The 54,213-nt window shown below is 69.2% G+C and carries 63 protein-coding genes (2 of these 63 cut by a window edge); 28 read left to right on the top strand and 35 right to left on the bottom strand.

What is annotated here, in order from left to right; all coding sequences use genetic code 11:
• The 4 genes from DI276_RS26720 to DI276_RS26705 all read right to left on the bottom strand — a co-directional run.
• Window positions 1–1,437 carry the 5' end (the start) of a S8 family serine peptidase gene (locus tag DI276_RS26720; protein WP_232836933.1) on the bottom strand. 1,623 nt of this gene lie to the left of the window's left edge, so 1,437 of the gene's 3,060 nt are visible here — the first part of the coding sequence; it begins with the start codon at window positions 1,435–1,437; the stop codon falls past the left edge of the window.
• A gap of 215 nt (window positions 1,438–1,652) precedes the next feature.
• Window positions 1,653–2,159 (bottom strand): hypothetical protein, encoded by a 507-nt coding sequence (locus DI276_RS26715; RefSeq protein ID WP_112268147.1) that lies wholly within the window; start codon window positions 2,157–2,159, stop codon window positions 1,653–1,655.
• 18 nt (window positions 2,160–2,177) lie between these two features.
• A complete protein-coding gene (locus tag DI276_RS26710) occupies window positions 2,178–2,864 on the bottom strand; it encodes an aspartate/glutamate racemase family protein (RefSeq protein WP_112268145.1) in 687 nt (228 codons plus the stop codon).
• 9 nt (window positions 2,865–2,873) lie between these two features.
• On the bottom strand, window positions 2,874–3,425 hold the full coding sequence (locus DI276_RS26705) for a TIGR03086 family metal-binding protein (RefSeq protein ID WP_112268143.1): 552 nt from the start codon (window positions 3,423–3,425) through the stop codon (window positions 2,874–2,876).
• A 67-nt stretch (window positions 3,426–3,492) separates the two neighbouring features.
• Here DI276_RS26705 and DI276_RS26700 point away from each other — a divergent pair, with 67 nt between their 5' ends.
• Complete coding sequence (locus DI276_RS26700) at window positions 3,493–4,266, top strand: helix-turn-helix domain-containing protein (RefSeq protein WP_112268141.1); 774 nt, start codon at window positions 3,493–3,495, stop codon at window positions 4,264–4,266.
• Here the strand turns inward: DI276_RS26700 and DI276_RS26695 are convergent.
• Window positions 4,259–4,696: a VOC family protein gene (locus tag DI276_RS26695; RefSeq protein ID WP_112268138.1), complete on the bottom strand. Its 438-nt coding sequence runs from the start codon at window positions 4,694–4,696 to the stop codon at window positions 4,259–4,261. The genes DI276_RS26700 and DI276_RS26695 overlap by 8 nt on opposite strands.
• Before the next feature lie 108 nt (window positions 4,697–4,804).
• On the opposite strand from DI276_RS26695, the gene DI276_RS26690 reads away from it, so the two are divergent.
• Entirely contained in the window at window positions 4,805–5,395 is a 591-nt protein-coding gene (locus DI276_RS26690) for a LysE family translocator (RefSeq protein WP_112268136.1), read from the top strand.
• A 10-nt stretch (window positions 5,396–5,405) separates the two neighbouring features.
• Here the strand turns inward: DI276_RS26690 and DI276_RS26685 are convergent, their stop codons facing one another.
• On the bottom strand, window positions 5,406–6,353 hold the full coding sequence (locus tag DI276_RS26685) for an SDR family NAD(P)-dependent oxidoreductase (RefSeq protein ID WP_112268134.1): 948 nt from the start codon (window positions 6,351–6,353) through the stop codon (window positions 5,406–5,408).
• 106 nt (window positions 6,354–6,459) lie between these two features.
• Between DI276_RS26685 and DI276_RS26680 the strand changes: the two genes are divergently transcribed.
• The 3 genes from DI276_RS26680 (at window position 6,460) to infA (ending at window position 8,335) form a co-directional block, all read left to right on the top strand.
• Window positions 6,460–7,122, top strand: a complete 663-nt coding sequence (locus DI276_RS26680; RefSeq protein ID WP_112268132.1) for a TetR/AcrR family transcriptional regulator — start codon at window positions 6,460–6,462, stop codon at window positions 7,120–7,122.
• A gap of 246 nt (window positions 7,123–7,368) precedes the next feature.
• Complete coding sequence (locus DI276_RS26675) at window positions 7,369–8,124, top strand: GNAT family N-acetyltransferase (protein WP_112268296.1); 756 nt, start codon at window positions 7,369–7,371, stop codon at window positions 8,122–8,124.
• On the top strand, window positions 8,114–8,335 hold the full coding sequence (infA, locus tag DI276_RS26670) for a translation initiation factor IF-1 (RefSeq protein WP_112268130.1): 222 nt from the start codon (window positions 8,114–8,116) through the stop codon (window positions 8,333–8,335). Before DI276_RS26675 ends, infA begins: the two co-directional genes overlap by 11 nt.
• Here infA and DI276_RS26665 read toward each other — a convergent pair.
• The 13 genes from DI276_RS26665 to DI276_RS26605 form a co-directional block, all read right to left on the bottom strand.
• The gene (locus DI276_RS26665; protein WP_112268128.1) at window positions 8,332–9,585 is read right to left on the bottom strand and encodes an RNA polymerase sigma factor; all 1,254 of its coding nucleotides are present in this window, start codon (window positions 9,583–9,585) and stop codon (window positions 8,332–8,334) included. The genes infA and DI276_RS26665 overlap by 4 nt on opposite strands.
• Before the next feature lie 7 nt (window positions 9,586–9,592).
• Entirely contained in the window at window positions 9,593–9,823 is a 231-nt protein-coding gene (locus DI276_RS26660; protein ID WP_112268126.1) for a YciI family protein, read from the bottom strand.
• A 71-nt stretch (window positions 9,824–9,894) separates the two neighbouring features.
• Window positions 9,895–10,680, bottom strand: coding sequence for an HAD-IIB family hydrolase (locus DI276_RS26655; protein ID WP_198680923.1), 786 nt, complete (start codon window positions 10,678–10,680; stop codon window positions 9,895–9,897).
• Window positions 10,681–10,684: 4 nt separating this feature from the next.
• Entirely contained in the window at window positions 10,685–11,524 is an 840-nt protein-coding gene (locus DI276_RS26650) for an NAD(P)H-binding protein (RefSeq protein WP_112268124.1), read from the bottom strand.
• The gene (locus DI276_RS26645; RefSeq protein ID WP_112268122.1) at window positions 11,521–12,276 is read right to left on the bottom strand and encodes a TetR/AcrR family transcriptional regulator; all 756 of its coding nucleotides are present in this window, start codon (window positions 12,274–12,276) and stop codon (window positions 11,521–11,523) included. Before DI276_RS26645 ends, DI276_RS26650 begins: the two co-directional genes overlap by 4 nt.
• Window positions 12,277–12,369: 93 nt before the next feature.
• Window positions 12,370–12,909, bottom strand: coding sequence for an ester cyclase (locus DI276_RS26640; protein WP_112268113.1), 540 nt, complete (start codon window positions 12,907–12,909; stop codon window positions 12,370–12,372).
• Entirely contained in the window at window positions 12,837–13,535 is a 699-nt protein-coding gene (locus DI276_RS26635) for a hypothetical protein (RefSeq protein ID WP_112268111.1), read from the bottom strand. Before DI276_RS26635 ends, DI276_RS26640 begins: the two co-directional genes overlap by 73 nt.
• A 64-nt stretch (window positions 13,536–13,599) precedes the next feature.
• Window positions 13,600–14,109 carry a general stress protein gene (locus DI276_RS26630; protein WP_112268109.1) on the bottom strand — a complete coding sequence of 170 codons (510 nt, stop codon included), beginning with the start codon at window positions 14,107–14,109 and terminating at the stop codon, window positions 13,600–13,602.
• A 40-nt stretch (window positions 14,110–14,149) separates the two neighbouring features.
• Window positions 14,150–14,935, bottom strand: coding sequence for an arylamine N-acetyltransferase family protein (locus DI276_RS26625; protein ID WP_232836932.1), 786 nt, complete (start codon window positions 14,933–14,935; stop codon window positions 14,150–14,152).
• The gene (locus DI276_RS26620; RefSeq protein WP_332874710.1) at window positions 14,932–15,414 is read right to left on the bottom strand and encodes a GNAT family N-acetyltransferase; all 483 of its coding nucleotides are present in this window, start codon (window positions 15,412–15,414) and stop codon (window positions 14,932–14,934) included. Before DI276_RS26620 ends, DI276_RS26625 begins: the two co-directional genes overlap by 4 nt.
• A 5-nt stretch (window positions 15,415–15,419) precedes the next feature.
• Window positions 15,420–15,929, bottom strand: a complete 510-nt coding sequence (locus DI276_RS26615) for a GNAT family N-acetyltransferase (RefSeq protein ID WP_112268103.1) — start codon at window positions 15,927–15,929, stop codon at window positions 15,420–15,422.
• 11 nt (window positions 15,930–15,940) lie between these two features.
• On the bottom strand, window positions 15,941–17,173 hold the full coding sequence (locus DI276_RS26610) for a hypothetical protein (RefSeq protein WP_112268101.1): 1,233 nt from the start codon (window positions 17,171–17,173) through the stop codon (window positions 15,941–15,943).
• The gene (locus tag DI276_RS26605; RefSeq protein ID WP_112268099.1) at window positions 17,170–17,751 is read right to left on the bottom strand and encodes an RNA polymerase sigma factor; all 582 of its coding nucleotides are present in this window, start codon (window positions 17,749–17,751) and stop codon (window positions 17,170–17,172) included. Before DI276_RS26605 ends, DI276_RS26610 begins: the two co-directional genes overlap by 4 nt.
• 113 nt (window positions 17,752–17,864) lie before the next feature.
• Here DI276_RS26605 and DI276_RS26600 point away from each other — a divergent pair, with 113 nt between their 5' ends.
• Window positions 17,865–18,089 carry a hypothetical protein gene (locus DI276_RS26600; RefSeq protein WP_112268097.1) on the top strand — a complete coding sequence of 75 codons (225 nt, stop codon included), beginning with the start codon at window positions 17,865–17,867 and terminating at the stop codon, window positions 18,087–18,089.
• Window positions 18,090–18,292: 203 nt separating this feature from the next.
• Here DI276_RS26600 and DI276_RS50240 read toward each other — a convergent pair whose 3' ends face one another.
• Entirely contained in the window at window positions 18,293–18,532 is a 240-nt protein-coding gene (locus tag DI276_RS50240; RefSeq protein ID WP_157984961.1) for a hypothetical protein, read from the bottom strand.
• 61 nt (window positions 18,533–18,593) lie between these two features.
• On the opposite strand from DI276_RS50240, the gene DI276_RS26595 reads away from it, so the two are divergent.
• Complete coding sequence (locus DI276_RS26595; RefSeq protein ID WP_112268095.1) at window positions 18,594–19,319, top strand: SDR family oxidoreductase; 726 nt, start codon at window positions 18,594–18,596, stop codon at window positions 19,317–19,319.
• Here DI276_RS26595 and DI276_RS26590 read toward each other — a convergent pair.
• Complete coding sequence (locus DI276_RS26590) at window positions 19,301–19,804, bottom strand: DUF2087 domain-containing protein (protein WP_157984960.1); 504 nt, start codon at window positions 19,802–19,804, stop codon at window positions 19,301–19,303. The two genes, DI276_RS26595 and DI276_RS26590, sit on opposite strands and share 19 nt — an antisense overlap.
• Window positions 19,805–19,866: 62 nt before the next feature.
• On the bottom strand, window positions 19,867–20,343 hold the full coding sequence (locus tag DI276_RS26585) for a hypothetical protein (protein ID WP_112268091.1): 477 nt from the start codon (window positions 20,341–20,343) through the stop codon (window positions 19,867–19,869).
• Between the two features lie 48 nt (window positions 20,344–20,391).
• Here DI276_RS26585 and DI276_RS26580 point away from each other — a divergent pair, with 48 nt between their 5' ends.
• Window positions 20,392–21,363 carry a helix-turn-helix transcriptional regulator gene (locus tag DI276_RS26580; RefSeq protein WP_112268089.1) on the top strand — a complete coding sequence of 324 codons (972 nt, stop codon included), beginning with the start codon at window positions 20,392–20,394 and terminating at the stop codon, window positions 21,361–21,363.
• On the opposite strand, the gene DI276_RS26575 is transcribed toward DI276_RS26580, so the two are convergent.
• Genes DI276_RS26575 through DI276_RS26555 form a run of 5 tightly spaced genes read right to left on the bottom strand, consistent with a single transcriptional unit; the run spans window position 21,356 to window position 26,309 of the window.
• Entirely contained in the window at window positions 21,356–22,120 is a 765-nt protein-coding gene (locus DI276_RS26575; RefSeq protein WP_112268087.1) for a DUF3626 domain-containing protein, read from the bottom strand. The two genes, DI276_RS26580 and DI276_RS26575, sit on opposite strands and share 8 nt — an antisense overlap.
• Complete coding sequence (locus DI276_RS26570; RefSeq protein WP_232836931.1) at window positions 22,110–22,727, bottom strand: DUF2238 domain-containing protein; 618 nt, start codon at window positions 22,725–22,727, stop codon at window positions 22,110–22,112. The genes DI276_RS26575 and DI276_RS26570 overlap by 11 nt, the downstream gene beginning before the upstream one ends.
• Window positions 22,717–23,235 carry a sugar O-acetyltransferase gene (locus tag DI276_RS26565; RefSeq protein WP_198680927.1) on the bottom strand — a complete coding sequence of 173 codons (519 nt, stop codon included), beginning with the start codon at window positions 23,233–23,235 and terminating at the stop codon, window positions 22,717–22,719. The genes DI276_RS26570 and DI276_RS26565 overlap by 11 nt, the downstream gene beginning before the upstream one ends.
• A 17-nt stretch (window positions 23,236–23,252) precedes the next feature.
• On the bottom strand, window positions 23,253–24,014 hold the full coding sequence (locus tag DI276_RS26560; RefSeq protein ID WP_112268083.1) for an SWIM zinc finger family protein: 762 nt from the start codon (window positions 24,012–24,014) through the stop codon (window positions 23,253–23,255).
• Window positions 24,015–26,309 carry a DEAD/DEAH box helicase gene (locus DI276_RS26555; protein ID WP_112268081.1) on the bottom strand — a complete coding sequence of 765 codons (2,295 nt, stop codon included), beginning with the start codon at window positions 26,307–26,309 and terminating at the stop codon, window positions 24,015–24,017.
• Between the two features lie 41 nt (window positions 26,310–26,350).
• Here DI276_RS26555 and DI276_RS26550 point away from each other — a divergent pair, with 41 nt between their 5' ends.
• The 3 genes from DI276_RS26550 to DI276_RS26540 all read left to right on the top strand — a co-directional run bounded on the left by DI276_RS26550 (window position 26,351) and on the right by DI276_RS26540 (window position 28,856).
• On the top strand, window positions 26,351–27,103 hold the full coding sequence (locus DI276_RS26550; protein WP_198680922.1) for a TetR/AcrR family transcriptional regulator: 753 nt from the start codon (window positions 26,351–26,353) through the stop codon (window positions 27,101–27,103).
• Between the two features lie 10 nt (window positions 27,104–27,113).
• Window positions 27,114–27,494: a VOC family protein gene (locus DI276_RS26545; protein WP_198680921.1), complete on the top strand. Its 381-nt coding sequence runs from the start codon at window positions 27,114–27,116 to the stop codon at window positions 27,492–27,494.
• 120 nt (window positions 27,495–27,614) lie between these two features.
• Window positions 27,615–28,856 (top strand): hypothetical protein, encoded by a 1,242-nt coding sequence (locus DI276_RS26540; RefSeq protein WP_232836930.1) that lies wholly within the window; start codon window positions 27,615–27,617, stop codon window positions 28,854–28,856.
• 14 nt (window positions 28,857–28,870) lie between these two features.
• Here the strand turns inward: DI276_RS26540 and DI276_RS26535 are convergent, their stop codons facing one another.
• Window positions 28,871–29,848 (bottom strand): RNA-guided endonuclease InsQ/TnpB family protein, encoded by a 978-nt coding sequence (locus DI276_RS26535; protein ID WP_112268079.1) that lies wholly within the window; start codon window positions 29,846–29,848, stop codon window positions 28,871–28,873.
• Window positions 29,849–29,955: 107 nt separating this feature from the next.
• Here DI276_RS26535 and DI276_RS26530 point away from each other — a divergent pair, with 107 nt between their 5' ends.
• From DI276_RS26530 to DI276_RS26510, 5 genes are all read left to right on the top strand, one after another.
• Complete coding sequence (locus DI276_RS26530) at window positions 29,956–30,912, top strand: glutamate ABC transporter substrate-binding protein (protein ID WP_112268077.1); 957 nt, start codon at window positions 29,956–29,958, stop codon at window positions 30,910–30,912.
• A 15-nt stretch (window positions 30,913–30,927) separates the two neighbouring features.
• Window positions 30,928–33,057 (top strand): serine/threonine-protein kinase, encoded by a 2,130-nt coding sequence (locus tag DI276_RS26525; RefSeq protein ID WP_112268075.1) that lies wholly within the window; start codon window positions 30,928–30,930, stop codon window positions 33,055–33,057.
• Window positions 33,057–34,025 (top strand): PP2C family serine/threonine-protein phosphatase, encoded by a 969-nt coding sequence (locus tag DI276_RS26520; RefSeq protein ID WP_112268073.1) that lies wholly within the window; start codon window positions 33,057–33,059, stop codon window positions 34,023–34,025. Before DI276_RS26525 ends, DI276_RS26520 begins: the two co-directional genes overlap by 1 nt.
• A gap of 93 nt (window positions 34,026–34,118) precedes the next feature.
• The gene (locus tag DI276_RS26515; RefSeq protein WP_157984959.1) at window positions 34,119–34,541 is read left to right on the top strand and encodes a hypothetical protein; all 423 of its coding nucleotides are present in this window, start codon (window positions 34,119–34,121) and stop codon (window positions 34,539–34,541) included.
• 10 nt (window positions 34,542–34,551) lie between these two features.
• A complete protein-coding gene (locus DI276_RS26510) occupies window positions 34,552–35,325 on the top strand; it encodes an alpha/beta hydrolase (protein WP_112268069.1) in 774 nt (257 codons plus the stop codon).
• Here DI276_RS26510 and DI276_RS26505 read toward each other — a convergent pair.
• On the bottom strand, window positions 35,322–36,356 hold the full coding sequence (locus DI276_RS26505) for a LacI family DNA-binding transcriptional regulator (RefSeq protein ID WP_112268066.1): 1,035 nt from the start codon (window positions 36,354–36,356) through the stop codon (window positions 35,322–35,324). The genes DI276_RS26510 and DI276_RS26505 overlap by 4 nt on opposite strands.
• 157 nt (window positions 36,357–36,513) lie before the next feature.
• On the opposite strand from DI276_RS26505, the gene DI276_RS26500 reads away from it, so the two are divergent.
• Genes DI276_RS26500 through DI276_RS26490 form a run of 3 tightly spaced genes read left to right on the top strand, consistent with a single transcriptional unit; the run spans window position 36,514 to window position 39,303 of the window.
• Entirely contained in the window at window positions 36,514–37,530 is a 1,017-nt protein-coding gene (locus tag DI276_RS26500; RefSeq protein ID WP_112268064.1) for a sugar ABC transporter substrate-binding protein, read from the top strand.
• Window positions 37,531–37,534: 4 nt separating this feature from the next.
• Window positions 37,535–38,539, top strand: a complete 1,005-nt coding sequence (locus DI276_RS26495; protein ID WP_112268062.1) for an ABC transporter permease — start codon at window positions 37,535–37,537, stop codon at window positions 38,537–38,539.
• Window positions 38,536–39,303 (top strand): ATP-binding cassette domain-containing protein, encoded by a 768-nt coding sequence (locus tag DI276_RS26490; RefSeq protein ID WP_112268060.1) that lies wholly within the window; start codon window positions 38,536–38,538, stop codon window positions 39,301–39,303. The genes DI276_RS26495 and DI276_RS26490 overlap by 4 nt, the downstream gene beginning before the upstream one ends.
• Here DI276_RS26490 and DI276_RS26485 read toward each other — a convergent pair.
• The gene (locus DI276_RS26485; RefSeq protein WP_112268058.1) at window positions 39,300–39,641 is read right to left on the bottom strand and encodes a YybH family protein; all 342 of its coding nucleotides are present in this window, start codon (window positions 39,639–39,641) and stop codon (window positions 39,300–39,302) included. The two genes, DI276_RS26490 and DI276_RS26485, sit on opposite strands and share 4 nt — an antisense overlap.
• A 24-nt stretch (window positions 39,642–39,665) precedes the next feature.
• On the opposite strand from DI276_RS26485, the gene DI276_RS26480 reads away from it, so the two are divergent.
• Window positions 39,666–40,013, top strand: a complete 348-nt coding sequence (locus DI276_RS26480; protein WP_232836929.1) for a winged helix-turn-helix transcriptional regulator — start codon at window positions 39,666–39,668, stop codon at window positions 40,011–40,013.
• Here the strand turns inward: DI276_RS26480 and DI276_RS26475 are convergent.
• Window positions 39,987–40,541: a hypothetical protein gene (locus DI276_RS26475; protein ID WP_157984958.1), complete on the bottom strand. Its 555-nt coding sequence runs from the start codon at window positions 40,539–40,541 to the stop codon at window positions 39,987–39,989. The genes DI276_RS26480 and DI276_RS26475 overlap by 27 nt on opposite strands.
• Before the next feature lie 18 nt (window positions 40,542–40,559).
• Window positions 40,560–44,426 carry an ATP-dependent RNA helicase HrpA gene (gene hrpA / locus DI276_RS26470; protein WP_112268052.1) on the bottom strand — a complete coding sequence of 1,289 codons (3,867 nt, stop codon included), beginning with the start codon at window positions 44,424–44,426 and terminating at the stop codon, window positions 40,560–40,562.
• 225 nt (window positions 44,427–44,651) lie between these two features.
• On the opposite strand from hrpA, the gene DI276_RS26465 reads away from it, so the two are divergent.
• Both DI276_RS26465 and DI276_RS26460 read left to right on the top strand, forming a co-directional pair.
• Window positions 44,652–45,233 carry a DUF4240 domain-containing protein gene (locus tag DI276_RS26465; RefSeq protein ID WP_112268050.1) on the top strand — a complete coding sequence of 194 codons (582 nt, stop codon included), beginning with the start codon at window positions 44,652–44,654 and terminating at the stop codon, window positions 45,231–45,233.
• 331 nt (window positions 45,234–45,564) lie between these two features.
• Window positions 45,565–46,071, top strand: coding sequence for a hypothetical protein (locus DI276_RS26460; protein ID WP_112268048.1), 507 nt, complete (start codon window positions 45,565–45,567; stop codon window positions 46,069–46,071).
• Here DI276_RS26460 and add read toward each other — a convergent pair.
• Both add and DI276_RS26450 read right to left on the bottom strand, forming a co-directional pair.
• Window positions 46,038–47,012 (bottom strand): adenosine deaminase, encoded by a 975-nt coding sequence (gene add / locus DI276_RS26455; RefSeq protein WP_112268284.1) that lies wholly within the window; start codon window positions 47,010–47,012, stop codon window positions 46,038–46,040. The genes DI276_RS26460 and add overlap by 34 nt on opposite strands.
• Window positions 47,013–47,195: 183 nt before the next feature.
• Entirely contained in the window at window positions 47,196–47,786 is a 591-nt protein-coding gene (locus DI276_RS26450; RefSeq protein WP_112268046.1) for a TetR/AcrR family transcriptional regulator, read from the bottom strand.
• A 101-nt stretch (window positions 47,787–47,887) separates the two neighbouring features.
• Here DI276_RS26450 and DI276_RS26445 point away from each other — a divergent pair, with 101 nt between their 5' ends.
• From DI276_RS26445 to DI276_RS26430, 4 genes are all read left to right on the top strand, one after another.
• Entirely contained in the window at window positions 47,888–48,259 is a 372-nt protein-coding gene (locus DI276_RS26445) for a DUF4180 domain-containing protein (protein WP_112268044.1), read from the top strand.
• Between the two features lie 44 nt (window positions 48,260–48,303).
• Window positions 48,304–49,350: a threonine aldolase family protein gene (locus DI276_RS26440; RefSeq protein WP_112268042.1), complete on the top strand. Its 1,047-nt coding sequence runs from the start codon at window positions 48,304–48,306 to the stop codon at window positions 49,348–49,350.
• Complete coding sequence (locus tag DI276_RS26435; protein WP_232836928.1) at window positions 49,347–50,465, top strand: site-specific integrase; 1,119 nt, start codon at window positions 49,347–49,349, stop codon at window positions 50,463–50,465. The genes DI276_RS26440 and DI276_RS26435 overlap by 4 nt, the downstream gene beginning before the upstream one ends.
• A 365-nt stretch (window positions 50,466–50,830) precedes the next feature.
• Window positions 50,831–52,303 carry a M4 family metallopeptidase gene (locus DI276_RS26430; protein WP_198680920.1) on the top strand — a complete coding sequence of 491 codons (1,473 nt, stop codon included), beginning with the start codon at window positions 50,831–50,833 and terminating at the stop codon, window positions 52,301–52,303.
• A 73-nt stretch (window positions 52,304–52,376) separates the two neighbouring features.
• Here DI276_RS26430 and DI276_RS26425 read toward each other — a convergent pair whose 3' ends face one another.
• On the bottom strand, window positions 52,377–52,826 hold the full coding sequence (locus DI276_RS26425) for a YybH family protein (protein WP_198680919.1): 450 nt from the start codon (window positions 52,824–52,826) through the stop codon (window positions 52,377–52,379).
• Between the two features lie 109 nt (window positions 52,827–52,935).
• Here DI276_RS26425 and DI276_RS26420 point away from each other — a divergent pair, with 109 nt between their 5' ends.
• Both DI276_RS26420 and DI276_RS26415 read left to right on the top strand, forming a co-directional pair.
• Complete coding sequence (locus DI276_RS26420) at window positions 52,936–53,310, top strand: YciI family protein (protein WP_112268035.1); 375 nt, start codon at window positions 52,936–52,938, stop codon at window positions 53,308–53,310.
• A protein-coding gene (locus DI276_RS26415) for an RNA polymerase sigma factor (protein WP_232836927.1) crosses the window boundary here: on the top strand, window positions 53,307–54,213 show its 5' portion. The gene runs 278 nt beyond the window's last position; the window shows 907 of its 1,185 coding nt (coding positions 1–907); it begins with the start codon at window positions 53,307–53,309; the stop codon falls past the right edge of the window. The genes DI276_RS26420 and DI276_RS26415 overlap by 4 nt, the downstream gene beginning before the upstream one ends.

Here is a 54,213-nt window from a genome sequence, read left to right as displayed (position 1 = left end):
AGCAGCAGCGGGCTTCACCTCGGCCACGCTCAGGTCAAGAGTCACGTCGGACGAACCGGAGTTGCGGTAGGTCAGCTTCTGCGTGATGGGCTTGTCGTCGTCGTGCGGCCACAACGCGGTGCCCATCGAGAAGCTGCCGGCCGACGTCGTCACCGGAGCGGACGCGGCGCGGCCCACGTCGAGACGGCCGGCCCCCTGCTCGTAGATGCTCAACGACGGGTTGGGCTTGGCGGTGTTCATCAGCGCCGCCTTGATGTCCTCCGCCTTCCACGCCGGGTGCTGCGCGGCGAGGATCGCGGCCGCACCGGCCACGTGCGGCGTGGCCATCGACGTGCCGGACAACGACACGTGCCCGTCACCCACGGGCGTGCCGATCTGGCCGTTCTTGGCCTTGGCCGCCACGATGTCGACGCCCGGCGCGGTGATGTCGGGCTTGACCGCGTTGTTCGTCCAGCGCGGGCCGCGCGAGGAGAACTCGGCGAGCTTGTCGTCGCGGTCGACGGCGCCGACGGTGAGGGCTGCGTCGGCGGCGGCGGGCGAACCGATCGGGCCACCGGAGTTGCCGGCGGCGACGACGAACAACGCGCCGGTCTGCGCCGTGATCCGGTTGAGCGCCTGCGACATCGGGTCGGTGCCCTCGTCGGGCCACGAGCTGCCGAGGCTCATGTTGATGATCTTGGCCTTGGTGGCGGCCCACTCCATGCCGGCGATGATGTCGCTCTCGCGGCCGCCGCCGTGGTCGCCGAGCACCTTGCCGTTGACGAGCTTCGCGTCGGGCGCGATGCCCTTGTACTTGCCGTCACCGGTGACCGTCGAGGCGACGTGCGTACCGTGGCCGAGGCGGTCGTCGGTGGAGTCGCTGTCGCTGAAGTTCTTCGACTCGACGACCGCACCCGCGAGGTCCGGGTGCGTCTCGTCGACGCCCGTGTCGAGGATCGCGACCGTGACGTCCTTGCCGGTGAAGCCCCTCTCCCACGCCTGGGGCGCGCCGACCTGCGCGGCGCTGCGGTCCAGCGACGCGGTGACCACGCCGTCGAGCCAGATCTTGCCGGTGCCCGCCGCGCGAGCCCCGGACCAGAACCCGGCGTTCTTCTCGACCTGCACGGCGTGTGCGTTGATGCTCGGCAACGACTCGGCGTTCGCCGCGCTGATCCCCTGCCCCTGCACGATCAGCGGAATGGTCTTGCTGGACGCGTCGTCGTAGCCGGACCTGGCGAGCAGCGAGACGTCGAACAGCCGCTCGTCCAGCTCACCGGAGTTGAGCCGGGCCTGGGCGTCCGCGGGCACGACGTGCAGGTCGCCGCGCGGGTCCGTGTACGACCGGAACCCGACGTGCTCCCTGCCCTTGGCGCCGCGGACCTGGACCTTGCCGTTGGTGACGACGACCTCGTCACCGGTGACGAGCGTGACCTTGGTGGTCAGCCCGTCGGCACGCACCTGTTGTTCCTGCGGTGCCGCTGGTGCTGCTGAAACAGGAACGGCTGCCGTGGCGGCAACCACGACAGCCGTCAGTCCTGCGGCGAGATGTGATCTTTTCAACGCGAACTCCCCTGGTTCACTGTGGAGGCGTACTAGCCCTCAGTGACTAAGACCCTTCGCAGGGTGTTCGCGTTGCGGCGTGGATCACATCACAGATTCACAGAATTGGCCGCTCACGTGATCGGGGTGTTCGCCAGCGACACGACAGTCCCGATCACCAGGGCTGTCGCAACGGCCGGCATGAACCAGTGCGGTCGCACCCGAGCGCGCCACAACGTCCAGATGGCGACGAGCGCGAGCAGGATTCCGAACACGATGCTGCCGAGGTGGCCGATGTCGGTCAGCGGCCGCGCTTCCGCACACACGGGCGGGCAGTAGACGATCGGGAAGCCGTTGGTCAGCGCCGCCCAGCCGGCGCCGAGGATCCCGGCGCTGGCGACACCGCTGCCGTGGCCCTGGGCTCCCGCCATGAAGGACACCGCCCACCAGATCTGGATGAGTGCGACGCCGACGAGGGTGGTCGCCTCGGTCAGACTCAGCGTTCCGCGCAGGTCGAACAAACCGACGCCGAAGTCGATGACGATGTGCAGCACGCTGACGAACATCGTCACCAGGCCGAGCCAGAGCCAGACCGGCATCCGCCAGTCGCGGCCGGACCACGCGAACCGCTCGTTCTCCACCCACCCACTATCGGGGTGTCAAGGGCGAACCGCCCGTTCAACGGCCGCCTCGACGTGCAGGCGGGTCGTCGGGAACACCGGCAGCGGCACGTCAGCCTGGGTGATCAGCAGCTCGATCTCCGTGCAGCCGAGGATGATCCCCTCCGCGCCGTCGAACCGCGCGATCACGTCCTGGTAGGCCCGCCGGGACTCCTCGCGGACGATGCCCACGCACAGCTCGTCGTAGATGATCCGGTGCACAGTCGCGCGATCTTCAGGAGAAGGCAGCAGGACGCGCAGCCCGTGTGACTCCAGCCGTTCGCGGTAGAACGGCTGGTCCATGGTGAACCCGGTGCCGAGCAACCCGACCGTGGTCAGCCCCGCGTTCTTGATGGCCTGAGCCGTCGTGTCGCCGAGGTGGATCATCGGGATGTCGACGGCGGCCTGCACCTGGTCGAACACCTTGTGCATGGTGTTGGTGCACAGCAACAGGAAGTCCGCGCCGCCGGCCTGCACCTCCGCGGCCGCCGCCGCGAGCGCCTTGCCCGCGTCCTCCCAGCGGCCCTCGACCTGCATGCGTTCGATCTCGGCGAAGTCCACGGAGTGCAGCAGCACCTTCGCCGAGTGCAGGCCGCCGAGGCGTTCGCGCACCAGCACGTTCGCGAGGCGGTAGTACTCCGCGCTGCTCTCCCAGCTCATCCCGCCGAGCATCCCGATGGTCAGCATGGGCTCCAGTCAAGCACTCCAGTGCGGGTGGCGGCCGGTCCTGGCGAGCAGCGCCTCCAGGGCGTCGGCGGTCGGCACGTCGACGGGCGGGCCGAACACCTTCTCCTGCTGCGCCATCGGTCCCATCTGCTCGACGAACGCGTCGAGCGCGTCGAGCACCTCGGGGTCGGCGGAGTAGCTCTGGCCGGTCGCCCGCGCGAGGTCCCACACGTGCACGGTCAGGTCGAGCAACGCCATCGACCCCACCACGGTGGACGGCAGGTTCATCTGGCCCGCGATGCCCTCGTCGGCGCCGGGCCGGCTCCACGCCTCGACCAGTTTCGCGGTCTCGGCCGGGTATTGGGCGCGCCAGTCCGGATAGGACGGTGTGTGGCTGAAGTCCGCGTCCTGCTTGGCCGCGAGCTTCTGGAACTCCACGACGACGTGCAGCAGGTGGTCGAGCAGGGCGCGGACGTCGTAGTCGGCGCACGGGGTGGGCTTGGTCAGGTCGTCGTCGCTGATGTTCGCGATGACGGGCAACGCGTGGTCGCGGGCTCGGTCGAGCAGAACGCTGAGCTTCATGAACGTGACGCTATGGGCCGCGTGGTTCGGCGTTCTTGAAGAAACGCGCCAACCTAGGATTGCCGCTGTGCCAGGGCCGCGGCGGGACACTCGGGGGATCGTGGACGCGCGCGAGCTGTTCGCCCGCGTGCGGTTCCGGCGGCGGCTGCCGTGCGCGGAGTTGCAGCCGTACCTGGAGCATTACTGGCTGATCGACGGCCAGTTGGACGAGCCCTACACCTCGCACGTCGTGCCGCATCCGTCCGTGAACATCGTCTTCGAACACGGGTACGCGCACCCGGAGATCGCCGGGGTGGGGCTCGGGTTGTTCAGCCGGGTGCTGCACGGGCAGATTCGCGTTGCGGGCGTGCAGTTCCGGCCCGGCGGGTTCCGGCCGTTCCGCGGCGAGCCCGTGTCGGAGTGGACCGGGCGGCACGTGCTGCTCACCGACGTCTCGTCGTCGCTGGTGCTGGACGTGGAGGACGAGGACGACCGGGTGGCCGCGCTCGACCGGTTCCTGCTGGGCATGGAACCGGTGGCTGATCCGCAGGCGACGCTCGCGATGGACCTGGTGCAGCGGATCCGCGAGAACCGGGAGATCCGCAAGGTTTCCGGCTTCGCGCGGGCCGAGGGCGTGTCGGTGCGGACGATGCAGCGGCTGTTCGCGGACTACGTCGGGGTGAGCCCGAAGTGGGTCATCCTGCGGTATCGCATCCACGAGGCGTTGGAACGCGCCGAGTCGGAGGTGGAGTGGTCACGGCTGGCCGCTGACCTCGGTTACAGCGACCAAGCCCACCTGGTGCGGGACTTCACCCAGACCGTCGGTGTTTCCCCCACGGCCTATGCGCGGGCACTCAGCTGAAGTACTCGCACAGCTCGATGAGGATTCCCTCGGGACCACGGACGTAGCAGGTCTTCAGGATGTTCTCGTAGGTCTCGACGTTCCGGACCAGCCCGGCGCCGTGCGGCCGGAGGCGGGCAAGTGTGGCGTCGAGGTCGTCCACGACGAACGCGATGTGCCGCAGGCCGAGGGCGTTGATGGGGCCGTCGGAGCTGCCGTCGATCGCGTCCGGCGCCTGGAACTCGCTGAACTCGATCCGGTACCGGTCGTCCGGGGTGCGCAGCATCGCGATGTCGCTGCGGGAGCCGTCGAGTCCGATGACGCCGTCGACGAACTCGCCCTCCATGTGCGCCTTGCCCTCCAGCTCCATGCCGAGCGCCTCGAAGAACGCGACGGAGGCCGCGAGGTCGGTGACGGTGATGCCGACGTGGTGCATGCTCTTGATGGTCATGTCCTGGGGACGGAGCCGCGGTCAGGTCCTCGACATCCGAAGTGGTCCAACTTAGTGAGCGGTTTTTGGCTCTGCTTTCTGGACCGCTTTGACGGCAGAGTCGTCCGCATGAGCCTCGCCTTCCTGATCACGACGTTGATCGCGGTCGCCACCCCCGGCACCGGTGTGCTGTACACGTTGTCGGCCGGTCTCGCGCACGGACGCCGGGCGAGCGTGATCGCCGCGTTCGGCTGCACGCTCGGGATGGTGCCGCACGTGCTGGCCACCGTCACCGGCCTGGCGGCGCTGTTGCACGCGAGCGCGCTGGCGTTCGAGATCGTGAAGTACCTGGGTGTCGTGTATCTGGTGTACCTGGCGTGGATCACGTGGCGGGACCGGAGCGAGCTCGTCGTCGACGCTGCGGCCGCGCCCGCCTCCACGCGGAAGATCGTGGTGTCGGCGGTGCTGATCAACCTGCTCAACCCGAAGCTCACGATCTTCTTCGTCGCGTTCCTGCCGCAGTTCGCGACCGGGTTCGGCCAGATGGTGACGCTGAGCGCGGTGGCCATGGCGGTGACCTTCGTGGTCTTCGTCGTGTACGGGGTGTTCGCGGCGTCGATGCGCGACCGGGTGCTGGCCCGGCCCCGCGTGATGATGTGGCTGCGCCGGTTCTTCGCGGCCTCGTTCGCCGCGCTGGGCGTGAAACTCGCGCTGACCTGAAGCCTGCGGGCTACATCGTGACGGCCGATCCGGAGGGAAACGAGTTCTGCCGGGTCTGAACGACGGGGAACTTCACGCCGGTGAGGTCTTCGGAGACGGCCCACAGCCGCTGTTGGACGGCTGCCTCGTACGACTGGGGGCTGGAGGTGACCAGCCGGGGGTGGCCCTTGATCTCGTTGCGTCCGCCGGGACCGTAGTACTGGCCGCCGAGCGCGGCGGGGTCGGTGGCGGCGCGCAGGGTGGGCAGGGCCCCCATGGCCGGCGTCTGGGTGATCAGCGGCGCGAGCCAGGTGATCGGAAGCCGGAGGGCTGCGGGGGTGTTGCGGGCGAGCTCGGTGTTGGACATGCCGGGGTGCGCGGCCACGGCGACGGTGGTGCCGTGCGTGGCGAGCCGGCGCTGCAGCTCATACGTGAACATCAGGTTGGCCAGCTTGGACTGACCATAAGCGGCGGCCCGGCTGTACGACCGCTCCCACTGCAGGTCGTCGAAGTGGATCGCGGCCCGGATCCGGTGGCCGGAGCTGCTGACCGTCACCACGCGCGAGCCGGGCACCGGCAGCATCAGGTCGAGCAGCAGCCCGGTGAGCGCGAAGTGGCCGAGGTGGTTGGTGCCGAACTGCATTTCGAAGCCGTCGGCGGTGGTCTGCTTCGGGGTGTACATCACGCCGGCGTTGTTGATCAGCAGGTCGATCCGGTCGAGCCGGGACCGCAGCGCCGCCGCCGCGGTCCGCACGGAGTCGAGCGAGGTCAGGTCCAGCGCCTGCACGGTCACGTCGCCGGTCATGCGGGCCGCGGCCTGCTCGCCCTTCTCGACGTTGCGCACGGCGAGCACCACGGACGCCCCGCGCTCGGCGAGCGCCTTGGCGGTCTCGTAGCCCAGTCCGGTGTTGGCCCCGGTCACCACGGCCACCCGCCCGCGCTGGTCCGGAATGTTCGCTGTCGTCCACTTCTCGCCCACGTCAGGCTCCCAGCTAGATAACGTACCGAAGGTATCTTGTCGTCGACGTTAAAGTACCTTCGGTATGTTGTCAACATACCGGCGGTACCTAATCTAGGCTGGCGAGGTGACTTTCCAGCGGGCGCGAACTGACGAGCAGCGGGAGATCCGCCGACGGGCGATCCTCGACGTGGCGTCGGCGATGCTCGACGAGATGCCTGTGGCCGCGGTCACCCTGAACGAGCTCAGCCGCCGGGTAGGCCTGGCGAAGCCGAACGTGTTGCGCTACTTCGAGTCTCGCGAGGCGGTGTTGCTGGAGCTGCTCGACCGCTTTCTGCGGGAGTGGCTGACGGAGCTGACAGGGGAGTTGGCCGCCGGCGTCGACGAAGCTCTCCCCATGCCCGAGCGAGCGGCAGCGGTGGCCGAGATCCTCGGTCGCTCGCTGTCCGGCCGAATGGTGCTGTGCGAGCTCTTCGGCGCACAGGGCAGCGTCCTGGAACACAACGTCTCCGTCGAGGTCGTAACACGCTACAAGCGCGCTTCCCTGGAACGCCTGACGACCATGACCGCCCTGATCCGGAAGTACCTGCCGGAGCTGGGTGAGAACGCAACACTGTTCAGCCTGCAGACCATGGTCATGGCCGGCGCGCTGTCGGCGTTCAGCACGCCCCCGCCCAGCCTGCAGGCGGCTTACGAGGCCGAGCCCGACCTGGCCCGCTTCCACTTGGATCTGAAGGACTACCTGCAGCAGGCCTTGACCGCGACCCTCCTGGGCATGCTCCCCCGCTGACCAGCGTCTTTTGGGTGTCCTGGGCAGGGACGTCGCTGCGCTGGGCGTGAAGCTCGCGCTGACCTAAATCGGTGGACGCCGGACCCGCCGTACTTCTAGGGTTCCGGCGACCGTGACTCGACGCCCGGAGGTGAGACCCATGAACGCTGTTGCGATGTTGGGTGCTCCCCTCGTCGTCACGGTCGGGCGACTGACGTAGGGGTTGCCGGGAGCGCCTTGACCAAGGCTCTCCGAGAGGTGACCACCATGAACACTTTGCGTTTCACCGCGGGCGATCCCGCGGTGGAGATCACCCAGATCACGCCGCGGCTGTGGCACGCGCTGGACGACGACCGCGTGACCGGCCGCGGCGAGGCCATCACCCGTCCCGACGGGCGGATCTTCCTCAGCGTCGACGCCTGGCACCGCTCCGTCTTCGACCAGCTCGCCCGCGCGATGCTGGCCGCGCTGCCGGATCCGCTGCACACGGTCGTCGACGAATCCGACCAGGAACTGCTGGCCGGCTGGCAACGTGCGGGACTGACGATCCGGCGGCGCGAGTGGGAGTACGCCGTGCCCACCCGGCCGGCTCTTCCGGCGCCGGGCCTCACGATCGGGCCTGCCGAGGACGGCCCGCTGCGGGAGCTGGAGCGCGTCGTCCGCGCCCAGATCGAGGAAACCGTTGGCTGGCAGGAGATGCCGGCCGAGGTGATGGTCCGGCCGGACGGCGACACGTCGATGTACACCGTGGCCGTCGAGAACGGCGAGTACGTCGGCCTGGTGCGGGTGACGCAGCTGACGCGCCTGCCCCGGATCGGGCTGATCGCCGTCCGCGCGGACCGGCAACGTCACGGCATCGCGCGCGCGTTGCTGACCCACGCGCTCGGCGCGCTGCATCAGGCTGGGGTTGGCACGGCAACGGCCGAGGTGAACGAGGCGAACGTAGCGGCGACCGCGTTGTTCGAGGGCATCGGCGCCCGGCGCACGGGCAGCACCGTGGAGCTGGTGCGCCATGGCCGGTAAGGGCGGTATCGAAGTGGAAGGCACCGTGGTCGAGTGCCTGCGTGACGCCAAGTTCACGGTCGAGCTGCCGAACGGGCACCGCGTGCTGGCCCACGTCAGCGGCAAGGTCAGGAAGAACTTCATCAAGGTCCTGCCGTACGACCGGGTCCTGGTGGAGCTGAGCCCGTACGACCTGAACCGGGGGCGGATCCTCTTCCGCTACCGCAGCTAGTTCCCGCAGGCCGCGGCGCGTTCGAGCAGCAGGGTCTTCTCGCGCTCGTTGCGGGTGAGCTTGGCGGCCTTCTCGAACTCGGCCTTCGCCTCCTCGGCGCGGCCGAGTTTGAGCAGGAAGTCACCGCGCACGCTGGGCAGCAGGTGATAGCCCTGCAACGCCTTCGCGCCGGAGATCTCGTCGACCAGCGCGAGGCCGGCCGCGGGCCCGAACGCCATCGACAACGCGACCGCGCGGTTGAGCTCGACGATCGGCGACGGCGAGATGCGCCCCAACACCTCGTAGAGCGTGGCGATGCGTTGCCAGTCGGTGTCCTCGGCCCGGCGGGCGCGGCCGTGACACGCGGCGAGGGCGGCCTGCACGTAGTAGGGGCCGGGCGGCTGGTTCAACGCCTCCGCACGTTCGAGCGCCTTCAGACCGCGTCCGATGAGCAGCCAGTCCCACTTGCCGCGGTCCTGCTCGAGCAGCAGCACGGGTTCACCGCCGGGCCCGGTGCGCGCCTTCGACCGCGACGCCTGGATCTCCATCAACGCGACGAGGCTGTGGACCTCGGCTTCCTTCGGCGCGAGCTCCGCGAGCACGCGCCCGAGCCGGAGGGCCTCCGCGCACAGTTCGGGACGCATCCAGTCGTCGCCCTGGGTGGCGGAGTAGCCCTCGTTGAAGATCAGGTAGATCACTTCGAGCACGCTGGCCAGCCGCGTCGCGAGCTCGGGCCCTTCCGGCACCTCGAACGGCACGCCGGCGTCGGACAGCGCCTTCTTGGCGCGCACGATGCGCTGGGCCACGGTCGAGTCGCTGACCAGGAACGCGCGGGCGATCTCCTCGGTCTTGAGACCGCCGAGCATCTTCAGCGTCAGCGCGACCCGCGCCTCGGTCCCGAGCACCGGGTGGCAGGCGGTGAAGATGAGGCTCAGCAGGTCGTCGCCGATCTCGTCGTCAACGCCCTCGCTGGCGTCCGGCGTGGCCTCCTGGACCTCGCGCCCGATCTCCTCGACCTTGCGGTTGAAGTTCTCCCGCCGCCGGATCTGGTCGATCGCCCGGCGCTTGGCCGTCGTCATGAGCCACGCGCCGGGGTTCTTCGGCACCCCCTCGGCCTGCCACTGCTCCAACGCCGCGACCAGCGCGTCCTGCGCCATCTCCTCGGCAAGGCCCACGTCGCGCGTGTACCGGGCGAGCGCGGCGATGACCTTCGCCGACTCCATCCGCCAAACCGCGTCGATGGTGCGGTGCACCGAGGTCGTAGCCCCCATGGAGGCATCAGACCACAGCCACCTGCCGTATTTCCACGACGCACGCCGGGAGAGGGATGCGCTTGACCCGTTCCACCGCCTCCTCCCGGCTGCGGACGTCGATCAGCCAGTACCCGGTCACCCCGAACGCGTGCGGCACGAGGTCGCCGGAGTCGAGCAGCACACCCGCGCGCAGCAACGCGTCGGTGTGCAGTGCTGCCAACGGTTTCGGGCTTCGGACGAACACCATGAACCGCACCGGGCCTCCTCGTTCTGCATCTCCCCTTGCAGAGACGTCGAACGAGGAGGTGCCGAAATCGACGCCGATGATCAGCGGTTGAACAGTTCTTCGAGCGCGACGGCGACGCCGTCCTCCTGGTTGGTGAGCGTGCGCCGGTCCGCGACGGCGAGCACCGCCTCGTGGGCGTTGCCCATGGCGTAGCCGACGCCGGCCCAGCGCAGGATCGCCAGGTCGTTGGGCATGTCGCCGAACGCCACGACGTCGTGCGCCGCGATACCGCGTTCGGCGCACAGGGCCGTGACCGCGGTGGCCTTGCCCACGCCGAGCGCGCTGACCTCCAGCAGGCCGTGGCCGCCGGAGTGGGTGAACTGGGCTTCGCCGCGCGCGACGGCCTCGGCCGCGGCGACCATGAAGTCCGCGCTGTGGTGCCGCGAGTACGCCAGCAATTTCACGAACGGCACGGTCCACAGGTCGTCCAGCACCGCGACCGGCGTCTCGGCGGCGGCGTCTTCCGGCATCCGCAGCACGTATGAGGGCTCGTACCGGACGTGGTGCCCGGTCTCGACGCCGAACCCGACCGATGGCACCGCTTCCCGCAGCGCGGCCGCCACCCGTCGGGCGGCGGCCACACCGAGTGGACGGGAACTGACGACCGAGCGTGTCGCGATGTCGTAGACGATGGCGCCGTTGCTGCACACCGCCGTGCCCACGAGGTCGGTGGCCAGCGCGTCGACGAACCGCGGCGGCCGCGCAGTCACGAACACGACCTCGGCGCCCGCTTCGGTGGCGATCCGCAACGCGTTGAGCGTGCGTCGGGACAACGTCAGGTCGTCGCGCAGCAGCGTGCCGTCGAGGTCGGTCGCGATGAGCTTCACCCGGTCATTCTGCGATGAAGTCGGCCCGATGATCACGCGCCCACTGCGCGAACGTCCGGTACGGCTTGCCGGTCACCGCTTCGAAGTCCGGCGACACCACGAACTCGTAGTCGCTGAAGTCGTCCGTGTCGCCACCCTCGTAGCCGCCCAGGCCGAGGATGTAGCGGGCGATCTCCTCCGGCCAGCCGACGCTCACGTAGTAGGCGAGCGCCTCCTCCACCGTGACGTCGACGAACCTCAGCTCGCGGCCGAGCACCTCACCGAGTGCCGCGGCCATCTCCCGTTGGGTGAGCTGCGGCGGGCCGGTCAGGTTGTAGGCCTTGCCCGCGTGCCCGTCCTCCAGCAGTGCCTTGACCGCCACCTCGGCGATGTCGGCCTCGTGGATCGGCTGGCCGGGCGCGTCGGGTTCGGGGTGCACGATCGTGCCGTCCGCGCGGATCGACGGCCCCCACAGGTCGATCTTGTTGACCGCGAACTCGCCGGGTCGCAGGTGGGTCCACTCGACGCCGGACGCTTCGACGGCCTGTTCGACCGGCAGGTGGTGGGTGGTGTCGTAGCCCCAGGTCACAGCGCCCGACGACAGTGTCACGATCCTGCGCACGCCCGCTTTCACCGCGCGGTCGACGACTTCCTGCGCTGTGGGCGGGTGCACGAACAGGTACAGCTTCTCCACACCCTCGAACGGGATGCTCGCCGGGTCGTCGAGGTCGCCTCGCACGACCTCCGCCGGCAGATCTGCCTTGTCCGGGTTGCGGGTCATCGCCCGGACGCCGGCCTGGCCCGCCAGCCCGCGCACCACCAGCCGGCCGACGTGGCCCGTCGCGCCGGTCACCAGGATCGTCATCGCATGCCCCCTTCGATTCCGTCCAGCAGTTTCTCGAGCCCGTAGTCGAAGCCGCTGCGCATGTTGTCGGCGATCGTGGTCTCGGTGTGATAGGCGTTGGCGTTCCACAGGTTCGTCATGGTCGGGTAGCGCTCGACGTCGAAGTAGTCCTCCCAGAACACCTGCCGCGCGCCCCACCACGAGTCACTGGACTCGCCGGTCGTCTCCTCCAGTTGTCGATCGTCCACTTCGGACGACGCCGCGCCGTGGACGAACCCCTCGACCGCCACGTGCGCCACCGTCACCTGTTTCGGTTCGAGACCGGAGTCCGCGAGTGCGGCCAGCACGAACTCCTGGCCGTCCATCAGGCCGGGTCCGAGCGGCGGGCGGACCATCGACACGTCACGCATCCACGGATGTGCTTGGTAGACCGCGCGTGTGCGGTCCGCGTAGTGCTTGATGCGCTCACGCCACGTGCCGGCGGGCGTGAGATCGCGTTCCTGCAGCACGGCGTCAGTCATCAGATCGATGAGCTCGCCCTTGCCGGGGACGTGCGTGTAGAGCGACATCGTCCCGACGGACAGTTCCTGCGCCACGCGCGCCATCGACATGGCGCCGAGACCTTCGCGGTCGGCCACCGCGATCGCCGCGACGACGATCTGGTCGACGCTCACCTTGGGCTTCCTGCCGACCGGTTTCGGCTCCGCCGGTCTGCGCCAGAGCAACGCGAGCGTCCTGACCGGGTCTCCCCCGCCGCTGCGTTCGGTGGCCATCCGTCCACCCCATTTCCGTAGGCCATACGGAAACAATACCGTACGACGTACGGAAATGGTGGGTCAGTTGACGCGCAGGCCTCTTTCCACTGATCAGACCGGACGTTGCGGGCGCTCGCCTGGAGGGTCGCCGCCGTCGAGCTGGCGCAGCACGCCGAGGTCGTCCCGGACTGCCCAGTGCTCGGCCAGCTTGCCGTCGCGCACGCGGAAGATGTGCACCGCCTCGGCGACGATGCGCCGTCCCGTCGGCTCGCGGCCGGCGAACTGAGGGAACTCGCTGCCGATGTGCGTGCCCGAGCTGGTGAACCAGATCATCACCAGGCCGTCGCCGCTGGTGACGGCGTGCACCTCGTAGGTCAGGTCGGCGAAGCTGCGTGCCAGCCAGCCGCGCACGACACCCATCATGTCGGTGCCCCGGAGGCCGCTCACGTGGTCGTGGAAGTCCGGGGTGAAAGCCTCGTCGAGGATGGACTCGTCGCCCGTGGCCAGGTAGTCGACGTAGCGGACACCAGTTCGGAATCGGTCGGCCTGCCCGGATGTCGCGGGCCGCGCAGGGGCCGTTACTCCGCGTTCCGGTTGTTGTACCAGATGACGTGGACGCTGGTCGGGGTCTCTTTGCGCAGGTCCGCACACACCTCATGGGCCACGACGAGGCCGATCCGCCGGCACCAGTGCTCGGAGCGCGGCACGTAGCCACGCGACGCGAGGTGCGCGCGCATCACCTCGGGAGCGCGGTCGCCGGTCGCGTCGAGCGTGCGCCAGCAGTGCCCGGAGCCGCACCCGGCGTCGCCCTCGACGACCTGCAGTGCGGCCGGACCGGGCAGCACGCCTTCGTCGCGGGGCTTGCTCTCCGAGTTCATGATCCCCAGGAAGGCGGCGCCCGCGAACCCGAGAACCACATAGCCGGCGATCGAGAAGCCGCTGACCAACGTCGGGGCCGGCCGCGCAGCACGCTCCACCGCCAGGCCCACGACCGACAACACCGCGGCCATCACCGAGTAGACCCAGTAGATCTCCAGCGCCGACGGCACCCACGGCCCGGTCCATCCGAGGCCGCGCGGCACCACGAACCACACCAGCAGTGCCAGGATGGCTGCCCCGACGACGATCCCGGTCCGCCACGAGCGAGCCAGCGCGCACCACGTCGCGATGGGGAACAGGCCGAACAGGTTGGCATCCCTGGACGTCGCGACCACCAGAAATCCCAGCACGACGAGGATGCCCCGCCACAACCGCTCACGCGGGTCGTTGATCCACACCCGCCCAGTATGCGGAAACGCCGCCCCTGGGGACGGCGTTTCCTCGTGGTGGTGGGAGCTGGACTCAGGACCGCCAGGCCAGCGTGGTCAGCATGTCCTTGCCGCGCTCGGCGCTGCGCGGGTGGCTGAGCACGTCGTAGCGACCGGCGACGAGCTGGGTGGTCGAGGCGAAGTCGCGGCGGCCGCGCTGGGCGGAGTAGCGGATCGCGGCGCCGGCCAGGCCGAAGACCGTACCGACGACCAGGCCCGTGACGATCGGGGCGAGGGCGCCGCCGGTGGAGAACAGGCCCAGCAGCAGACCGACGAACAGACCGAACCAGGCACCCGACGCGGCACCGGCGCCGAGGACGCGACCCCAGGTCAGGCGGCCCGTGACGCGTTCGACGATCATCGGCTCGATACCCACGATGGTGACGTCGGCGACCGGGAAGTCGTTGTCCGCCAGGTGGTCGACGGCTCGCTGCGCCTCTTCGTAGGTCGCGTAGGAACCGATCGGCCAGCCGGTGGGCGGCGTGGGCAGTGCGTTGACGCCAGTGGGATTGGCCCCGGCGGTGAACGGAGTCGCGGTGGTCATTGTGCAACACCTCCGATATGCGATCCCCTTATGTCTGTTACTACGAATTAGCTCCCACAGGTGTTCCCGAAGTTGAGCTGATGTGACTCAGCTCCCTCTCGGTAAGCGTGATGTCCAGCGATTCCAACGCTTCCGCGAGGTTTTCAACCTGAGAATTCTCAGGTTTCGCACCCGCGCGCTCGAAAGTGAGCGAATTGCCGACCAGACGACGGCTCAGGCCCGGTTCGAGGCGCATGACGACGAGCTGGCGGCTGAACGGCGACCGCTCGTGCGTGGCGACGTAGTAGTTGGCCGCCAGGTAGTCGACGGGCAGCTGCTCGACGTCGGGCTCGAACGCGTGCTGCAGCACCCAGCCGTCCGCTGTCTCCTTCTCCAGCACCCACCGGCCTTCGGAGCTGCGCAGGCGGTGCGGCCAGCCGGCCTGGTCCACAACCGCGCCGTCGACCAGCGGCATCGGGTGCAGCATCCCGGCGCCGAAACCGACGTCGACGAGGTGGTCGTCCACGATGGACATGAAGTGCGTGCGCGGCCCGGTCATCACCCGGCTCATCCGCCGCCGGACCTCGTACCCGAGACGTTCCAGCACGGCCGTGAACAGCAGCTGGTGCTCGTAGCAGTAACCACCGCGACGACGACCGACCAGCTTGGCCTGGATGTCGGCGAGGTCCAACGACGGTACGAGACCGAGCATCACGTCGATGTTCTCGAACGGAATGGCGCGCACGTGCGCCTCGTGCAGCTCGGTGAGAGAGCTCGACGCCGACGCTCCCGTGCGCGCGAAATACGCGTCGAGGTCCACCAAGTCCGTTTGCCACGTACCGCTCACGCTGACTGCCATTCCTCTCTGGTCAGCACGTACTCGACTTCGCCGTGCTCGCTGCCGGGCAGCGGCTCGTCCCAGTCGACGTGGAACGTGCGGACGTGCCGCAACCCGCACTTCTCCATGACGCGGCGCGACCCGGCGTTGACGAACATCGTGGTGGCGACGACCTTCTGCACACCACCGGTCGTGAAGCCGCGGTCGATCAGCGCCTTGCCGCCCTCGGTGGCGTACCCGAGGCCCCAGAACGCGCGGTGCAACCGATAGCCGAGCTCGACCGCGCCGTCGCCGACGGGCTTGAACTCGAACCAGCCGACGAACCGGCCGGACTCCTTCTCGTGCGCCGCGTAGAAGCTGTCGGTGAGGAAGTGCTCGACCGGCTCGGGGTCGAGGAACCGCATGACCTCGGGGTCGGCGTGCAGCACGTTCAGTTCATCCACATCGGACGGATCCAACGGGCGCAGCGTCAGGCGTTCGGTTTCCACGCGGGTCACCTCCGCACGTGTCGATGTCCAGCAGCGGGAAACGCGGGCGGTGCGGCCGGGAGCAACTCGTCCAGGACGAAGCCGCACTTGACCGCGACCCGGCACGACGCGTCGTTACCGACCGCGTGGAACAGGCCCAGCTCAGTGAAGTTCTGGATGTCCAACGCCCACGACGACACCGTGTCCACTGCGCGAGCGGCGACTCCCTGCCCGCGGGCGTGCGCGGCGGTCCAATAACCGACCTCGGCCGTTGCTTTCACCACGACGTGACCCAGTGGCGAATCATCGTCGGCGGTGACGGCGAAGCTGAACCGGGTCGCGCTCGCCCAACCGTCGGCCTGCGCGTCGAGCCACTGCCTGGCCTCGGGTTCGCCGGCCAGCGAGGTGGCCAGCCACCGGCGCAACAGCGGATCGCGGTGCGCCGCCACGAGCGCCGGCAGATCGTCCTGCCGCCACGGTCGCAGTCGCAACGCGGGCGCGCTTTCGGTGGGCGGCACGGTCAAGGTCACGGCCATGGCAGCATTCTCTACCGCGTGGGCTTGATCGTCTCCAGGACCGTGCCCTTGGCGTCCCTGATCACCACGCGCCCGTCCTCGTTCAGCGGCGCAGCCAGCACGAACGTGCCGTTGCCGAGCACCGCGGGCACGTCGGCGGCACTCGGCGCGGTGTAGGTCACCGACGCGACGCGCGGGTCGAGCAGCAGGCCGGCGGCGGCGAGTTTCGAGCTGCTGGAGCCGCCGCCCTCCATCGGGGTGAAGTCGTAGAACGCGCGGATCGCCGCCACAGTCGCGCCGTCGAGGATGTCCATCCCGTCGGGGTCGCGCAGGTCGTAGACCGAGCCGCGCAAGGGGCCGCCGTCGTCCAGGCAGTACACCATCAGATCGTTGAAGCGGCCGAGCATGATCGTGCCGGTGGCACTGACCTTGACCGTGACGCCGAGCGCGAACTGGCCGGGATCGGGGATCGCCCGGTCGGTCAGGCACCCGGCGAACCGCTGCGCCTCAGGGCTGGTGCGGTCGGCGGGTGGCAGCGGCCGGTCGACGACGGACTGGACCGGCTTCGGCACCCCGCGCAGGGCGAAGCTGTAACCGTTGGCCAGCGCCTGCGAGCCGTTCTCGGCCTTGGTGTAGCCGCTCGGGGCGAGGAACAGGCCGCCGACCAGTGCGGGTGATGTGTTGTGCCAGCCCTTGTCGCCAATTCGGGACAGGCTGAGGAGCTTGACGTCCGGCGACGCGAGGCCCGCGATCGTGCCGGTCGGCGTGGTGAACAGGATCTTCACCTGGCGCATGCCCGTCTCGAGCTTGGTGTCGTCGGGTGCGGAGATCGTGGTGGTGGTCGCGGTGTTCGCGCAAAAGAACACGCCGGTCGAGCTTCGGAACGCGGTGAGCGTGGTGCCGTTCTTGCGGCTGGTCGCGATCGTCTGCCACTCGGCGGCCGGCGGATGGGCCTTCGCGGCGTCGAGGCAGCGGGCCAGCGCTTCGGGGTGCACGGTGCCGGGCTCGACGTGGTTGACGACGGCGCGATCCTTGCCGACGAACTCGCCGTTGTGCTGGTAAGAGGGGTCCGCGAGCTCGGCGTCACCGCCAGTGAGGGCCTGTCCAGCGAAGACGGCGCCCGCGGCCAGGAGGCTGACTCCGGCGGCGATCAAAGCCGGCGTGCGGTTGCTCGCGGCGGGGTCCATGCCCTCGGCAAGGCGGCGGCGGGCTCGGAGTCGGATGTCGTCGGGCAGGGTGCGGTGCTCGGGCAGCTGGTCGATCACTGGGTGTCCTCGGTGCTCAGGTGGCGCAGGTGGGCGCGGGTGCGGGAGACGCGGGCTCGGACACTCGACTCGGTGATGCCCAGCAACGTGGCGGCGTCGGCGGTGGACACGTCGCCGAGCAGGCAGAGCTGGGCGATCTCGCGTTCGGACCGCGGCAGCTTCGCGATGGCGGCCACGACCTCGGCGAGGCGGCGTTGGGCGTCAGTGCGGGCGGCGACCTCGTCGGCGTGGTCGCGCTCGTCCTGCGGCGCCAGCCTGCCGACCAGCCGCAGCGCTCTGCGGGACGCGCGCCACTCGGTGCGGGCGCGGTTCGCCGTGACGGTGTAGAGCCAGGGCAGGGCGGAGTCGCGGACCAGCCGGGCCTCGCCGCGCTTGCGCCAGGCGGTCAGGAACGTCGCCGACAGCAGGTCTTCTGCCTGTGACCAGGAGGCGGTGAGCCGGTAGGCGTAGTTCCACACCGCTTCGGCGTGACGTTCGAACAGCTCGGCGAACGCGGCGTGGTCGCCTTCCGCGATCAGGTCCCACAGGTGCGCGTCCGGCGGCGGACCGACGTCCGCGCGCTCGGTCGTCTCAATCATCACACTCCGCCTGGCGCCGTCACCGGCCAGTGTGCTGCGTGACGTGGGTCACTGCATACCGGGGAGTACGCCCTCGTCGCAGGCGTGGATGAACGCGATGGCAAGATCGTGGCGTGCCGATCGAGCAGCAGCAGTCCGGCAGTGCAGAGCCGGAGACCCAGGTGTTGGCGAAGATCATGATCGAGGAACCGACCGTGCCGGCCACAGCTCCAGCGACGCCGGCCGCACAGCCAGCTCCGACGACGCCCGAGAAGCCGGCGCCCGCACGCCGGCCGAAGTCGCTGACCCGGCGGATCGCCCGGCGCATCCTCGGCCCGACTCTGATGACGAAGAAATAGCCTCAGCCGGCTACCGGTCGGGGACCTGACCGATCCCGCCGCAGACGCGGCAGGCGGTCCGGTCCTCGTTGAGCCCAGAACCAAGGCAACGGCTGCACTCCTTCACAAAGGATCAGTGTGCGCCTCTACTCCGAGTGGACGCAGCCGCCAAGCAGGGACCCTCCCGGCAATAATGGGTGACCCCCACTGTTCACGCTCGGTGATCAGGCCGGAGTGGACGGTCCGGCCGGAATCTCGTTGGCACGGGCCGCATTGCCTGCGACAACACCTGGGACGATGCCGCCGCGGTCACCGTGCGGAAGCTTCCACCAGCCGGAGCAGCCGCGCGGGCACGGGTGCGACATCTCGTGCAGCACAAGCCCTTCCGGGCCGGGAACGGGTTGCTGCCACGACATGGTTCCCGAGCCCGCACAGAGCAGGCAGGTGTCTTCTTCGCACTCCACGCAAGGTAATTACTCCACACGGGACACTGAGGGCAATCGCTGAATCGAGGGGAGATCACCGATGACAGTCGCGGTCGTGACGGGAGCGGGTTCCGGCGTGGGTCGTGCGGCGGCACGCACCCTGCTGGCAGCGGGTTTCCAGGTGGCGCTGGCCGGGCGGCGCGAGGACGCGTTGCGGGAAACCGCCGGAGGCTCCGACGCCTTGGTCGTACCAACCGATGTGTCGCGTGAGGACTCGGTGGTCGCGCTGTTCGAAGCGGTCGTCGAACGGTGGGGCCGCGTGGACGTGCTGTTCAACAACGCGGGCACGAACGTCCGCGCCACGCCGATCGAGGAGTTCAGCCTCAGCGCATGGGAGAAGGTCGTCGGCGTGAACCTGACGGGCGCGTTCCTGTGCGCGCGTGAGGCGTTCAAGGTGATGAAGACCCACGGCGGCGGCCGGATCATCAACAACGGCTCGATCTCGGCGTCGATGCCGCGCCCGCACGCGGTGGCGTACAACGCGACCAAGCACGCGATGACCGGGCTGACCAAGACGCTGTCGTTGGAGGGGCGCGCGTACAACATCGCGTGCGGGCAGATCGACATCGGCAACGCGGCGACGGAGATGACCGCCCGCATGGGTCAGGGCGTGCTGCAGGCGAACTTCGAGACGAAGCCGGAGCCGACGTTCGACGTGCAGCACGTGGCCGACGCGGTGCTGTACCAGGCTCAGTTGCCGCTCAACGCCAACGTGCAGTTCATGACCGTGATGGCCACGACCATGCCTTACATCGGCAGGGGTTGAGCCTGGTAGAGGCCGCCTCCGCGTTCCAGCAGCCCCAGGTCCACGAGGTAGCGGCGGATGGTCACGTGGTCCAGCTCTCCCCCGTCGCACCACGCCTGCAGCCGCTCGTTGATCTCCTTCTCCTCGTAGTACGTCCGAGCCTCGAAAGCCTTCGACGCGACGTGCTCGAGGATCTTGCGGCGGCGTTCGTGTGCGACCGGCAGCGAGATCAGCTTGTCGCCGCGCACGAACGGCGCGAGCCCGTCCGCGGGCATCGACTCGGTGAGCGTGGCGGCGAGCGGCTTCAGATCGGCCGGCCGGGCCGGGTCGCCTTCGACCAGCCCGGCCTCGCGCAGCTTCATCAGCGCGATGCCGGCGTCCTTGACCTTGAGTCCGGACGCGGCGGCGATGTCGGCCAGTGTTCCCGCGCCGAGGACGACCGCGGCGAAAGCCCGCAGCCTCGTCGGTTCGGCCAGCACGCGCACAACGGATTCCGGAGTGGTCATGTCTGCGACCGTAACCACGCCGTCCACCACTTTTCAGCGCGACGGGGCGCCCTGCCAGTCCTTCATCGGCCCACCAGCCCTTCGGTCATCGTGTCGAGCAGGTAGGCGTCGAAGTCGGGCTCGTCGGGCTCCAGCACGTGCCGCACCCACGCGTCGCGTTCGTGCGACAGCGGCGGCAGCTCCCACACGCAGCCGATGAGGTCCTTCGGGATGACGCTGAAGTGCGTGAGGTCCGGGTCGGTGGAGCCGAGGAACGGCTGGTCACCGGACACGGCGGTGCGGCAGTGCAGGACGTTGTCCCAGACCCAGTTGTAGGCGTTGAGGTACATCCCCGCCGCGCTGCGGTGCAGCACCGTGACGGTGGCGGGCGGGGTCGGGTCGGCGAAGTCCGGGTAGATCGTCGGCAGGAACGCGCAGGCGGCCGCGCGGATGTCGTCGGTGATCTCGAGGCCGGGTGTGACGACCTCGTAGCGCTTGACGTGCCTGCCCGCGATGACCAGCGGCTCGCGCACGGTCATCTGCTTCTCGTAGAAAGCCATGCGTCGAACATATGAGCTATCCCTGACAACCTGTGGCAGTGTCTTGGCATGCGTGCGAGCCGGTTGGTGTCCTTGCTGCTGCTGTTGCAGACGAAGGGGCGCATGACCGCGCAGGCGTTGGCCGACGAGCTGGAGGTGTCGGTCCGCACGATCTACCGCGATGTGGAGTCGCTGCACGCGGCCGGGGTGCCCCTGTACGGCGACGCGGGCCCGCAAGGCGGCTACCAGCTGCTCGACGGCTACCGCACGCGGTTGACGGGCCTGACCGAGCAGGAGGCGGAGTCGCTGTTCCTGGCCGGGCTGCCGGGACCCGCCGCGGACCTGGGGCTCGGCGAGGCGGTGTCGGCGGCGCAGCTCAAGCTGATGGCGGCGCTGCCGTCGTCGATGCGGGACCGGGCCTCGCGCATGGCGGAGCGGTTCCACCTGGACGCGCCTGCCTGGTACTACGACCCGGAGCGCTCACCGTTCCTGGAGGTCGTGGCGGACGCGGTGTGGCGTTCGCGGTTGCTGGAGGTCTCCTACCGGCGGTGGCAGGCGCCAGAAGAGGTGACGAAGGTGCTGCGGCCGTTGGGACTCGTCCTGAAGGCCGGGCGCTGGTACCTGGTGGCGCGCGGTTCGTCGCGGATCTCCACCTACCGGGTGTCGCAGATGCAGGCGGTGACGGCGCTGGACGAGTCGTTCGAGCGGCCGCCGGGGTTCGACCTGGCGGCGCACTGGACGGCGTCGCTGGAGGAGTTCCAGGCGCGGCAGTACACCGGTGAGGCGGTGCTCCGGTTGTCCGCGCAGGGCTTCGAGTCGTTCTCGTCCAACGTGCTGCCGGTGGTGGCGCGGGCGGCCGAGGAGTCCGCTGTGGACGATGACGGCCGGGTGCGCGTGACGATCCCCATCGAGTCGATCGGGCACGCGACAGGGATGCTGCTGCGGATGGGCGGCGAGGTCGAGGTGCTGGCGCCGGCGGAACTGCGCGAGCGGGTCACCGAGTCGGTGCGGCAGTTGGCCGCGATCTACCAGGTCAGCTGACGCCGAACCGCGCGAGGCGGTGCCACAGGTGCTTCACGACCTGGGGCGGTGCGTCGGCGTCGTCGAGCATGCTCGGGTCGATGAACCCATCCCGCGCGATCCGCAGTCCCAACGCGACGGACTCCGGGCTGCGGTAGTCCGCGTGGCGCAGCAGCTGCTCGGTGGAGAGCCGGAAACCGGAGTGCCGCTCCACCGGGCACGGCAGCTCGACGTCCGGAAAGCTCGGGTCGAGCACGACGGCCTCGACGTCGTCCAGCGTGACCGGCCCGTGCACGTGCGCCTCGATGTAGTTGTCGAGCGGGTCCAGGTCGTCGGCCTCGGCGAGCTCGATCAACGCGAACCGGCGGGCGGTGCCGAAGTCGACGGGATCGAAGACGCTGTCCGGGTAGCAGAACGTCGTGCGATCCAGCACCTCTGCAGAGAGCCGCAGGTGTGCTGAGCCGAACCGTGGCGCCCCGCCGTGCGGCAGCTTGCGGTGGTTGAGCGCGCCGTACTTGGGCCGGGAGGCTGGGGGCGCGTGGTCGTAGGCGCCGCCGAAGAGCCGGCTCTCCCACTCCCCGCGGGCGCCGCCGGGGTGTGCGGTGAGGCCGCCGTTGCTGGTGCCGGTCTCGAACTGCGACCGGTAGACGCCCTCTTCGGCGAGACGGGCGAGCACGCCGCGGCCGGGGTGGAAGTTGAGCGTGACGCGCAGGTCACGGGGCAGCGGGCCGCCGGCTGAGCGCGCATCGACGTGTGCGATGGCCTGCTCAAACGGCACGGGCGAGCTCCCGGTCGTGCACCTTCGACAACGTCAGCAGCCCGACGATCGCGCCCAGCAACGCCATGAACATGTCCCACTGGGTGTCCCACACGTCGCCTTGGGTGCCGAGGAAGTCCTCCGCCGCCGAGCCACCCAGCACGGCCGACGCCCATTCGAGCATCTCGTAGGTGGCGCTGAACGCCAGGCAGACGGAGACGACGAACAGGAACAGCCAGCCGCCCGGCCGCACCGGGGTCTTGCGCAGCAGCACCTCGCGGGCCAGCAGGGCCGGCACGAAGCCCTGGACGAAGTGGGCGAACCGGTCGTAGTGGTTGCGGGCGAGGTCGAACAGGTCCTGGACCCAGAAGCCCACCGGCACGCGGGCGTAGGTGTAGTGGCCGCCGAGGATCAGCACCAGCGCGTGGACGAAGATCAGGCGGTAGAGCAGGGGTGTGAGCGGGAAACGCCGGTAGGTCGGGATGAGGATGGCCGCGCCGATCACGACCGGAGCCACCTCCAGGTACCAGGTGGTCCGGTCGTGGGGGGCGATGCCCGACACGACCAGGGCGGCCGAAGTCAGGGCGAGCAGGATCAGCGGTTCGGTGGCGGAACGCTCATAGGTCACGGATCACCTTGCAGGGGTTGCCGACCGCGAGGACGCGCGGCGGGATGTCGCGCGTCACGACGCTGCCCGCGCCGATCACGGCATTGTCGCCGATCGTCACGCCCGCGCACACGATGACGCCGCCGCCGAGCCACACGTTGTCGCCGATGGTGATGGGTGCGGCGGTCTCGAAGCGCTGTCGACGGGCCTCGTGGTCCTCAATGGGGTGCAGGGCGGTGAGCAGCTGCGCGCGCGGGCCGATGGAGACGTCGTCGCCGATGGTGATCGGCGCGCAGTCCATCAGGATGGCGTCGTAGTTGAGGAAGCTGTTGGAGCCCAGGTGGATCTGGTAGCCGTAGTCGCACTGGAACCGCGGCATGACCCACGAGCCCTCGCCGACGGAGCCGAAGAGCTTCTGGATGACCGCGTGGAAACGGGTGGCGTTGAACTCGTCCACCAGCCGTTGCGCGGCCAGCCGCTCGGCGACCAGCTCGGGGTCGGAGTCCTTGTAGAGCTGGCCGGTCATCATCTTCTGCTTCTCGGTGATCACCCTTCGAGAGTGCCCGAACGCAGCAGCGCGCGTGCTCTCTTCGCGGCGATCTCCATCAACGCGGTGAGGTCCGCGGCGTCGAAGCCGGGTGGTGGTTCGACCGCGAGCACCACAGGTGTGGTGGTCGGAAGGCCTGGCCGAGCGGGCAGTTGACCTGCGGGTTCGTGCGAAACCACCACAGGTGTTCTGGCGCCGACGGGTCCCGCGACGCGAATCCGCAGCGCGTCGAGGAGTTCCTGTTCCGGTTTTCCCCTGAGCAGCAGGAGGACGAACGGGTCGGCGTCGAGCAGCCAGCCGACCTGGAACGCGAGCGCGGCCGCGTGCCGGCACGGCGTCAGTTCCCAGTCGTCGCAGTCGCAGTCGGGTTCGAGGTCGCCGATGCCGGGCAGCAGGTCCACACCGGACTCTTCGGCGGCCTCGACCAGCGAGCGCGGCATGTCGTTGTCCAGCAGCGCCGCGATGTGGCCGGCGTGTTCGGCGACGCGGTCGAGGAACCGTCCCCATTGGACTTCCGTGAGCACGGGGACGTGGACGGTGGTGTTGTAGAGCGTGTCGTCGTCGTGCACCTGGGCGTGCAGGCGTCCTGGGCTGACGGTGATCGGGCCGACGACGCCGGCGTGGGCGTAGCGGCGGCCGAGGCGGATCAGGCTCTGGTCGAGGGCGGTGTCCTCGAGGGCCTTGACCCAGGCCTTGCCCCACCACGTCGTGGCGACGCGGCGTTTCACCTTGGGGAACGCGGCGAATCCGCGTGCGGTCATCTACAGGCTCCTCAGCTGGACCAGTTCGGCGAGTTCGGCGTCGGTGAGCTCGGTGAACGCGGCCTCTCCCCCGTGCAGGACGGCGTCGGCGAGATCGCGCTTGTCCTGCAGGAGCGCGGCGATGCGTTCCTCGACGGTGCCTTCGGTGACGAGCTTGTGCACCTGCACGGGCTGGGTCTGGCCGATGCGGTAGGCGCGGTCGGTGGCCTGGTCCTCGACGGCGGGGTTCCACCAGCGGTCGAAGTGGATCACGTGGTCGGCCCTGGTGAGGTTGAGGCCGGTGCCGGCGGCTTTCAGCGACAGCAGGAAGACCGGTGCCCGGCCCTGCTGGAAGTCGTCGACCATCTGCTCGCGCTGCGGGACCGGGGTGCCGCCGTGCAGGAACCTGGTGGGCTGCTTGATGTGCTGTTCGAGCAGCCGGGCCATGCCGACGTACTGGGTGAAGATCAGCGCCGAACCGTCCTCGGCGACGATCGTGTCGAGCAGTTCGTCGAGCAGGTCGAGCTTGCCGGACGTGCCCTGCAGGGTGGCGTGGCCGAGGTAGTGCGACGGGTGGTTGCAGATCTGCTTGAGGCCGGTGAGCAGTTTCAGCACCAGGCCGCGGCGCGCGATGCCGTCGCTGCCGGCGATCTGGTCGAGGATCTCCCTGGTCAGCGCCTCGTACAACGCGGCCTGTTCGGTGGTGAGCGAGACGGGCAGGTCGGTCTCGGTCTTGGCGGGCAGTTCGGGGGCGACGCCGGGGTCGGACTTGCGGCGGCGCAGCAGGAACGGCTTCACGACCTTGGCGAGGGTGTCGTCGGGTTCGGGCCAGCGGGTGCGGAACGCGCGGTGCGTACCGAGCAACCCCGGTGTCGTCCAGTCCAGGATGGACCACAGCTCGGACAGCGAGTTCTCCACCGGAGTACCGGACAACGCCACCCGCGCGCCCGCGGGGATCGAGCGGAGTGCTTTGGCGGTGCCGGAGTGCGGGTTCTTGATGTGCTGGGCTTCGTCGGCGACGACCATGCCCCACTCGTGGTTCCGCAACGCCTCGGCGTCGAGGCGCATGGTGCCGTAGGTGGTCAGCACGACGCCGTCGTCGGCGAGGGTCCGTTGTGGACCGTGGTAGCGGGTGACGCGGGTGCCGGGGGCGAACCGGTGGATCTCGCGTTCCCAGTTGCCCAGCAGGGAGGCGGGGCAGACGACGAGCGCGGGTTCCTGGCGACGGTGCAGGTGCAGGGCGATGAGCGTGATGGTCTTGCCGAGTCCCATGTCGTCGGCGAGGCAGGCGCCGAGGCCGAGGTCGAGCATGTGGGCGAGCCAGCGCAGGCCGTGCAGCTGGTAGTCGCGCAGGGTCGCCTGCAGGCCCGCGGGTGCCGGGATCTCCGGGACGGTCGTGATCGCGGTGGTGAGGCTGTGCGGGGCGACGTCGACGTGTTCGCCGTCGACGACCGCCGTGCCGGTGAGGGCGGCGGTCACGGCTTGGACGGCGGTGATCGGGCTGAGCTGCTGGCGGGCCTTCTGCTTGAGCTTCGGGTCGACGAGCACCCACTGGTCGCGCAGCTTCACGACCGGGCGGCTGGCTTCGGCGATGACGTCCATCTCGGCGTCGGTGAGCTCTTCGTCGCCGAGCGCGAGCTGCCAGTTGAACTCCAGCAGGTCGTTGGCCTTGAACTTGCCGCTGGCCTCGCCGATGACGGCCTTTGCGGACAACGAGGTGGCGAGGTTCTTGGGCCAGTGCACCTCGATGTCGGTGCCGAGGAGTTCGGTGACCTCGTCGTCGGTGAGCGCGGCCTGGTCGAGCAGGCGCTGCAGCGGTGGCCAGGTGGCGCGGCCGATCGCCCGGATGGCGTCGAGCTCACGCCCGGATCCGCGCACGTCCTGGGGATAGGGGTCGGTGATGCCGCGGACCTGCACGATCGCGCGGAACCGCAGGTCGTCGGTGGTTTCTATGCGCAGGGACAGCTTGATCTGCTCGTCCGCCCACGGTTTCAGCTCCGGCACGTGGCAGGGTTCGGCGGCCGCGAACGGGCCTTCCGCCCCACCTCGTGGCAGCACGTCCGCCACCGCGTCCAGGAACGCGCGCAGCTCGTCGTAGTCGCCGTGGGCCGCGAGCTGCCGCAGGTGCAGTTCATCCGCGTGGTCGAGCGGCCCGATCCGCCAGGTGTCGCGGCCGTCTTCGGTCACGCTCGGCACGATGCGGCCGCGTGCGACGAGGTTGAGCGCCGTCGCGGTGGCCACTCCCCAGTAACCGGAGTCGTTCAGCGCGTCAGGTAGTGCATCGAACAGGGATTTTCCACTCAGCTCGCCGAACATACTATGTACCGTACACCATACGGTACGGTAGGGTCACGTTCGTGATCGAACACACGGGCAGCGGTGACCCGGCGCGCACGCTGGCGTTGCTGTGGCGGACCCAGGAGCGGGTGTCCCGCAAGGGCAAGCCCGACCTGAGCGTGGACCGGATCGTGCAGGCGGGCATCGCGCTGGCCGACGCCGACGGGCTCAAGGCGCTGTCGATGCGCCGCGTGGCCGAGTCGCTGGGCGTGGGGACGATGTCGCTCTACACCTACGTACCAGGCAAGGGCGAGCTCATCGACGTCATGGTCGACACGGTGCAGGCCGTGACCGGACGTGCCCTCGCCGACGGCTGGCGGGAGCACCTGACGTACGTGGCGCGGGAGAACCTGGCCCTGTACCGGCGGCATCCGTGGTTGTTGCAGGTGGCGCCGTCGCGCACGGTCCTGGGCCCGCAGGTGGCGGCGAAGTACGACTTCGAACTGCGCGGACTGGAGGGCATCGGGCTGTCCGACGTCGAGATGGACTCGGTGCTGAACCTGGTGCTCGGGCACGTGCAGAACTCGGCGCGCGGCCTGACCGCGGCGGCGCTGACCGAGCAGGAGACCGGGCTGACCGACCAGCAGTGGTGGGACGCGGCGGCGCCGGTGCTGATGACGGTGTTCGACCCGGCCCGCTTCCCCGTGGCGGCACGGGTCGGCGGCGCGGTCGGCGAGGCGCACCAGAGCGCGTTCAGCCCGGAGCACTCGTTCGAGTTCGGCCTGGAGATGATCCTGGACGGCATCGCCCGCCTGATCACGTCGCGCACCTAGGCTCGGCGCCGTGCATCACAGTCGACTGTTCGGGATCTTCATCGACACACCGGTCGCACAAGCCGGCTCGGCAGCGAGCTTCTGGTCCGCCGCGCTGGGGGTCCCGGCGCGTCCGGTGGCGGGCGAGGAGCAGTTCACGGCACTGGACGGCGCCCTGCCGGGCTTGACCGTCGACATCCAGGCGGTCGACGACGCGCCGCGCTATCACGTCGACATCGAGACCGACGACGTCGAGGCGGAGGTCGCCCGGCTGACGGCCCTGGGCGCGGAGCCGGTCTCGCGCTGGCTGGACTGCCACACGTTGCGCGCGCCCGGCGGTCACCTGCTCTGCGTGGTACCTGTGCACAGCGATCCCGAGACGTTTCGCAGGCTCGCCCGAACCTGGCCGTGAGCCGCTCAGCGGTTACGGCTCAGTGACACCTCGCGGGATGCGTCGTTAATTCCCACGCGGTGCCGCACGGGTGCCTACAGTTACGCCACGCCGATCAACTTGGCACCGGGAGGCCCGCTCGTGGTGATCGACTCGCAGCCGCGGCAGGCGCTCGTGCGCCGGGTCACCGGTCTCGCGCGGTCGACACCGGGCCGGCTGAGCCTGATCATCGTCGTGCTCGTGCTGGCGAGCCTGGCCAGCGGCTGGCTGACGACGTGGAGCGTCAACCGGCAGGAACGGGCGCTCGACGACCTGGCGACGCGGTCGGAGCCGCTCTCGCACGCGGCGCAGGAGGTCTACCGGGCGCTGCAGGACGCGGACGCCACGGCGGCGAGCGCGTTCCTGTCCGGCGGGCTGGAGCCGCCTGCGCTGCGGGAACGCTACGAGGCGGACATCGCGCAGGCCCAGGCCGCGCTGTCGGTGGCGACCGCCTCCTCCCCGGACCTGACGGCGACGCTCGCGGCTCAGCTGCCGGTCTACACGGGACTGATCGAGACGGCGCGGACGAACAACCGGCAGGGTTTCCCGGTCGGCGCGGCGTATCTGCGCGAGGCCTCCGGGTTGATGCGCACGCAGCTGCTTCCGGCGGCGCAGGAGCTGTATCGGGCGGAGACTGACCGGGTGGCGCGGGCGCAGGACGAGGCGGACTTCCCGTGGGTGTCGGTGGGGGTGGCGCTGGCGTTCGTGATCGCGCTGGTGCTCACGCAGCGTTATCTGACCCGCAAGACGAACCGGCTGCTCAACATCGGGCTGCTGGTGGCGACGACCGCGGCCACCATCTCCCTGCTGTGGGTCACCACGGTGTCGGTGCTGGTGATGAACGACGTGGGTGACTCGCGCACGGCGTCGGCGAAGGTCGACGTGCTGGCCAAAGCCCGGATCGCGACCCTGACCGCCCGCGGTGAGGAGACGTTGACGCTGGTCGCGCGGGGTGCGGGCCAGGCGTACGAGAAGAACTTCGTCGAGGTCTCCGAACGGCTGGAGGCGGATCTCGACCAGGCGATGCGGCTGGAGAGCAGCGAGGCCGTCGACCAGGCGATGCGGCACTTCCGGCAGTGGCAGCAGGTGCACCAACGCATCCGCGAGGCCGACGACGCCGGGCAGTACAACGACGCGGTGGCGTTGATCAACAACCCGTACTTCGACTCGCTGGACCAGGACCTGGTGCGGGCGATCGGCGAGGCGCGGCAGGACTTCAGCGACGAGGTGACGGTGGCGCGGTCGTCGCTCGCGGGCACGGTGGTCGGGGTGCTGGTGCTGGCGGTGATCAGCGCAGTGGGATCGACGATGGGGTTGTGGCAGCGGCTCAAGGAGTACCGTTGACTTCCCTCCCACGCCTAGAACTGCAGGCGGGAAGTTCCGACCCTCGCGGGACGGGTTTCCTGCTTCACCGGCGACTGCCTTCCTGGCTTGTGCCAGGTTGGTCTTACGTCCCCTCCACAGGCAGCGACCGCCAGCCCGGCGGCGAGGATGTTACGGGCAGCATTGATGTCGCGATCGTGCACTGTCCCGCAGGAACACGTCCATTCGCGGTCGGACAGCGTCAGCTGATCGAGCGAGCGACCGCACATCGAGCATTTCTTGCTGCTCGGGCACCAGCGATCGGCCACGAGGACGTCTCGTCCGTACCACTCCGCCTTGTACTCGAGCATCGAGCGGAGTGTCGCCCAACTCGCGTCACTGATCGCACGCGCCAGTCGCCGGTTGCTCAGCATGTTCCGCACGGCCAAGTCTTCGATCACGATCGTTTGGTTGTCACGAACGAGGCGAGTGGTGACCTTGTGCAGGTAGTCGCGACGACGGTCGGCGATCCTGGCGTGGACTCGGGCGACTCGTTGCCGAGCCTTGAGCCGATTCTTCGATCCCCTCTGCTTGCGCGCCAGCGCACGCTGCGCGCGTGCCAGCCGGTGCCTGTCGCGCTCACCATGTCGCGGATTGGCCGTCTTCTCTCCGGTCGACAGCGTGATGAGTGCGCTCAGCCCGGCGTCCACGCCGACCCGCCCTTCCGCGGGCGGCAGCGTGGCGACGGCGGACTCCGTCAAGATCGAGACATGCCAGCGACCGGCGGGATCGCGGGAAACGGTGACTGTCGACGGATCGGCGCCTTCAGGCAATGGCCGCGACCACACGATCAGCAGCGGCTGGCTCATCTTGGCCAGCGTCAGCTTGCCGTCCAGCCACCGGAACGCGGAACGCGTGTACTCGGCGGAGGAGATTCCTCGCTTGCGAGCCTTGAATCGCGGGTGCCGCGCACGCTTGTGCCAGAACGCCGTGAACGCTGCCTGGAGGTGCCGCAGACATTGCTGCAACGGCACAGACAGGCTAGCGAACACCCGAATGCAGAGCACCACTCGGTCGGTTCTGGTGCCAACCGACTTCCCCGCAATGCGGGAGCCGGGAGAACGCACCGTTGGGAGTACCGATGAGGCGACTGACACTCGCAGCGGTGATGCTGCTCAGCGCGTGTTCGGCCGGTCCGGCACCGAGCGAGATCATCCCGCGCACCGCTCCGGTACCGCAGCCGGCCGGCGCGAGCACGGTCACGGCCGCCCCGAGCAGTACTGCGGGCCCCTCACCGTCCTGCGACGCGACGGCGAGCCTGCGGCCGGGTCCGCTGCCGGCGGCGGGTCAGATGCCGCCGGGTTCGACCATGGAACGGATCCTCCAGCGCGGCCGGTTGATCGCGGGTGTGGACCAGAACTCGTACCTGATGGGGTTCCGCAACTCGTTCACCGGCGAACTGGAGGGCTTCGACGTCGACGTGGCGCGGCAGATCGCGAAGGCCATCTTCGGCGACGAGAAGAAGATCCAGTTCAAGGTGGTCACCTCGGCGGAACGGATCGGGGTGCTGAAGAGCGGTGACGTCGACGTCGTCGTGCGGACCATGACGGTGACCTGCGACCGGCTGAAGGACGTGGACTTCTCCCAGGTCTACTACCAGGCGGGGCAGCGGGTGCTGACGCGGCGCAACTCCGGCATCACGGGCGTGGAGAGCCTCGCGGACAAGAAGGTGTGCGTGGCGTCGGGGTCGACGTCGCTGAACAACGTCGTGAACCGGGTGAAGACGACGGTGAGCGTGCCGAACTGGACGGACTGCCTGGTGATGCTGCAGCAGGGGCAGACGGACGCGATCTCCACCGACGACACGATCCTGGCGGGCCTGGCGGCGCAGGACCCGTACACCGAGGTGGTAGGGGCGCGGTTCACCGAGGAGCCGTACGGGGTGGGCATCCCGAAGGGTCAGGAGGACCTGGTCCGGTTCGTCAACGGTGTGCTGGAGCGGATGCGCACCGACGGTTCGTGGAGCGGGATCTACCGGCGCTGGCTGAACACGCTGGGTCCGGCACCAGCGCCGCCCGTCGCTCGTTATCGGGACTAGGGAGGGGTCGCGACGATGGGTGAAGAACTTGACCTGCCCGTGACCGGGCCCGCGACGGCACCGGGGACCGCACCCTGGTCGGTGTCGCAGGAGGTCTCGCGCTCGAACTCGGGCCGCTCGCGGCGGGGCAGCGCGCGGTCGATGAGCCGCGGCCGGCTGGGCGCGGGCCTGGTCGAGGTGCCGCGGGTGCCGTACCGGGATCCGAAGACCGCGGTGCTGGAGCACCCGGAGGTGCCGGAGGCCAAGCGGTTCTGCTCGAAGTGCGGCAAGAAGGTCGGGCGGCGCAAGGACGGCAAGCCGGGCCGGGTGGAGGGGTTCTGCCCGCAGTGCGGGCACGCGTACTCGTTCACGCCGAAGCTCGAGCCGGGTGAGGTGCTGCACGACCAGTACGAGGTGCTGGGGTGTCTGGCGCACGGTGGTCTGGGGTGGCTGTACCTGGCGCTGGACCACGCGGTGAGCGACCGGTGGGTGGTGCTGAAAGGCCTGCTCGACTCGGGTGACGCCGACGCGATGGCGGCGGCGCTGGCCGAGCGCAGGTTCCTGGCCGAGGTCGAGCACCCGAACATCGTGAAGATCCACAACTTCATCCGGCACGAGGACCGCGAGACCGCCAAGCTCGTCGAGTACATCGTGATGGAGTACGTCGGCGGCGAGTCCATCAAGGACATGATCACGCGCCGGCGCCGGGAGGGCCGCGGCGACGAGGCGCTGCCGCTCGCTCAGGCCATCGCGTACGTGCTGGAGATCCTGCCCGCGGTCGGGTACCTGCACGGTGTGGGGTTGTTGTACTGCGACTTCAAGCCGGACAACATGATCCACACAGAGGAGCAGCTCAAGCTGATCGACCTGGGCGCGGTGCGGCGCATCGACGACCACCACTCCCCCATCTACGGCACGATCGGCTACCAGGCGCCGGAGATCGGCACGATCGGGCCGTCGGTGTTCTCCGACATCTACACCGTGGGCCGGGCGCTGGCGGTGATGAGCTTCCCGTTCGACTTCCGCGGCCGGTGCAAGGACCGGCTGCCCACGGTGGACGAGGAACCGCTGCTGGGCCGCTTCGAGTCGTTCCACCGGCTGCTGCTGCGCGCCACGAACCCGAATCCCGAGCTGCGGTTCTCCTCCGCCGAGGACATGGCAGACCAGCTCACCGGCGTGCTGCGCGAGGTGCTGGCGATCGAGGACGACGTGCAGCGGCCCGGCCCGTCGCGGCAGTTCACGCCGGAGCGGCGCCGATTCGGCGTGGAGGGTGCGCTGGACCTGGCCGAGGTCGCGGCGGCGTTGCCCGCGCCGAGCGTGAGCACCTCGGACGCGGCCGCCTCCTGGCTGGCGACGGCGACGACGTCGGACCCGGCCGGCCTGCGCAAGGCACCGGAGCTGACCGTGGAGGTGCGGTTCCGGATCGTGCGGGTGCTGATCGAGTCCGGTGACACCGAGGCCGCTCTGCGCGAGCTGGAGGGGTTGACGGGGCCGTCGCTGTTCGACGAGTCCGAACTGGACCCCGAGGACTGGCGGCCGGACTGGTACCGGGGTCTCGCCGCGCTGATGGACAAGCGTCCCGGCGACGCGCTGGGGTTCTTCGACGCGGTGTGCTCGGCGGTGCCGGGTGAGGCGGCGCCGAAGCTCGCGCTGGGCGTGTGTCACGAGGCGATGGGTGATCTGAAGGCGGCGGCCGGCTGGTACGAGCTGGTGTGGCGCACGGACCACGCGTACGTGTCGGCGGCGTTCGGGCTGGCGCGTGTGCTGCTGGCGTGTGGTGACCGGGCGCGAGCGGTCGACGTGCTGCTGTCCGTTCCGGACACTTCCTCACAACATCTCGCGGCGCAGATCGCGGCGGTGCGCGCGCAGCTCGGTCACAGCGACGCGGAGGACCTCGTCGCGGCCGGGGAACGGTTGCGCGCCTTGGACATCGACGTGCATTCGCACACCCAGCTGTCGGCGGAGCTGCTGGAGGCGGCGTACGAGTACGTGACCCGCAATCAGGCCGCTGAGGGGAGGGTGCTGGACTGTGCACTCTCCGAACACGAGCTTCGGCTGGGTCTCGAGCAGCGCTACCGCACGCTGGCCCGGTTCGCGGCCACGCCGGAGGAACGGATCGCATTGGTGGACCGCGCGAACGCGGTAAGGCCTAGGACGTTGGTTTGATGGACACCCTGAAGTGCCCGGAGTGCTTCGCGCCCGTAGCGCCGGAGGACCGGTTCTGCGAGGCGTGCGGGCGCAACCTGCTGGTCCGCCGCACGCCGCTGGGCGGGCCGACCGGTCCCGCGCAGGCCTCGTGCATCTTGTGCGGCTCGCCCGACATCGATGACGAGGACTACTGCACCCAGTGCGGCCGTCACCAGCCATCGGCGCGTGACCGGGTCGAGTACACGCTCGGTGCGGTCTCGGGTGTCAGCGACCGGGGCAAGCGGCGGGCGCGCAACGAGGACTCGATGGCGTTCGGGCACGTGGCGGGCAAGGGTGTCGCCGCGGTCGTCTGCGACGGGGTGGCGTCCTCCGAGCGCGCCGAGCAGGCTTCGCAGGCCGCTGCCGACGCTGCGGTGGACGTGCTGCTGAACGCGCTGATCGACACCGCCGACCCGGAGCAGGCGATGATCGACGCCGTCTCGGCCTCGTGCTTCGCGGTCGAGCAGCTCGTGGAGAACGAGCCGGTCGAGGCGGGTGGCCGAGGTGTCGCGCCGTCGTGCACGTTCGTGTCGGCACTGGTCATGGACAACTCGGTGACGATCGGGTGGGTCGGCGACTCACGCGCGTACTGGTTGTCCGAGGAGGGTTCCAAGCAGCTCACGACCGACGACACGTGGGCGGCGCAGCTGGTCGCGGAGGGCGTGCTGACCGAGGAGCAGGCGCGCACGGACCGTCGCGCGCACGTGCTGTCGCGGTGGATCGGCGCGGACGCCGGCCAGGTGGTTCCGCAGGTCACGACGCTGCAGCCGACGTCGCCGGGCGTGTTCGTGCTGTGTTCGGACGGGCTGCACAACTACCGGCCGCAGCCGGAGGACCTGCAGCCGCTGCTGGGGTCGGGGCCGGAGGAGTTCGTGAAGGTCGCCCTCGAAGCGGGTGGCCACGACAACATCACCGTCGTACTGGTGCCGTTCGCGCCTGCGCCCTAGGTCGTGGACTTCTCGAAGTTCACACCTTCTGGTGAATTCGTGCTGGCGCGGCGGATTTACCGCCGGCTAACTGGCGGCGGGCACCGTCGTGGCGTGAGATTCGTTTCTGTCGCGGCGGTGGCCGCTTTCGCGCTGGCCGGGCTCTCGTCCGGGGTGGCGCACGCCGAGTCGGCGCCTGGGTGTGGCCCGGTGACGCAGATCGGCAAGACCGCCTACATCAACGGCGACTCCTCCAACGCGTGGGCGTCGGTGAAACAGTTCAAGGGGTGCGGCAAGAACTGGTCCTACGTGTACGTGTGGGACTCCTACGCCTCCCGTGCTGGTGATTTCCAGGTCTCCACGTGGGTCGAGACCACCGTCTCGAACGGCCACGTGAAGGCGCCGCGCAACCAGCAGGCCGTGTGGTCCAAGGGCACGGACACGTTGTCGGTGTGCACGCGTGCGGCGGGGGCGATGGTCGACTTCGTCGTCGATCCCAGCTACGCGTTCACCGTCAAGACCGAGAAGAGATGCTGAAATTGCCTCCATGAGGAGGCCGGTGTTGATCGCGGTGGCGGTGGTTGTCACCATCGTCGCCGTGGTCTTCGCCTTTCAGCGCAAGCTGGTCTACTTCCCCTCCCCCGGTCCGCTGCCGTCCGCAGAGGAGGTGCTGCCCGGTGGGCGTGATGTCCGGCTGGTGACGGCGGACGGTCTGCTGCTCGACGGCTGGCACTTCGAGGTGCGGGACGCGCCGGCGACGGTGATCGTGTTCCCCGGCAACGGCGGTAACCGGCTGGGGCGGGTGCCGCTGGCGCGGGAGCTGACCGACCGCGGGCTGTCCGTCCTGCTGTTCGACTACCGCGGTTATGGCGGCAACCCCGGCACTCCGTCCGAGGAGGGGCTGACCTACGACTCGCGGGCGGCGTTGGACCTGATCGACGGTCCGGTGATCTACTTCGGCGAGTCGCTGGGCGCGGCGGTGGCGGTGGAGCTGGCGACTCATCGCGCGCCGCTGGGGCTGGTGCTGCGGTCGCCGTTCGTGTCGCTGGCGTCGGTCGGGTCGCACCACTATCCGTGGCTGCCGGTGAAGATGTTGTTGCAGGACAAGTACCCGGTGGTCGAGCGGGTGTCGTCGTTGGACGTTCCGACGACGGTGATCCTGGGGACGGCGGACTCGGTGGTGCCGCCTGAGCAGAGCCGTGCGGTGGCGACGGCGGCGCGGGCGAGGTTGATCGAGGTCGCGGGCGCCGATCACAACGACGAGGTGCTGCTGTCCGGTTCGCAGGTCGTGGACGCGGTGTTGTCAGTCCCCTCGAATTAGGGCGCTGACGGTGCGATCTCGCCGGAGCCGCGGCGCACGAGGGCGGCGGGGACGACGGCGTGCACGGGTGGTGAGGTGTCGCCGTTGATGCGGGCGAAGATGAGCTCGGCGGCTTTGCGGCCGATGCCGGGGACGTCCTGGCGCACGACGGTGATGCCGGGTTCGAGCATGTCGGCGAGCGGGAAGTCGTCGAAGCCGATGAGCGCGATGCGGCGTTGCAGGCCGCGGGCGCGCAGCACGCGCATGGCGCCGACGGTGACGAGGTTCTGCGCGGTGAACAGGGCGGTGGGTGGCCGGTCGAGGTCGAGCAGTGCGGTGGCCGCGGTCTCGGCGAAGTCGGCGCCGTGCAGGTCGGTGCGCACGAGCTCTTCGCGCAGGGTGAGGCCGGCCTGGGCGAGGCCTTCGAGGTAGCCGGTGTAGCGCTCCTGGCTGGTCCACAGGGTGCGGCGGTCGCCGAGGTAGGCGATGTCGCGGTGGCCGAGGGCGGCGAGCTGCAGGACGGCTTCGCGGGAGCTCTCCCGGTTGGTGGTGGTGACGCAGTCGGTGCCGCCGAAGGTGGGTGGCCGGTCGACGAGCACCATCGGGGTGCCGCGTTCGCGTTCCTGCTGCAGGGCGTCCTGGTGGCCGCCGGCGGCCATGACGACGACGCCGTCGACGCGGCGGGCCGAGAGCGAGACGAGCAGTTCGCCCTGCAGGGCGCGGTCGTCCTCGCTGCTGCCGGCGAGCACGAGCACGCCGTTGTGGCGGGCACGGTCCTCGACGGCGCGCAGCAGGGCGGAGTCGAACGGGTTGGACAGGTCCTCGAACAGCACGCCGATGGTGGCGCTGCGCTTGTCGGAGCGGCGCAGGCCGCTGGCGGCGAGGTTGGGGCGGTAGCCCAGGGTGCGGGCGGCGGCGCGGACGCGTTCGACGACTTCGGCACCGGCGCCGGGCAGGCCGTTGATGACGCGCGAGACGGTCTTGGTGCTGACCTTCGCGAGTGCCGCGACGTCGCGCATCGTGGGTTCGCGTCTTTCGCCTGCTTGATCCATGTCCACCCACTTCGGGTAACGCTTGCGTAACGCCTGCTTGTCGTGTCTTCTCTGCGAAAGCTAGCGTCAACGATGACGTAAGGGAATACCCGCTTCATCCGTAACCGTGCCCGTCTCTTGTCCGGTCGGTTACGTCAACGTTGACGTAGGAGGAGTCATGTCGCGCAGAGCGTTCGGGCTGACGGCGGTGGCGGTGCTGGCGCTGGCCGCGGCGGCGTGCGGGAACGGCGGTTCGTCGGGCGGTGGGACGCTGGTCGGCCTGGTGACCAAGACCGACACGAATCCGTTCTTCGTGAAGATGAAGGAGGGCGCGCAGAAGGCGGCCTCGTCGGCGGGCGTGACGGTGCAGTCGTTCGCGGGCAAGCAGGACGGCGACAACCAGGCGCAGGTCGACGCGATCGAGAACCTGATCGCCTCGGGCGCGAAGGGCATCCTGATCACGCCGAGCGACTCGAAGGCGATCGTGCCGTCGGTGGACAAGGCGCGGGCGGCGGGGCTGCTGGTGATCGCGCTGGACACGCAGCTCGAACCCGCCACCGCGGCGGACGCGACGTTCGCCACGGACAACTACCAGGCCGGTCTGCTGATCGGGCAGTGGGCGAAGGCGAAGTTCGCGAAGGAGGGCAAGCAGGCCAAGATCGCGCTGCTGGACCTCAACCCGAACCAGGTGTCGGTGGACGTGCAGCGCGACCAGGGTTTCCTGGAGGGCTTCGGCGTCGACGTGAAGGACAAGAACAAGATCGGTGACGAGTCCGACCCGCGGATCGTGGGCCACGACGTGACCAACGGCGACCCGTCCGGTGGCCGCACGGCGATGGAGAACCTGCTGCAGAAGGATCCGGGCGTCAACCTCGTCTACACGATCAACGAGCCGGCCGCGGCGGGCGCGTACGAGGCGTTGAAGGCGGCGGGCAAGGAGAAGGACGTCGTGATCGTCTCGGTCGACGGCGGCTGCCCCGGCGTGAACAACGTCAAGGCGGGCGTGATCGGCGCGACGTCGCAGCAGTACCCGCTGAAGATGGCGCAGCTGGGTGTGGAGGCGGTGACGAAGTTCGCCAAGGACGGGTCGAAGCCGTCCAACACCGACACGGGCGTCACGTTGATCACCGACCAGCCGGCCGACGGCGTGGAGTCGAAGGACTCGGCGTTCGGCCTGCAGAACTGCTGGGGCTGAGCAGATGACGACTGCTGTCGTTGAGGAGCGGGACCGCTCGCTGCTGACGCGGGTTCAGCACCTGTTGCACTCGCAGGCCACGATCGGGCCCGCGGTGGTGCTGCTGGTGTCGGTGATCGTGTTCGCGCTGCTGTCGGAGCGGTTCCTGACTCCTGGCAACATCTCGCTGATCCTGCAGCAGGTCGCGGTGGTGGGCACGCTGGCCGTGGGGCAGACGATCGTGATCCTGACGGCCGGCATCGACCTGTCGTGCGGCGCGATCATGGTGCTGACCTCGATCGTGATGGCCAAGGTCGCGTCGGAGACCGGGCTGCCGGGGTTGCCGGCGTTGCTGCTCGGGTTCCTGGTGGGCACGCTGTGCGGGCTGCTCAACGGGTTGCTGGTGACGCGGCTGAAGCTGCCGCCGTTCATCGTCACGCTGGGCACGTTGAACGTGTTCTTCGCGTTGAACCTCTGGTACTCCGGCAGCGCCACGATCCGCGGCTCGGACATGCCGTCGTTGCTGTTGTTCACCGGTCAGACGTTCACTGTCGGCGGCACGCGCATCACCTACGGCTCGATCATGCTGGTGCTGCTGGTGGCGGCCATGGCCTTCGTTCTGAAGAACACCGCGTGGGGCCGGCACGTCTACTCGACCGGTGACGACCTGGAGGCGTCGCGCCTGTCGGGTATCCGGACCGCGCGGGTGCTGCTGTCGGTGTACGCGACGGCGGGCCTGATCTACGCGGTGGCGGCGTGGACGTTGATCGGCCGGATCGCCTCGGCGTCGCCGCAGGCCGGGCAGACCGACAACCTGGACTCGATCACCGCTGTCGTGATCGGCGGGACGTCGCTGTTCGGTGGCCGCGGCGCCGTGGTGGGGTCGCTGATCGGCGCGTTGATCGTCGGCGTGTTCCGCAACGGCCTGGCCCTGGCGGGCGTGGACGTGCTGTGGCAGACCATGGCGGTCGGTGTGCTGATCATCGTGGCGGTCTCGCTGGACCAGTGGATCAGGAAGGTGAAGGCATGACCACGCCGGTGCTGCAGGCCCGTGGCCTGGTCAAGCGGTACGGGAAGGTGACGGCGCTGGCGGGCTCCGACCTGGAGCTGCTGCCCGGTGAGATCCTCGCGGTGATCGGCGACAACGGCGCGGGCAAGTCGTCGTTGATCAAGGCGCTGTCCGGGGCGGTGATCCCGGACGAGGGTTCGATCCTCGTCGAGGGCTCGGAGGTGTCGTTCTCGTCGCCGATCGATGCCCGACACGCGGGGATCGAGACGGTGCACCAGTCGCTGGCGGTGGCGCCGTCGCTGGACATCGCGGCGAACCTGTTCCTGGGCCGCGAACGCCGCCGTCCCGGTGTGCTGGGTTCGGTGTTCCGGATGCTGGACCGGGCCGGCATGCGTGAGGAGGCCCGCCGCCAGCTCGACGCGCTGGGCATCATGACGATCCAGAACCCCGGCCAGGCGGTGGAAACCCTGTCGGGTGGCCAGCGTCAGGCCGTGGCGGTGGCCCGCGCGGCGGCGTTCGGCAGCCGGGTCGTGATCATGGACGAGCCGACCGCGGCGCTGGGTGTGCGGGAGTCCCGTGCGGTGCTGGACCTGATCCTGCAGGTGCGGGAGCGCGGGCTGCCGGTCATCCTGATCAGCCACAACATGCCGCACGTGTTCGAGGTGGCCGACCGCATCCACATCCAGCGGCTCGGACGGCGCAAGGCCGTGGTGGACCCGAAGTCGGTGTCGATGTCGGACGCGGTGGCGATCATGACCGGGGCGATGGAGCCGCCTGCCGCCTAGGCCGTGCCGAAGGGGTTGTCGATCACGTACCGCCACCGGCCGTCCGCGCTTTTGCGTGCGACGTCGGTGGCGGTGCCTTTTACGTCGCCGATGGTCCAGTCGACGATGAGCAGCGCGATGCCGTCGTGTTCGTAGACGTGCCTCGGCTTGACCTCGATCGGGAGGCCGAGGTCGAGGAAGCGCTGGTTGGCGGCTTGGCGGGCGGCGCCGGTGACGGTGTGGCCGGGCTCGGGGACGAACAGGGCTTGGGGCTCGTAGACGGCCTCGACACCTTGTGCGTTGTGGGAGTTGAAGGCCTTGGCGAATTCTTCGGCGACACTGACGGGGTGGATGGTCATGCCGACAGCGTTGCTTTCGCCGAAGTGGGTCACCAAACGGTGACCTGGGACCGGCCTTCTGCGGACTGCCCGGTCGAGGTCGCTCTGGCGGCGATTTCCGGCCGGTGGGCGACCTTGGTGCTCCGAGACCTCATGCACGGGCCGCGGTCGTTCTCCGCGTTGCGGGCCGGTCTGCCGTCGTTGAGCGCGAAGGTGCTGACGGAGCGGCTGGAGTCGTTGGTGGCGCAGGGGTTGGTGTCCTGCTCCCGCTCCCCCGGCTTTCCGGTGCGGACGTCGTATGCGTTGACGTCTGCCGGGTTGTTGCTGCGGCCGTTGCTGGTGGAGCTGTACCGGACGGGTGAGGCGTTACTGGGCGAGCTCCCGGATCACTGATTCCAGTGGTGCGATGACGTTGCGGGAACTCTTGAGCTCCTCGGAGACGAGCACCTTGCTCTTGCCGAGGCGGCGCCAGAACTGACCCTCGACGGGGATCTCGATGACGTCGAGCTCGAACAGGGGCGGGTGGCCGAGTTCTTCGGTGAGCTGCTCGACGACCTCGTTGAGCAGCTTCGAGAAGGCAACCCTGGCGTCGTTGCGTTGCTGGGTGTTCTCGGGCGAGCGCCGGTCGGGCTCCCATTGTTCGTGGGCTTCGACGAGCTCTTTTGGCAGGCCGGCGGGCCAGCGGCCGGGCACGTGCTGGGCGCCGCCGGCGACGAGGGACTGCGCCCACCACCGGTCCCACTCGGGTCCGAAGGTGCCGGGCAGCGTGACGCCGGGCAGGCGCGGCACCGGTGGCGTCAGGGGTGGGATGGCGTCGGCGGTGGGGGTGCTGATGCCGAGGGCGTCGCGGACGTAGAGGGCGAAGGTGTCGCCGGGTCCGCTCGACACCGCCCACCTGTGCTTGCCTTGGTGTAGGTGCATGTCCGACGGTACCGGTCGCTACAAGGGCACGGCGTCCAAGGCTTTGTAGATGCGCTTGTCGCTGACCGTGTACCGGGTGCCGATGGTCTGCGCGAAGTACGACAGCCGCAGTTCCTCGATCATCCAGCGGATCTCGTCGAGTTCGGGCGCGGGTTCGTCGGCGGGTGTCTGGGCGCGCAGTTCGCGGTACTCGGCGTGGACCTGGTGGACCTTGTCGGTCCATTCGAGGTCGCGGCGCGGGTTCTCGGGCAGCTTCTCGATGCGCCGGGAGATGCCTTTGAGGTAGCGCACGAGGTCGGGCAGCCGGTCGTAGCCGGTGTGCGTGACGAAGCCCTTGAACACCAACGACTTGAGCTGCGCGCGGATGTCGGCGACCGAGTCGGGGGCGCCCTTGAGGCCGGCGAGTTTCAGTTCGGCTTCGTGGGCGGCTTCCAGGACCTTGCGGACTTCCTGCACGACGACCCAGGTGGTGTCGTTGAGCGCGGCCTGGACCTTCTTCAGCTGTGCCGCATAGGTTGTGGCGTCCCAGGCGGGTTCGCCCATGAGCCGGTCGACGGCGGCCATGATGCAGTCGGAGAGCAGTGCCGCGACGCCGCCGTGCGGGTTGCGGGTGAGTGCGAGCTTCGCAGCGTTGTCGAGGTGCCGTTGCAGGTGTTTGACGGGCGAGTTGATGCCCATCAGCAGCAGCCTGCGCACGCCGCGGCGGTGGGCGTGGGCCTGGCGGCCGGGGGTGTCGAGGACCTTGATCGCGACGGCGGAGCTCTGGTCGACCAGGGACGGGTAAGCCGTCACCGTGATGCCGGATTGGCGTTGTTCGATGGTCTTGGGGAGGGTGTCGAAGTCCCAGGTGGTGAGGCCGGTGCGTTCGAGGTGGCCGGCGGCCTGGCTGAGCGACTCGCGGACCTCGTCGCGCAGTTTTTCCTTCAGCGCCGCGATGTCCTTGCCTTCGGCGAGGGTGCGGTTCTGGTCGTCGACGACCTGGAAGGTGAGCTTGAGGTGGTCGGGGACGGCGTCGAACTGCCAGTCCTCGCGGTGCACGGTGACACCGGTGAGGGCTTTGAGCTCGCGTTCGATTCCGCCCAGGAGGCTGGTTTCCTCGGGCTTGATGCGGGCGAGGACGGCGGTGGCGACGTCGGGCACGGGCACGAAGTTGCGGCGGATCTGCTTGGGCAGTGAACGGATCAGCGCGACGACCAGTTCGTGGCGCAGACCGGGGATCTGCCAGGAGAACGCGTCGTCGTCGAGCGTGGTCAACGCGGGCAACGGCAGTTGGACGGTGATGCCGTCGTTCTTGGTGCCCGGTTCGAAGTGGTAGCTCAACGGCAGGGTGAGCTCGCCCTGGCGCCACTGGTCGGGGTACTGCTCGGGGCTCACGTCGGCGCGGTCGTTGACCAGCATGTCCTTCGTGAAGGTGAGCAGGTTCTTGTCCTTCTGCTTCTTCCACCAGGAGTCGAAGTGCCGAGCGGAGACGACCTCGGGGGCGACGCGCTGGTCGTAGAACTCGTAGAGCGTTTCCTCGTCCACGACGATGTCGCGGCGCCGCGCGCGGTTCTCGAGCTCCTCGACTTCCTGGAGCAGGGCGCGGTTGGTGTGGAAGAACCGGTGGTGGGTGGTCCACTCCCCCTGCACGAGCGCGTGGCGGATGAACAGCTCGCGGCTCAGTTCGGGGTCGATGCGGCCGTAGTTGACCTTGCGGCCGGCGACGATGGGGACGCCGTAGAGAGTGACCTTCTCCAGGGCTACGACGCTGCCGCGTTTGGTTTCCCAGTGCGGTTCGGAGTACTGGCGTTTGACGACGTGTTCGCCGAGGCGTTCGGCCCATTCGGGTTCGATCTTGGCGACGATGCGGCCCCAGAGTCGGCTGGTCTCGACGAGCTCGGCGGCCATCACCCATTGCGGTGGTTTCTTGGCGAGCGCGGAGCCGGGGAAGATCGCGAACTTGGCGTTGCGGGCGCCGAGGAACTCCGTCATGGGGCGGCGTTTCTCGTTCGGTGCCTGCTTTTTGAGGATGTCCTTGACGCCGATGTGGCTGAGCAGGCCGGACAGCAGGGCGATGTGGATGTTGCGGGGGTCGCCGGGCTGGTCGTTCTGCTGCATGCCGATCTGCTTGGCGACCTGCCGCAGCTGCAGGTAGATGTCCTGCCACTCGCGCACGCGCAGGTAGTTGAGGAACTCGTTCTTGCAGAGCTTGCGGAACTGGTTGCCGGACAGTTCCTTCTGCTTCTCCTTGAGGTACTGCCAGAGGTTGAGGAACGTGACGAAGTCGGATTCCTTGTCCACGAACCGCGCGTGCTGCTGGGTCGCGGCCTCCTGCTGGTCCGCGGGGCGTTCGCGGGGGTCCTGAATGGACAGCGCGGCCGCGATGATCATGACCTCGGTGAGGCAGCCGGTGGTGTCGGCTTCGAGCACCATGCGGCCCAGGCGCGGGTCGACGGGCAGCTGGGCGAGCTTGCGGCCGGTCGGGGTGAGCTTCTTCTCGGCGGCGTTGATCGCGCCGAGCTCCTGGAGCAGGCCGATGCCGTCGTTGATGTTGCGGGAGTCGGGCGGGTCGATGAAGGGGAACTTCGCGACGTCGCCGAGACCGATGGCGGTCATCTGCAGGATGACGCTGGCGAGGTTGGTGCGCAGGATCTCCGCGTCGGTGAACTCCGGGCGTGCCTCGAAGTCCTCTTCGGAGTACAGGCGGATGCAGATGCCTTCGCTGACGCGGCCGCAGCGGCCCTTGCGCTGGTTGGCGCTCGCCTGGCTGATCGGTTCGATCGGGAGGCGCTGGACCTTGAGGCGGTGGCTGTAGCGGGAGATGCGGGCGTTGCCGGGGTCGACGACGTACTTGATGCCCGGCACGGTGAGGCTGGTCTCGGCGACGTTGGTCGCGAGCACGATCCTTCTGCCGGTGTGCCGCTGGAAGACGCGGTGCTGCTCGCCGACCGACAGCCGGGCGTAGAGCGGGAGGATCTCGGTGTTCTTGAGATCCTCTTGTTTGAGGGCGTCGGCGGTGTCGCGGATCTCGCGTTCGCCGGACAGGAACACCAGGACGTCGCCGGGGCCTTCGGCCTGCAGTTCGTGGACGGCGTTGATGATGCCCTGGGTCTGGTCGTCCTCCTCGTCGAGCGGCCGGTAGCGGGTCTCGACGGGATAGGTGCGGCCGGAGACCTCGATGACCGGGGCGTCGCCGAAGTGCTGGCTGAAGCGCTGCGGGTCGATCGTGGCGGACGTGATCACGATCTTGAGGTCGGGCCGTTGCGGCAGCAGCTGTTTGAGGTAGCCGAGCAGGAAGTCGACGTTGAGGCTGCGTTCGTGGGCCTCGTCGATGATGATCGTGTCGTACTTGCTCAGCGTCCTGTCGGTCTGGATCTCGGCCAGCAGGATGCCGTCGGTCATGAGCTTGACCAGGGTGTCGTCGCCGGACTGGTCGGTGAAGCGGACCTTGTAGCCGACGGTGTCGCCGAGCTTGGTGCCGAGCTCTTCCGCGACGCGTTCGGCGACGGTGCGGGCGGCGATGCGGCGTGGCTGGGTGTGCCCGATCTGGCCGGTGATGCCGCGGCCGAGCTCGAGGCAGATCTTGGGCAGCTGCGTGGTCTTGCCGGAGCCGGTCTCACCGGCGACGATCACGACCTGGTTCTGCGCGATCAGGTCCTTGATGTCGTCCTTGTGCTGGCTGACCGGCAGCTCTTCGGGGTAGGTGATCTTGGGGACGGACTCCCTGCGCAGCGCGACCTTGAGCGCGGCCTCGTCGATCTGGGCGGCGATCTCCTCGGTGATCTTCTTGCGGGCCAGCGGGTCGGAGACCCGGCGTGCGCCGTCGAGGCGCCTGGCGAGCCGGCGTTGATCACGCGGCATGAGCTCGGGCAGGCGTTTGTGCAGTTCAGCGAGCGGGGTGTCCATTTGGGCTCAAGGATAGTCAGGCGCCGCGAATCGTTCGCGCCAATAACGGTCCGGTGTCGTGGCGGGCGTGGTGGTGCACCGGTCGCGTCTGGCGTCGCGGGTGCTCGTCTGAGGTCGCCGGCTCTTCGGTTGTGCTTGTTGACTTGGAAAGTGTCGCGAGGTTTCCGGCGGTGGTCCGATCGGCGGCGTTCAGAATTGTCAGACCCCTCCGATAGCGTTCAGGTTATGGACCTCGATGTCTTCTGGGGACTGGTCGAACGTTCCGCTACCGCCACCTCTGACCAGCACGAACGTCGTCTGTGGCTGACGTCGCAGCTGGCGTTGTCGCCGCCTGCCGACATTGTGGGCTTCGAGACGTTGTTAAGTGCCTCGCGCGGTCGGGTAAACACGTTCTCACACTGGCACGCGGCTTATGTGCTGTGCGACGGGTTGTGTTCCGCGGACCAATTCTTCGCGTTCCAGTCGTGGCTGGTGGGGCTGGGCCGGTCGGTGCTGCGCGAGGTGGCGGCGTGCCCGGACTCACTGGCGGACGTGCCGGCGGTGCGGACCCTGCTGGCGGTGGGCGTTGACTCGTGGCCGGACAGCGCGTGGCCGCTGTGGGCCGGCTTGGGCCGGGTGGCGCACGACGCGTTCTTCACGGCGACGGGGCGTTCGCTGGAGAACGCGCTGCGGGTGCTGGGGTGTGTGCGGGTGAGCGACGCCGGGCCGTTCACCGGGCCGGTGTGGGATCTGGACTCGCCGTTGGAGGCGGCGGTGCGGCTGCCGCGGTTGTGGGAGCTGTCGAAAGGGCTGGAGGAGGCGGCCTGACGTGCCGGTCGGGCAGTGCCTCCAGGTCAGTCCGCAAGCGGCGTCGTGCAGGTGCAGTCGGACACCGTCGCACGGCATTTCCGTTGTGGACGCCGCCACCGGCCATCCCGTACCCCGAGGTTCGCTGCTTCTGTCGGGAGCCGACCGTGCCGCCACCTCGTGACTTCGCTGTGGCGCGTCGTCTCCTGCAGCCTCCGAACCTCCGCCCCGGCTCCCGAACCGCGGCGGGTACGGCGTTCTGACCAGGCACGACAGGTCGGCGCCGAAAATTGTCAGACCCTCTCGCTAGCGTGCTCGGCATGGACCAGAACGCGTTCGGGAAGGTGGCGTGATGGACACCCCCGCGGACACGGCCGTGGGGCCGACCGGGGATGCAGCCGTGGGCCCGGCTGCGGACACGACCGCGGACACGACTGCCGACGTGACTGCGGGCCAGACCGCCGGCATGACCGGGGACACGACTGGGGACACCAACGGAGACAGGGCTATGGGCATGAGTGCGGGCATGACTGTGGATGTGCCGGTCGACGTGGTGGTGTGGCGGGCTCCCGGGCCGGCGTCGTCGGCGGAGGCGGCGGCTCGTTATGCCGAGCTGCGGGCCTCGCCGCTGGGCGCGTTCGAGCCGGCGGTGGCGGCGTTCGTGCGGGAGCTGCGGCAGACCTCGCCGGATCCGGCGTCCGCGGTGTCGTGGCACGAGGCGCTGACGGTGGGGACGGACGCGGTGATCGTGCACGTGGTGTGGCCGGGCCGGCAGCAGGTGCTGGATCTGGTGGCGCTGCTGGCGGCCCGGCACGGCCTGGTGTGCTACGAGCCGGCGCGCCAGGTGGCGATGTCCTGACGCAGCAAGGCCTTCGTGTCCGGCGGCGCGAAGGAGGCGTCGACGGCGTTGGTGGCGATCGCCGCGATGGTGTCGTCGTCGAAGCCGAGCTCGTCGCGCAGCAGCCGGTACTCGTCGGTGAGCGTGGTGCCGGTCGCGGACGGGATGTCGGTGCTGAGCGTGACGATCAGGCCGGCGTCCATGAGCAGTGGCAACGGATGAGAGGAGACGGATTCGACCAGTCCCAGCACGACGTTGGACGAGGGACACACCTCCAGCGGAACGGCGCGCTCCCGCAGCAGCTCGACGACGTCCGGATCGTCGAGCGCCCGGAAGCCGTGGCCGATCCGGTCAGCGAGCCCGACGGTCACCGCTTCGAGCACACTCGGCGCGCCACAACACTCCCCGGCGTGGTGCACGAGCCCGATCCCGGCGTCTCGCGCGGCGCGGAACACGGCGGCGAACGGCGTGAGCGGGTAGTCCTCCGCCCCTGCCGTGCCGATCGCCACGACGTGCGGGTGCGCCATCGCGAGCCGAAGTGACTCGGCGAACCTCGCGACCGACCGCTTCCTGGGGTGGTCCACGATCACACGGCATTCGATGCCGTGGGCGGCCTGTCCTGCGGCGAGCCCGGCCAGCACCGCCTCGAGCGGCAGGTCCGGATCTCCGAGCCGTTCTCCGTGCGCAGCCGCGGTGAACGTGACCTCGGCGTAGCGGGTCCCCTGCGCTGCTTCCTCGGCGCAGAACTCGTACGCGATCCGGCTGAAGTCGTCGGCTCGCCGCAGGCAGTCCCGCACGAGCCCGTTGTGCGCCGCGAACTCCGCGAAGTCGCGGTAGGGCCCGGCGTGCGCGCGCACGTCGACGCCGTGGTGGTCCGCGAGTTCGGCGAGGGTGTCCGGCCGCACCGTGCTCTCCAGGTGCACGTGCAGGTGAGCCTTGGGCAGGGCGGCAAGATCACGCATGGTCGGCGACGCTACCCAGACCCGCGGTCGCACGCCCGGCATTTTCGGCCGCGTCCGGTTCGAGCCGCACGGCTGGGAAGCGGGTGCGGAAACGAGTTGGCCCAGGCCGCGCCCGCTCCTGTGGTGGCCGCTGTCGTCTGGCTGCCACTCACGAAGCCCCCGGAGAACCGCCGTCGCGCTCCGCTATGGAGCGCAGCCGCGCAGCACGAACGCCAGCGTGTCGGCCAGCCCTTGTTCGATGACGTCCTGGGGAATGCCGCCGCCGACCGCGAGCGCCACGAACCCGTGCAACGACGCCATGACGGGCAACGCGACCTCGTCCGGCACGCCCGCGCGAACCTCACCGCGATGCTGCCCGTGCGAGATCAGTGACGCGGACAGCTCGGCGAGCTTCCGCGCGGCCGCCGCCAGCTCCGGCGACGCGCCGGGGTCGTACTTGACCGAGTACATGAGGTCCAGCAGGGCAGGGTTGTCGGCCGCGAACTCCAGGTAGGTCCGGGTGACCGCGGCGATCTGCTCGGCGAACGACTCCCCCGCCTCGTTCAGCGTCGCGACCAGGACCTCCCGCAGCCGCTCGAACCCGTCCAGCGCCAACGCGTCGAGCAGTGCCCGCTTGGTGGCGAAGTGCCGGCTGGGCGCGGCGGGGCTGACCCCGACCTCCCTGGCGAGCTCCCGCAGCGACAGGTCGCCGGATCCCTTGTCCCGCAACGTTTGCGTGGCGCGGGCGAGCAGGGCGGCGCGGAGGTCACCGTGGTGGTACGGGCGGGCCTTCATGCCGCCATCCTAACTTGATGTGATCGATGATTACATTCACTGCCTGCCACGCTGGAATTCGCCGCGACAAGGGACGGCGGCCGAGGCTAGGTTCCGGTGTCATGCCTGATGTTGTGCAGACGCGCCACGGCGCGACGGTTCTGATGTGCGCGCCGGACGGGCCGCCGATCGGTGACGAGCAGTCCGCTGTGGATTTGATGGCCACGTTGTGGGGCCAGGACGTGCAGTGGCTGGTGTTGCCGGTGGCGCGGTTGACGGAGGACTTCTTCGTGTTGCGCACACGGGTGGCCGGTGCGGTGGTGCAGAAGCTGCAGCAGTACGGGTTCCGGCTCGTCATCGTGGGCGACATCGCGCGGCACGTCGAGGCGAGCACGGCGTTGCGGGACTTCGTGTACGAGTCGAACCGGGGGCGGCAGCTGTGGTTCGTCGCGGACGAGGCCGAGTTGGACGCGCGACTGAGCGCGGCCGCCTGATCACAACCCTATTGCAAAAGACTGGCAACAAGTAGGCTCGCGGCATGGACATCCGCCGCTCCCTGTCGAACCACTCCGGCCCGCGCCGGTCGCCGCACGAGCTGTTGCGCCGGCTGGCCGAGCGGGTCACGCCGGACACGAACCCCGAGGATCCGGTGCGGGAGCTGGAGGAACGGGTCGCGGACCTGCTCGGCAAGCCGGCGGCGTTGTTCTTCCCGTCGGGGACGATGGCGCAGCAGACGGCGCTGCGGGTGCACGCCGAGCGACGCAACCGGCACGCGTTCGCGGGGCATCCGCAGTCGCATCTGCACGTGTGGGAGAACCAGGGCTACAGCGCCGTGCACGGACTGAGGTTCCATCCGGTGGGCGACCGCAACGCGTTGCTCACCCTCGACGACCTGAGAACGGTCAAGGAACCGCTCGCAGCGGTGGTGATCGAACTGCCGCAGCGCGACATCGGGGGCCTGCTGCCGACCTTCACAGACCTCGCCGAGCAAACGCGGTGGGCCAGGGAGAACGGCGCGGCCGCGCACTGTGACGGCGCGCGGCTCTGGGAGGCGCAGACCGGTTACGACGCAACGCTTCCAGAGCTGGCGAGTCTCTTCGACACGGTGTACGTATCGCTCTACAAAGGACTCGAAGGCGTCCGCGGCGCGGTGCTCGCGGGTGACGAGGAGACGATCGGGCACGCGGCGGTGTGGCGCAGGAGGCTGGGCGGGGCGATCGTGGACGCGTGGCCGTTGGCGTCGGTGGCGTTGCTGGGCATGGACGAGAACCTGCCGCGCATGAGGGAGTTCAAGAGCCACGCGCAGGCCATCGCGCGAGCGATCAACGACGACGGGTTCGCGCACACCACGCCGGAGACTCCGCAGACGCCCGTGTTCCACGTCCACCTGCCGATGCCGAAGGAGGAAGCGCAGCGGGCGGCGGAGAACCTGGCCGGGGACACCGGGATCAAGCTGTTCCTGTACGCGCGGTCGAACCCGGATCCGCGCCGGTGCAGCTTCGAGGTGAGCGTGGGGATCAGCGCGCTGGAGTTCGCGCCGCGCGAGGTGGCGGAGTTGATCAGAGGGCTACCATCGCGGGTGTGAGCCTGCCCGAACCCGTCCAGCACGCGCTGGTGCGGGTGTCGCACTCGGTGCTGATCGACGTCGACGCGCTCGCGAGGGTGCGCGAGCGGTTCGACGACGAGCAGGCGGCGTCGCTGAGCAGCTATCTGCGCAGTGCGCAGTCGCCGAACACCGTCAGGGCCTACCGGTCGGACTGGATCGCGTGGGCGGGCTGGTGCCAGGCGGAGAACCGGCAGGCGTTGCCGGCGGATCCGCTGGACGTGGCGGTGTACCTGGCGGCCGCGGCGGACACGGTGAAGGCGGACGGGTCGCCGGCGTTCGGCGCGTCGACGCTGGAGCGGAAGTCGGCGGCGATCTCGGCGGTGCACGCGGCGAACGGGTTGCCGAGCCCGACGCGCAGTGATGTCGTGCGGCTGACGCTGCGGGGTATTCGCCGCAGTCGCAAGACTCAGCCCAGGAGAAAGCGCCCCGTGCTGCTCGACACGCTGGAAGCGCTGCTGCGCGAACGGCCCGAGGAGGGGCCGGCGCGGGCGCGGGACGCGTTGCTGCTGCTGGTGGGTTTCGCGGGCGCGTTGCGGCGCAGTGAGCTGGCGGGGATCGGGTTCGAGGACGTCACGGTCGAGGTGGATCCGCGCACGCACGAGCCGTTGCTGCTGGTGCGGCTGGGGACGACGAAGACGGACCAGACGGGCAAGCATCAGCAGTCGGTGGTGTTGCCGCGCGGGAGCCGGCGGCCGACGTGCCCGGTGTGCGCGTTCGCGGACTGGGCGGACGTGCTGGACGGCAAGGGCATCAGCGAGTCGGGCCTGCACCGCTGTCACGGCTACGCGCCGGCGACCCGCTCCGGTGCGCTGTTCCCGGTGATCAACCGGCACGGCGGCGTCGGTCAGAAGGCGATGTCGGGACGTGCGGTGGCGGAACTGGTGAAGCGCTACGCGGAAAAAGCGGGGCTGGATCCAGAGCTGTTCGGCGGGCATTCGCTGCGGGCGGGGTTCGCGACGCAGGCGGCGCTGGGCGGGGCGAGCGACCGGGAGATCATGCGGCAGGGCCGGTGGACCAACCCGCGCACGGTGCACCGCTACATCCGCACCGCGAACCCGCTCGAGGACAACGCCGTGACCCGCCTGGGCCTGTGAACTTGTGACCCAGCTCTCAGCGCGAGCGGTTAACTCTAAACAAGATCCCCTCCGGTAGGGCTGCGCCAACCGGACCTGCGGACGCGGCCGAACGCACGCGGCAACCCAAAGTTTCCGTTGTGTTTCCACGCCGGTTGAGCTGCTCTTTTGTTCCACCATTCGGGCAAAACCCGCCCCCCTTGACCAGCGCGGCAGCTCAATTCGTGAATCGATCTCGCATCTTGGGAGTGGCTGGTCGCATGCACTCAGAGCAATACGATCACCACGCCCGGTCATCGACGATGGTCGGGGTTGTTCCACGGTGTTCACCCCGGCACCCCTGTAACGCCGGAGCGATCGCCCCCTGCACCGGAACAAGGAGCTCCATGAAACGCACGACCCTGGGCATCACCACCGCCCTGATGTCCGCGGCGGCGCTGGCCGCCGCGGGCACGTTCGGCGCGAACGCGGCCGAGCAGGCGGGGACGATCTCCACCGCCCTCGGCCTGTCCGGCGGTGAGCAGCTCGTCCCCCGCGACGTCGTGCGCGACGCCGACGGCACGCACCACCTCCGGTTCGACCGCACCCTCAACGGCCTGAAGGTCATCGGCGGCGACGTGATCGTGCGGCAGAAGGCCGGCCAGGTCACCGGTGTCACCAAGGCGAACGAGGCCACCCTCGCGGGCCTCGACACCTCGGCCCCGGCCGCGGCCCGCTCCGACGCCAAACTCGTGGTGTTCGCGCTCGACCACGCGCCCGTGCTGGCGTGGGAGACGGTCACGCACAGCGTGAAGGACGACCAGACCCCGAGCGAGCTGCACACGTTCACCGACGCCAAGACCGGTGCGACGCTGCTGTCCTACGACGACATCCACGTCGCCGAGGGCACCGGCCAGTCCACCTTCAGCGGCACGGTCGGGTTGAACACCACTCAGTCGGGCAGCACGTTCCAGCTCAAGGACCCCGACCGCGGCAACCAGGCCGTCAACAACCTCAACAACGGCTCGGGCACCGGCACGCTGTTCACCGACGCCGACAACAAGTGGGGCAACGGCACCTACACCGACAAGGCGACGGCGGGTGTCGACGCGGCCTACGGCGCGGCGAAGACGTGGGACTACTACAAGAACGTCCACGGCCGCAGCGGCATCAAGAACAACGGTGTGGGCGCGCTGAGCAAGGTCCACTACGGCAACAACTACAGCAACGCGTTCTGGAGCGACTCCTGCTTCTGCATGACCTACGGCGACGGCGCCCAGAACCGCAACCCGCTGACCTCGATCGACGTGGCCGCGCACGAGATGTCGCACGGCGTCACCTCGGCCACCGCGGGCCTGGTCTACTCCGGTGAGTCCGGCGGCCTCAACGAGGCCACCAGCGACATCTTCGGCTCCACCACGGAGTTCCACGCCGCCAACGCCGCCGACGCCGGCGACTACCTGATCGGCGAGAAGATCAACATCCGGGGCGACGGCAAACCGTTGCGCTACATGGACAAGCCCTCCAAGGACGGCCGCAGCCTCGACTACTGGTCCGCCACGGCGGGCAACGTCGACGTGCACTACTCCTCGGGCATCGCCAACCACTTCTTCTACCTGCTGTCCGAGGGCAGCGGCGCGAAGACGATCAACGGCGTCGCCTACGACTCCCCCACCTACGACAACCAGCCCGTCACCGGCATCGGCCGCGCCAAGGCCGAGAAGATCTGGTACCGCGCGCTGACCACGAAGTTCACCTCCAGCACCAAGTACGCCGCCGCCCGCACCGGCACGCTCGCCGCCGCGGCCGACCTCTACGGCGCCTCGTCGCCCGAGTACGCGGCGGTCGACCGGGCCTGGGCCGCGGTGAACGTCGAATAAGACCCGCCACCAAGAAAGCGCCGAGGTCCGGACCGACCCCCTGCACGGTCCGGGCCTCGGCACACCCCCTGTCTCAGGGCTCCAGGTCCGTGGCCGCCAAGAACGATCCGTCCATGTAGAACGGCACGGACTGGTGCTCGTGCGTCACCAGCCACCGCCCGTCGCGCCGTCGCAGCCCCACGGTCACGCGCGTCCACATCGAGAACCCCTCGGGATAGCCGATCGGCACGGCCGCCAGCCGCTGCAGACCGTGCACGAACGCCACGTCTCCCGCCACCGCGATGTCCAGGTCGCGGTGCTCGACCGTGATCGGCCCGTCGAAGCCCGCCATCCACCCCGCCACCGCCTCCGGGTCACGGGCGTCCAGGCCGATGTTGCGCAGCGGCGGGGCCAGCGTGAACGTCACCGCGTCGTCGGCATACCGCGCGACCACCCGCGACGGCGAGCGATCCCGCATCCCTTCCACGAGCTCGGTGAACAGCGCGCGGATCGCGACCTCGTCCTGCACCAGCGTGTGCGTCATCTCGAAAACCTCCATCAAGTCGGCTGACACACCGGTGTCGAAGCGAGCCACGCGGCTTCGACATGGCGGTGAGAAGATTTTTGGTGAGCCACGAGCGGAGGCCGGAGCAGTGAAGTACCTGATCCTCATCTACAGCAACCCGAAGTCGCGGGCCGCGTGGGAGAAGCTGACCGATGAGCAGCAGATGCAGTTCGGGCAGGCGCACTACGACCTCACCGACAAGCTGCGCGCGTCCGGGGAGCTCATCGCCAGCGAAGGCCTGCCTGGGCCGGAGACCGGCAAGGGCGTGAGCATCATGGACGGCGAGGTCGTGGTCACCGACGGGCCGTTCGCGGAGGCCAAGGAGTACCTGGCCGGGTTCTACCTGGTCGAGGCCGACACGATCGACCAGGTCATCGCGCACGCCGCGACGTTGCCCGACGCGCACAACGACGGCATCGAGGTCCGGCCGGTCTGGGACATGTCGATGCTGGACGACATGTGACGAGCACACCGCGCATCGAGGTCCTGCTGCGCGAACTGGCGCCGCAGGTCCTCGGCGTGCTCGTGCGCAGGCACGGGCAGTTCGACGTCTGCGAGGACGCCGTGCAGGAAGCGCTGCTCGCCGCCGCGCAGCAGTGGCCGGCCGAGGGTGTGCCGGACAACCCCAAGGGCTGGCTCATCACGGCCGCGAGCCGGCGGTGGATCGAGCAGTACCGGTCGGACGTGGCACGGCGTCAGCGCGAGGAGAAGGTCGTCGCGCTGGCCCCTCCCCCGGCGGACCCGGTGCCGGCCACCGACGACACGCTCACGATCCTCGCGTTGTGCTGCCACGAAAGCCTCACCAAGGCCTCCCAGATCGCGCTGACACTGCGCGCGGTCGGCGGTCTCACCACAGCGGAGATCGCGCGGGCGTTCCTGGTGCCGGAGTCGACGGTGGCACAACGGATCAGCCGCGCGAAGCAGAAGATCAAGCAGTCCGGCGCGAAGTTCCGGGCACCGCAGGACCTCACGGCGGTGCTGCACGTGCTGTACCTGATCTTCACCGAGGGCTCCACCGCGAGCTCGGGCGACGACCTGGTCCGGGTCGACCTGACCGCGGAGGCGATCCGCCTGACCCGCCAGCTGCACCGCCGCCGCCCCGACGACGGCGAGCTGAGCGGGCTGCTGGCGTTGATGCTGCTCACCGACGCCCGCCGGCCCGCCCGCACCGACGAGCAGGGCGCGCTCATCCCGCTGGCCGAGCAGGACCGCGGCAAGTGGGACCCGGACGCCATCGCCGAGGGCACCGAGCTCATCCAGAACGCCCTCAACACCGCGCAGATCGGTCCGTACCAGCTGCAGGCGGCGATCGCGGCCGTGCACGCGGAGGCGAAAACGGCGGACGACACCGACTGGCACGAGATTC

The organism is Lentzea terrae (assembly GCF_003265345.1).
GTDB classification, from domain to species: Bacteria; Actinomycetota; Actinomycetes; order Mycobacteriales; family Pseudonocardiaceae; genus Lentzea; species Lentzea terrae.
Note: the sequence above shows the minus strand (reverse complement) of the source record. Positions and strands in the feature narration are given on the sequence as shown.

Bases quoted from the DNA above. Each gene is read 5' to 3' on its own strand.
- DI276_RS26710 (WP_112268145.1), bottom strand. From the start codon at position 2,864: ATGCTGACCATCGGGATGCTCGGCGGGATGAGCTGGGAGAGCAGCGCG.
- DI276_RS26705 (WP_112268143.1), bottom strand. From the start codon at position 3,425: ATGAAGCTCAGCGTTCTGCTCGACCGAGCCCGCGACCACGCGTTGCCC.
- DI276_RS26695 (WP_112268138.1), bottom strand. From the start codon at position 4,696: ATGACCATCAAGAGCATGCACCACGTCGGCATCACCGTCACCGACCTC.
- DI276_RS26690 (WP_112268136.1), top strand. From the start codon at position 4,805: ATGAGCCTCGCCTTCCTGATCACGACGTTGATCGCGGTCGCCACCCCC.
- DI276_RS26675 (WP_112268296.1), top strand. From the start codon at position 7,369: ATGAACACTTTGCGTTTCACCGCGGGCGATCCCGCGGTGGAGATCACC.
- infA (WP_112268130.1), top strand. From the start codon at position 8,114: ATGGCCGGTAAGGGCGGTATCGAAGTGGAAGGCACCGTGGTCGAGTGC.
- DI276_RS26665 (WP_112268128.1), bottom strand. From the start codon at position 9,585: ATGGGGGCTACGACCTCGGTGCACCGCACCATCGACGCGGTTTGGCGG.
- DI276_RS26650 (WP_112268124.1), bottom strand. From the start codon at position 11,524: ATGACGATCCTGGTGACCGGCGCGACGGGCCACGTCGGCCGGCTGGTG.
- DI276_RS26645 (WP_112268122.1), bottom strand. From the start codon at position 12,276: ATGGCCACCGAACGCAGCGGCGGGGGAGACCCGGTCAGGACGCTCGCG.
- DI276_RS26630 (WP_112268109.1), bottom strand. From the start codon at position 14,109: ATGACCACCGCGACTCCGTTCACCGCCGGGGCCAATCCCACTGGCGTC.
- DI276_RS26615 (WP_112268103.1), bottom strand. From the start codon at position 15,929: ATGGCCGTGACCTTGACCGTGCCGCCCACCGAAAGCGCGCCCGCGTTG.
- DI276_RS26605 (WP_112268099.1), bottom strand. From the start codon at position 17,751: ATGATTGAGACGACCGAGCGCGCGGACGTCGGTCCGCCGCCGGACGCG.
- DI276_RS26595 (WP_112268095.1), top strand. From the start codon at position 18,594: ATGACAGTCGCGGTCGTGACGGGAGCGGGTTCCGGCGTGGGTCGTGCG.
- DI276_RS26590 (WP_157984960.1), bottom strand. From the start codon at position 19,804: ATGACCACTCCGGAATCCGTTGTGCGCGTGCTGGCCGAACCGACGAGG.
- DI276_RS26585 (WP_112268091.1), bottom strand. From the start codon at position 20,343: ATGGCTTTCTACGAGAAGCAGATGACCGTGCGCGAGCCGCTGGTCATC.
- DI276_RS26580 (WP_112268089.1), top strand. From the start codon at position 20,392: ATGCGTGCGAGCCGGTTGGTGTCCTTGCTGCTGCTGTTGCAGACGAAG.
- DI276_RS26565 (WP_198680927.1), bottom strand. From the start codon at position 23,235: ATGATGACCGGCCAGCTCTACAAGGACTCCGACCCCGAGCTGGTCGCC.
- DI276_RS26560 (WP_112268083.1), bottom strand. From the start codon at position 24,014: ATGACCGCACGCGGATTCGCCGCGTTCCCCAAGGTGAAACGCCGCGTC.
- DI276_RS26555 (WP_112268081.1), bottom strand. From the start codon at position 26,309: ATGTTCGGCGAGCTGAGTGGAAAATCCCTGTTCGATGCACTACCTGAC.
- DI276_RS26530 (WP_112268077.1), top strand. From the start codon at position 29,956: ATGAGGCGACTGACACTCGCAGCGGTGATGCTGCTCAGCGCGTGTTCG.
- DI276_RS26525 (WP_112268075.1), top strand. From the start codon at position 30,928: ATGGGTGAAGAACTTGACCTGCCCGTGACCGGGCCCGCGACGGCACCG.
- DI276_RS26520 (WP_112268073.1), top strand. From the start codon at position 33,057: ATGGACACCCTGAAGTGCCCGGAGTGCTTCGCGCCCGTAGCGCCGGAG.
- DI276_RS26510 (WP_112268069.1), top strand. From the start codon at position 34,552: ATGAGGAGGCCGGTGTTGATCGCGGTGGCGGTGGTTGTCACCATCGTC.
- DI276_RS26505 (WP_112268066.1), bottom strand. From the start codon at position 36,356: ATGGATCAAGCAGGCGAAAGACGCGAACCCACGATGCGCGACGTCGCG.
- DI276_RS26500 (WP_112268064.1), top strand. From the start codon at position 36,514: ATGTCGCGCAGAGCGTTCGGGCTGACGGCGGTGGCGGTGCTGGCGCTG.
- DI276_RS26495 (WP_112268062.1), top strand. From the start codon at position 37,535: ATGACGACTGCTGTCGTTGAGGAGCGGGACCGCTCGCTGCTGACGCGG.
- DI276_RS26490 (WP_112268060.1), top strand. From the start codon at position 38,536: ATGACCACGCCGGTGCTGCAGGCCCGTGGCCTGGTCAAGCGGTACGGG.
- DI276_RS26485 (WP_112268058.1), bottom strand. From the start codon at position 39,641: ATGACCATCCACCCCGTCAGTGTCGCCGAAGAATTCGCCAAGGCCTTC.
- DI276_RS26475 (WP_157984958.1), bottom strand. From the start codon at position 40,541: ATGCACCTACACCAAGGCAAGCACAGGTGGGCGGTGTCGAGCGGACCC.
- hrpA (WP_112268052.1), bottom strand. From the start codon at position 44,426: ATGGACACCCCGCTCGCTGAACTGCACAAACGCCTGCCCGAGCTCATG.
- DI276_RS26465 (WP_112268050.1), top strand. From the start codon at position 44,652: ATGGACCTCGATGTCTTCTGGGGACTGGTCGAACGTTCCGCTACCGCC.
- DI276_RS26460 (WP_112268048.1), top strand. From the start codon at position 45,565: ATGGACACCCCCGCGGACACGGCCGTGGGGCCGACCGGGGATGCAGCC.
- add (WP_112268284.1), bottom strand. From the start codon at position 47,012: ATGCGTGATCTTGCCGCCCTGCCCAAGGCTCACCTGCACGTGCACCTG.
- DI276_RS26450 (WP_112268046.1), bottom strand. From the start codon at position 47,786: ATGAAGGCCCGCCCGTACCACCACGGTGACCTCCGCGCCGCCCTGCTC.
- DI276_RS26445 (WP_112268044.1), top strand. From the start codon at position 47,888: ATGCCTGATGTTGTGCAGACGCGCCACGGCGCGACGGTTCTGATGTGC.
- DI276_RS26440 (WP_112268042.1), top strand. From the start codon at position 48,304: ATGGACATCCGCCGCTCCCTGTCGAACCACTCCGGCCCGCGCCGGTCG.
- DI276_RS26430 (WP_198680920.1), top strand. From the start codon at position 50,831: ATGAAACGCACGACCCTGGGCATCACCACCGCCCTGATGTCCGCGGCG.
- DI276_RS26425 (WP_198680919.1), bottom strand. From the start codon at position 52,826: ATGACGCACACGCTGGTGCAGGACGAGGTCGCGATCCGCGCGCTGTTC.